Raw genomic sequence first — 56,152 nt, 5'->3', positions numbered from 1 at the left:
CAGGACCGGCGCCCAGCCGTAGGAGTTGCTTCCGGAGCCGTGGACGAGGACGAAGACGGGTGCGCCCCGCCTCCGCGTGTCCGCGTGCGCGGCGGAGGCTCCCGCCCCCACCGCCGCGACCGCTCCGGCCCCGGCCACGGCCGCCTTCAGTACGCCGCGCCGTGACCGCCCGCCGGGACGCTCCGCGCCGATGTCTCCACCCGCACCACTCGCGTTACTCATGAGTAATACCTTAGGCCCGGCCCTTCACATGACCGGCTGCTTTCGGCCAGGCCCCACGCCGGGCAGGGCTACCGGCCCAGTACCGCCATCGCCGCGTTGTGGCCGGGGACCCCGCTGACGCCGCCGCCGCGGACCGCGCCCGCGCCGCACAGCAGGACGTTGCGGTGGGCGGTCTCCACACCCCACCGGCCGCCGTCCTGTTCCGCGTACGGCCAGGACAGGTCGCGATGGAAGATGTGGCCGCCGGGCAGCCGCAGTTCACGTTCCAGGTCCAGCGGGGTCTTCGCCTCGATGCACGGGCGGCCGTCCGCGTCGAAGGCCAGGCAGTCGGTGAGCGGCTCGGCCAGGTGCGCGTCGAGCTGCGCGAGGGTGGCGGTCAGCAGCACCTCGCGGGCCTGCTGGTTGTCGTGCCCGAACAGCCGGGCCGGGGTGTGCAGGCCGAAGAGGGTGAGCGTGTGGTAGCCCTGCTCGACCAGTTCGGGTCCGAGGATCGTCGGGTCGGCCAGCGAGTGGCAGTAGATCTCCGAGGGCGGTACGGACGGCAGTTCCCCGGCCGCGGCCTCCGCGTAGGCCCGGGCGAGCTGGGAGTACCCCTCGGCGATGTGGAAGGTGCCCCCGAAGGCCTCGCGCGGGTCGACGCCTGCGTCCCGCAGCCGGGGCAGCCGGCGCAGCAGCATGTTGACCTTGAGCTGGGCGCCCTCGGGCGCCGTCGCCCGGTCCTGGGGCGCGCTCTCGCCGAGGAGTTCGGCCAGCGCCCGCGGCGATGCGTTGACCAGCACCGTACGGCCGACGACCCGGCCCTCGCCCGTCGCGGTACGGAACACCACCTCGGCCGGAGCGGCCCCGTCCGTGTCGATCCGCAGCACCTCGTGGCCGGTGGCGATCTCCGCCCCGGCCTTGGCCGCCGCCGCGGCGAGGGCGTCCGTGAGGGCGCCCATGCCGCCGACCGGGACGTCCCAGTCGCCGGTCCCGCCGCCGATGACGTGGTAGAGGAAGCACCGGTTCTGGGCGAGTGAGGGGTCGTGCGCGTCCGCGAAGGTGCCGATGAGGCCGTCCGTCAGGACCACCCCGCGGACCAGGTCGTCGGTGAAGTGCCGTTCCACCGCCTGCCCCAGCGGCTCCTCGAACAACATCCGCCACGCGGCCTCGTCGTCGATCCGGGCCCGCAGCTCCGCCCGTGTGGGCAGCGGCTCGGTCAGGGTCGGGAACACCCTGCGGGCCACCTGCCCGGTGGTCGCGTAGAAGGCGCGCCAGCTCTCGTACTCCCGGTCCGAGCCGGTCAGCCGGGCGAAGGACTCGCGGGTGCGCTCCTCGCCCCCGCCGACGAGCAGTCCGCCGGGCCTCCCTTCGCGCTCGGTCGGGGTGTACGAGGAGACCGTGCGCCGGCGGACGGCGAAGCTCAGTTCCAGGTCGCGAACGATCTTGTCGGGCAGCAGGGAGACCAGGTACGAGTAGCGGGAGAGGCGGGCGTCGACGCCCACGAAGGGTCTGCTGGAGATCGCCGCCCCGCCGGTGTTGCCGAGCCGCTCCAGGACCAGCACCGAGCGGCCCGCCCGGGCCAGATACGCGGCGGCCACCAGGCCGTTGTGCCCGCCGCCCACGATCACGTCGTCGTACACGTCCCGCCCGAAGGTCGTCATGGCTCTTGGTAGCACACCTGGCCGAGCCGCTCCAGACAGTGGGCCTCGTCGGCGTGGGCCAGGACCGTCTCGGGATGCCCGTCGCCCAGGGACCGTTCGCGGATGCCGGACAGGTCCCGGTAGATCGGCAGGGCCTCGTCCCAGCGGCCCAGCCGGCCCAGCCCGACGGCCAGTTCGCGGCGGCTGACCAGGGTGTCCGCGTGTTCGGCGCCGAGCGTCGCGGCCCGTGCGGCGGCCACCTGGCGGGCCTCGGCCACCGCCTCCTCCCACCGGTCCAGGCGGCCCAGGTTGACGCCGAGGACGTGCCGGGCACGCAGGGTCTCGGGGTCGGTGGCCCCGTAGGCGCGGGTGCGGTCGCGGACCAGGGCACGGAAGAGGTCGAGGGCCTGGGCGCTGGCGCCGGTGCGGCCGAGCGCGATGCCCACCTCGTAGCGGGCGGCCAGGGTGTCGGGGTGGTCGTGGCCGAGGACCCGTTCGCGTGCCGCGGCGACCTCGCGGAAGCCGGCCAGGGCCTCCTGCCAGCGATCGAGGCGACCGAGCACGTACGCCGCCTCGTACCGGGTCAGCAGGGTGTCGGCGTGCTCCGCGCCCAGGACGGCCGCCCGGTCCGCGGCGACCGCGACGGCTGTGGCATGGGCCTCCGCGTACCGGCCCAGCGCCCGCAGGGCGCAGGCCAGGTTGTGGCGGCAGCGCAGCGTGTCGGGGTGGAGCTGTCCCATGGTCCGCTCGCGGGCGACGAGCACCGCGCGGTAGACGTCGTGCGCCTCCTGGTGGCGGCCGAGCCGGCCCATCTCGTACGCCGCCTCCTGACGCGCGGCGAGGGTGTCGGCGTGGTCAGGGCCGAGGACCCGGGCGCGCCCGTCGGCGACGGCCGCGTACACGGACAGAGCCTCCTCGCAGCGGCCCGCACGGCTGAGGCCGTAGGCGCGGGCGTGGCCGGCCGCGAGGGCGTCGGGGCCGGTCTCGCGCGGGCCGGCGGGGCGCGGGAACCCGTAGGCCGCGGTGAGGCGGGGGTCCTCGGCGGGCGCGGGCCGCACGATGGTGCCGCCGGGGCGGACCGCGTGCCGTGCGCCGCGCGGACGCGGGACGGGCTGTTCGCCACTGGGGCGCACGGCCGTCCAGGAGCCGGTGAGCACGGCCCATGCACCGCTCGCGGGACGCGCCTCGGTGCCGGCCATGCGGCCGGCGGTCATGCCGCGGGCCCAGGCGGGGAGCGGGGCGGGGGCGCCGGGCGGGCCGCCGGGGCCGAGCCGGGACTCGACGAGGCTGCGGTGCACGTGGCGGGCGTCCTGCGGACGGTCCTCGGGGCACTTGGCGAGCAGGTCCAGGACGACCTGCTCGAAGTAGCCGGGCAGCTCGGGGCGGTGCTCGCGCAGCGGTACGGGCGGCGTGTCGCGATGGCCGATGAGCACCGACCAGGAGTCGCCGAGGTCGAACGGCGGGGCTCCGGTGGCGATCTCGTACAGGACGCAGCCGAGGGAGTAGAGGTCGCTGCGGTGGTCGACCTCGCCGCCGGCGATCTGCTCGGGCGACATGTAGTGCGGGGTGCCCATGGCCATGCCGCCGCCGGTGAGTTTGGCGGTGAAGCCGATGTCGTGCGCGAGCCGGGCGATGCCGAAGTCGCAGATCTTCACGGTGCCGTCGACGAGCCGCATGATGTTGGCCGGCTTCAGGTCGCGGTGGACGACGCCCTGGTCGTGGGTGTAGCCCAGGGCGGCGGCCATCTGCTCGGCGATGTCGACGACCACGTCCACGGGCAGCGGGCGGGTCGCGTTGTCCTCCATGAGCTGGCTGAGGTTGCGGCCTTCGAGCAGCTCCATGACGAGGTAGAGGGGGCCGCCGGCGGCGCTGTCGTCGCCGAAGTCGTGGACGACGGTGACCCCGCGGTGCTGGAGGGACGCGGCCACGCGCGCCTCGCGCCGGAAGCGCTCGCGCAGCACCTGCGTGAAGTGGGCGTCCTGCTCGGCGCCGATCGGTTTGAGGCATTTGACGGCGACATGCCGGCCCAGCGATTCGTCCCGGGCGCGCCATACCTCGCCCATGCCGCCTCGCCCGATCAGATCGAGCGACCGGTACCGGCCCTGGATCAGTCTGGACTCCGCCATGTCTTAAAGTCGCCCCCGTCGTCGCGCTACGCCCTCCCCGGCCGGTCCAGTATGGCCGCTGATGTACGCAGTGTGTACGGGGAGGGGCGGCTCGCGGGGCCCATGCGGCGCATCGCTTTCAAGATGTGACCTGGAGGCAGCTTCCACCGCAGACCTGCGGGAATGCTGCGCAGCACGCGTCCCGTGAGGCGCAGGCGCCGGGTGACGCTGCGTGGGGAGGGAGCGGGCCGCCCGTACAGCTGGTGCGCCCAGCCGGGGAGGGAACCGTACGCGAGGCCGGCCAGCGGGCGCCACAGCAGGTTTCGGCCAGGCACCAGGAGGGGATGGACGGGCGGGCCGCGCAGGAAGTCGTCCACGGCGAGGGCGTCGGGGCCGGCGGCGAGCGCGGGGCGGACCCTGTCGAAGTAGGCGGCGAGCTCGGCGGTGGTGGCGGGGACGCCGGCCGGGTCGAGGCCGACGAGGCGTGCGTTGACGCGGTTCTCGTCGACGTAGCAGTCGGCCTGGGCGGGGGTGAGCGCCATGCCGGACCGGCGCAGGACGTGCAGGAAGCTGTCGATCTGCGCGCAGTGGATCCACAGCAGCAACTCGGGGTCGTCCACGGGGAAGGTACGGCCGGTGGCCGGATCGGTGGCGGTCAGCCTGCGGTGGATGGCGCGGACGCGGCCGCCGGCGCGCTCTGCGGCCTCGGTGGTGCCGTAGGTGAGGGTGCCGACGAAGTCGGCGGTGCGCATCAGCCGGCCCCAGGCGTCGCGCCGGAAGTCGGAGTTCTCCATGACCCCGCGGACGGCGCGTGGGTGGAGGGCCTGGAGGTAGAGGGCGCGGACCCCCGCGATCCACATCATGGGGTCGCCGTGGCACTGCCAGGTGACGGAGGCGGGGCCGTAGAGCCCCGGGTCGGGGCCGGATCCCGTCCCGGCCGCGGGCTCGGGTCCGTGTTCTGGTCCGCTTCCGGGTCGGGGCCCCGGTCCGGTCGCGGTGTTCCCCATCCCGTACCTCCCCGTCGCAGGCGCCCGGCGGCTCCAGCCTACCGAGCGGAAGGTCTGCGGGGCAGCCGAAGGCGACCCGCGGGGACGGTTCGCACCGGGGTCCGCCGCCCCGGTGTCCCTCGCCCCGGAACGGGCAGGTGCCTGGCGTGAAGCTCATCCCCGGGCGGCACGGACGCAAGTGGCGGCGACGGCGTCGAGCGCTGGCTCGCTTGCGGCCCCGGGCCGTCCTCATCCGGATCGGCAGGCGGCTGACGGTGTGGAGTCTGCGCCTCGCGATGTGGGGCGCGCGCAGGGCACTCCGGCGCATGCTGCGTGCCCTGCTGCCCGGCCACAGCACCAGCGGCCGTAGACGGGGCCGCCGATGCCGCCCCCGGTTCTCCCGTGGCCGGACTCCTCGGGGCCGGCGACGGGGGCGACTCGCCGCTGGGCCCACGCCTCGGCCATGTCACGCAGGCGGTGATCAACCACAGCACGGCGCCGCTCGCCGTGGTCTCACGAAGACGCCCCCTCCGCACTGACGACGCCCCCTCCGCGCTTGTGCCCGCGACACGCCTCGCGCCGGGGCATGCCACGCGGCCCCGGAGGGTGGGGCGGGCGGCATAGTGGTGGGGTGACCACCGAACACGACGACGCAGGCGGCGACGGCACCCCTGCCACCCGTTCTCCGGAGCCGGGAGGCGGGGAGGACGAAGAGGCGCACGTCATCGTGGTGGGGGCCGGACCCGCCGGTTCCGCCACGGCGGTGCACCTGGCCCGAGCGGGCCTGGACGTGCTGCTGCTGGAGAAGAGCGGCTTCCCGCGGGAGAAGGTGTGTGGCGACGGCCTGACACCGCGGGCCGTTCACCAGCTCGTACGGCTCGGCATCGACGTCAACGCTCCCGGCTGGATGCGCAACAAGGGCATGCGGTGGGTGTGCGAAGGAAACCAGGTGGAGCTGGACTGGCCGCGGCTGGGCAGCCTCCCCGATTTCGGGCTGACCCGCAGCCGCCACGACTTCGATGATCTCCTCGCCGCCCATGCCCGGGAAGCCGGAGCCCGATTGCGGACCCACGTGAAGGTGACGGCCCCCCTGACCGACCGAGCCGGGCGCATCACCGGGGTGGCCGCCACCCGCGGTCCGGACAAGCAGCCGGTCACCTACCGGGCGCCGCTGGTCGTCGCCGCCGACGGCGCCTCCGCACGGATCGCCGTGGCCCTGGGCCTCGCGCGCGACGCGGGCCGCCCGGTCGCTGCGGCGGCCCGCCGCTACTACCGCAGCGAAGCCCGCACCCACGACCCCTATCTCGAACTCTGGGCCGATCTGCGCTGTCCGCAGACGGGGCTGGACCTGCCCGGGTACGGCTGGGTGTTCCCGCTCGGTGACGGGCGCGTCAACGTCGGCCTCGGCGCCCTGCCGCAGCGGCGCAGCCGGCCTGTGGACCTTCGAGCCGCCATGGAGCACTGGCTCCCCCGCCTCCCGACGGGCTGGGGCGTGCGGGAGGAGAACGCGGCATCCCCCATGCGCAGCGCGCCCCTGCCGATGGGAATGAACCGGCGGCCGCAGTACCGCCGGGGCCTGCTGCTGGTAGGCGACAGCGCGGGCATGGTCAGCCCGTGGAGCGGCGAGGGCATCGGCCAGGCCATGGAGGCCGCGGAGGTGGCGGCGGGGACCATCGCCTTGGCCTTGGCCCGCCCGGCCGGGCCGAGGCGCGAACACGCACTGCAGCAGTACCCGGCGGAGATCCACCGCCGCTGGGGGCGCTACTACCGCCTGGGCAACCTCGCCAGTGATCTCGTCTTCTCCCGCTACGGCTTCCGGGCGCTCCTCCACCCTCGCGTCATGGGCTCGCCCGTGCTCGTACGCACCCTGGCCCGGTTGCTCACCGACGTCAGCGCCGAACCGGGCCGCGACACCATCGACTCCGTCCTGCACACGCTCCTGCGGCTCGTCCCGACGCCGCGGCCCTGACGGGTGGCGGACATTTCGGCTCCGGTGGGGCCGGTCCGGGTGTACGCGCTGCCGGAACGGGCACCCGCTGGGTGGCGGGATTCGATCCACCCGTTGTTCTCAGGCAGGTTCTGGAGGTGTCGAGGATGGCCGCAGGGAAGAAGGCCAAGAACATCGGCAAGTCCGTCAAGGGAAAGACGAAGGAGGTCACCGGCAAGGCCGTCGGCAACGAGAGCCTGGAGATGAAGGGCCGTGCCGAGCAGGCCGCAGGTGATGCGAAGCAGGCCGCGCAGAAGGCGAAGGACGCTCTCAAGCACTGACGAGCACGCGGACGAGCACGCACGCAGAGAGGCCGGTGGCTGAGCCGCCGGCCTCTCTGCGTGTCCGTCCCGCCGCGCCCCTCAGCGCCGACGTGACCGCCGGGGCGGCTCTTCCTCCTCCTCGCCCTCGGCTTCGTCCTCGTACTCGGCTTCGTCCTCGTATTCGTCGCCGCCGTCGTCGGGCTCGTCGCCTTCCTCGTCCTCCGCGCCCTCGTACTCCTCCTCGTCCGCGTATTCGTCCTCGTCCTGGTCGGCGTCCTGGTCGGCTTCCTCCTCGCCCTCGGGGTAGGCGTCCTCGTCGGCGGCGCCCTCTTCGCCCTCTTCGCCTTCTTCTTCCGGCTCCTCGCCCGCCGCCTCTTCCTGTTCCAGGGCCTCTTCGTGCGTGACGACGACCTCGCCGTCCTGGATCTCTCCGCGCCAGCCTTCCGGCTCTTCGTTGGAGAGGGTGACGAAGCGGTTGAAGTTCTTCAGGTCGAGCCGCATGCGCCGGCCCTGGGCCCGCCAGATGTTTCCCGTCTTCTCGAAGAAGCCGGCGGGGTAGTACTCGACGACGAGGACGATCCGCGTGAGCGAGGGGGCCAGCTCGTGGAAACTCACGCAGCCGCGCGTCGTTCCCTTGGCGCCCTCCGAGGACCAGACGATCCTGTCGTCCGGCACCTGTTCCTGGATCGAGGCCTTCCAGCTGCGTGTGGACGGTCCGACCTTGACCTTCCAGTCCGTGGTCGTGTCGTCGTTCTGCGAGACGCTGCGCACACCCTTGGCGAAACTGCTGAAGTTCTCGTACTGGGTCCAGTGGTCGTAGACGGTGCGCAGCGGCAGTCCCACGTCCATGGTCTCCATGATGTGCATGGCCTTGGTGCCGCCCTTGCGCCCCTTGCCCTTGCTCTTGCCTCCGAAAAGGTTGCCGGCCGTTTCGCTGACCTTGTCCTTCAGCCCGCTGACCGTTTGCCCGAGCACGGCTTTCACCGGTGAGTCGCCTTGGAGGAGTTTGCCTCCGATGCCGGCGAGGGACCCTCCGTTCTCCGCGACGTCGGAGAGGCGGTCGGTGAGGTCTCCCACCTTGTCCACGGCCTTGTCCGCCAGGCCTTCGGCCTGGGCGGAGACGTAGGCGCCCAGTTCTTCGAGCAGCTTGTCGAAACCGGACTGTCCGTCCTTGGAGCCCTGCTGTGTGGTGGCCATGGTTCACCTCCGCGCCGTCGGCTTGCGGCGGGCCGATTTCTTCGCCGCGGTGGTCTTGGACGCGGCCTGGCGGCCGGGAGGCTTCTTCGCCGCGGACTTCTTCGCGGCGGCCTTCTTCGCGGCGGGTCTGCTTGCCGCCTTCTTCGCCGCCGCCTTCTTGGCGGGTGCCCTGGACGCCGAGCGCCCACTCGGCGACTTCTTGGCGGTCGCCTTCTTGGCCGGGGCGGACTTCTTCTCAGAAGCGGCCTCCTTGGCGGGAGCCGACTTCTTGGCGGGAGTTGCCCTCTTCGCGGGAGCGGCCTTCTTGGCGGGAGCGGCCTTCTTGGCGGGAGCGGCCTTCTTCGCGGGAGCGGCCTTCTTCGACGGGGCGGTCTTCCTGGCGGGAGCTGACTTCTTGGCCGGAGCGGACTTCCTGGCTGCACTCTTACCCGCGGGTGCGCTGCGCTGTCCCGCCTTGTCCGTACGGCCGGACGCGGAACGGCGGCGGGCCGTACGTCGGCGTGCCGCGGGCTCTTCCTCGTCCTCGCCCTCACCCTCGGGCTGCTCTTCCTCCGGTTCCTCCTCGGGCTCCTCCTCGGGCTCCTCTTCGGCCTCTTCCTCGGGCTCCTCTTCGGCCTCTTCCTCGGGCTCCTCTTCGTCCTCCGCCTCCTCCGGCTTCCGGGCGGACGCAGAGCGGCGGCGGGCCGACCGCCGACGGGGGGCGGGCTCCTCTTCGGCCTCTTCCTCGGGCTCCTCTTCGGGCTCCTCCTCCGCCTCCTCTTCAGGCTCTTCCTCGTCCTGCTCGTCCTCGTACTCGTACTCCCCCTCCGGTTCCTGCTCTTCCTCGCCTTCGGCGCCCTGGTAGGGCTCCTCGTCGTAGGCCGCGTCCCCCTCCTCGCCCTCGTCCTCGTAGGCGTCCTCGTACTCCTCCTCGTCGGCGTCTTCGTCGTCCTCCCGGCCGACGGCGAGCGTCCGCCGGTGGAGCGAGTCGGCGAGCTGGGACAGCTGACGGTTGGCAGCGGCCGTCAGCGCCTTGCGGCCGGCGTCCAGGGCCTCGCCCCTGATCTGCTCAGTGAGCTCGGCGACCTGTGGCATCTCGCCCAGCTTCTTCAGGCCTTGTGCCGCAAGCTCCTTCGGTTCCAGCCCGATGCGGCGGCCGGCGACGAACGTCGCCAGGCTGAGGGCCATACGACCCTTTTTCGTCCGCCCCAACACGTAGCCGCCGACGATGGCGGCCGCCAGGGCGATCTTGGTCGTGTCGTCCATGAGCCCTTTCCCTTCACCAGGTGCGCCCGGGGGCCTCCGCTTCGCACTCCACGTGCCGCCGCTGCAGCTGCCGCGGGATGCACGCTGGGGTGACGGGGCGCGCTGATCGCTCGGTTACTAAGTGGCTGCCCCGCTGGTGCCAGATATGCCTCGTATGCCATGAAAATCTGGTTTTGTTGTGATCCGATGTGTTTGATCTTCATGCAAGCGGGCAGCCCTAGAGGCGGCAGTCCGCGAGGGAGAGTGGGTCCATGACCCCAGCAGAGCCCGCGCGCCGTCGGCGTTCCCCGTCGGACGGCGGTGACCGCGACGACGCACAGACGAGCAGGCCGAGCCGCAAGGCCCCGCCCCGCAAGACGGCCGCGCGCCGCGGCACCCCGGGAGCGGCAGCCGCCATGCGCCTGGCGGCCCAGCAGCTGTCGCAGTTGCTCGGGCGCCCGCCCGAATCGGTGTCGGCCCTGAAACCCACCGAGGACGGCTGGGAGGCGCAGGTCGAGGTCGTGGAGCTGGAACGCATCCCCGACACGACCAGTGTCCTGGCCAGCTACAAGGTCACGATCGACGAGGAAGGGGAGCTGATCTCCTACGAGAGGACACGGCGGTACAGCAGGGCAATGATCGATCGGCCGACGTGAGGGGCCGCCGGCCACCGGTGAAGGGAAGCGGCCATGACCGTGATGCCGCAGGGTGGAAGCAGCGTCAGCAGAGGCAGGGGCGGCGGCACCAGCCTCTACGATGTCCTGGAACTGATCCTTGACCGCGGGCTGGTCATCGACGTGTTCGTCCGTGTCTCCCTGGTCGGGATCGAGATCCTGAAGATCGACGCCCGGATCGTCGTGGCCAGCGTCGACACCTACCTGCGTTTCGCCGAGGCGTGCAACCGGCTCGACCTGGAAACCGGCCGCAAGGCGCCGGCCCAGCTGACGGACGTGGTCGGCAACATGGTCGAGAGCGGTGCGCACGGCAAGTCCAAGGGCGCGCTCAGCGGGGCGGTGGACGCGGTGACGCAGTCCCTGACCGGCAAGTCCGAGAGGGAGGACGAGCCGGAGGAGGAGCCCGAGGAGGAAGAGGCCCCGCGGCGCCGTCGACCCGCACGCCGCCCGGTACGCCGTGAGAGGGAGTAGGGGAGCAGGCGATGGCTCTGTACGTGTATTCGATCATCGGGGCAGAGCACCCTTGCCGTCTGGACGGGCTGACCGGCGTAGGTGCGCAGCCCACGGCGCTCCGTACCGTCACCACGGATCAGCTGTGCGCGGTTGTCAGTGACGTGGACGAGGAGATCCGTCCCAAGCGTCGGGACCTGACCGCCCACCAGGAGGTCCAGACGAGCTTGATGGCCGACGGCGCGGTCCTGCCCCTGCAGTTCGGGTACATCGCCCCCGACGATCAGACCGTCCGCGAAGCCCTGCTGCAACGCGCTGACTCCTACCTCGACTCCTTGGATCGAGTCGAAGGCTGCGCCGAGTACAACGTCAAAGCCTCCCAGGACGAGGAGGCGCTCCTGCGCGAGATCCTCGACGAGTTCCCCGAGGCGCGCAAGCTCAACGACCGGATCCGGGAGGGCGACACCGACCCCCGGCTTCCCCTCCAACTGGGAGAACTCGTCGCCATGGAGGTACGCGGCCGGCAGGAGACGCTCGCCTCCGACCTCGTCCAGGCGCTGGTCGGGTTCGCCCGCGACCACGCCGTCCGCGCCCCGGTCGACGGCGACATGCTCAACCTCTCCCTCCTGGTCCACAACGACCAGAAGGAGGACTTCGTCGACGCCGTGGCGGGGCTCGCCGGGCAGGTCGACGGCGTCGAATTCCGCTTCGGTGGGCCGCTGCCGCCGTACAGCTTCGTCTAGGGCGCTCAGGAGGAGGAGCCATGGGGCTGCTGACCGGACTGTTGACCTCGCCGCTGGCGCCCATGCGCGCCGTGGTGTGGGTGGCGCAGCGCGTCGCCGACAAGGCGACCGAGGAGTACTACGACCCCGCCCCCGTCTGGGCGGCGCTCGCCGACCTCGAAGGCCGGCTCCAGCGGGGGGAGATCGACCCCGACACCTTCGAGGTCATGGAGGACGAACTCCTCGACCGGCTCGACGAGATCACGAGATACCGGCAGCAGGGTCTGCCGTGACCTGGGAGGTCGGGGACCGTGACTGACCCGCTCGCCAACCGGCTGGGCCCGTTGCCGTCCCGGGCGGCGCCGATGTCCTATCCCCCCAGCTCCTCCGCCAGCCTGGCCGACATCCTCGAACGCGTCCTGGACAAGGGCATCGTCATCGCCGGCGACATCCGCATCAACCTCCTCGACATCGAGTTGCTGACCATCAAGCTGCGGATCCTGATCGCCTCGGTGGACAAGGCCAAGGAGATGGGCATCGACTGGTGGGAGTACGACCCGTCCCTTTCCTCCCGCCACAGCGGCGACCCGCTGGCGGAGGAGAACCGCCGCCTGCGGGCCGAGGTGGAGGCACTGCGGCGCGAACGCCTGGGCACCGCGGAGCCCGGCCCGGAGGGCGTGGATGAAGCGGAAGGCGACCTCGCCCGGGAAGAGGGCCGCCCGGCTCGCGGCGCCTCCAAGAGGAACAGGCCCGCCCCATGAGCCAGGAGCCGACCCTCACCTACGTGTACGCCGTCGCCGTGCCCACGCCGGAGCTCGGCCGGATCCTGGCCTCCTTGCGGGGCGTGGCCGACGCCGCGCTGTCCCTCCTGCCGCCCCTCGACGAGGCCGGCCCGGCGGCGCCCTCGTTCGTCACCAGCCAGGTCCCCCACGGCGATTGGCGCGAAGAGGCGCTCCGGGCGCACTTCGAGGACCTCGACTGGCTGGAGAGCACCGCCCGGGCCCACCACCACGTCATCCAGGCCCTCGGCGACCGGGCGACCGTCCTGCCCCTGCGGATGGCGACGCTCTACCAGGACGAGGAACGAGCACTGGCGGCGCTGCGCGAGCAGCGGCCCGCTTTCGCCGACCGCCTGGCCCTCCTGGCCCACCACGCCGAGTACGGTGTCAAGGTCTACGTACGCCCCGAGGCCGCCGGCGACGCCGGAGCCGATGCGCCCGACTCGGCGCCCCCTGCCGCCACACCGGCACCCGCACCCAGCAGTCCCGGCAAGGCCTACCTCCAGGCCCGCAAGAGGCAGCACCACGCCCGCGAGGACCGCTACCAGCAGGCCGCACGGGCAGCGGAACGCATCGCCGCGGCCGCGGCCCCGCACGCGACCCACGCCGTGCGACACCCCACCCAGTCGGGACCCCTGACCCGCGGCGCAGCAGGCGAGGACGGCGAGAACGTCCTCAACGACGCGTACCTCGTTCCCGACGAACAGGCCGAGGCCTTCCGCAGCGCCGTGGAGCAGGCGGGCGAGGGCCTGCCCGGCGTACGTGTCGACGTCACCGGCCCCTGGGCCCCCTATTCGTTCGCCATGCCGGCTCCACCGGCCACGGGCACCGACACCGACACCGACACGTCCACCGACACCCCTGGCGGACCGACATGACCATCACCCCGCGCGACGAGTCCCTGCCGGGCCGGCAGGTCGCCCTGGTCGACCTCCTCGACCGGCTGCTGGCCGGCGGGGTCGTGATCACCGGGGACGTCGTCCTGTCCATCGCGGACATCGACCTGGTACGGATCTCCCTGCGCGCCCTCATCACCTCGGTGGCCGGCGGCCCCGACCCGTCTTCCTCCAGCGGCGGTGAGCGGCCGTGACCGGCGACGGCCCCGCCCGGCACCCCCCGGCTCCGGACCTCAGCGCCGTCGGCGACACGATGGCGAACGCCTTCCGGCTCCTCCAGGCACCGCCCACCGCCCCTGGAGACGAGCCTCCACGGCCTGCTCGCCGCCTCCACACCGACCCCGACACCGTCGGCGAGGACCTCCTCAAGCTCGTCCTCACGCTCGTGGAGCTCCTGCGCCAGCTCATCGAACGCCAGGCCCTGCGCCGCGTCGACGCGGGCGATCTCACCGACGAGCAGGAGGAGGAGCTGGGGGCCACGCTCCTCGCCCTCCACGACCGCATGACCGAGCTGTGCACGGAGCACGGTTACACGCTGGAGGACCTCAATCTCGACCTGGGCCCGCTGGGGCCCCTCCTTCCGCCGTGACCGAGGAAAACGGCTTCACCCTCGCGGGGAGGGGAAGCCGTTTCGTTCCTCGGTCGGCATGCGCCCTGCGGGCCGCCGCGGCTGCCGGTGCCGCTATCGCGACGTGCGACGGAACAATCGGAAGATCATCAGGAGGATGAGGGAACCGACGATGGCGGCGATCCAGGTCGAAAGCTCGAAGAAGCCGTCGACGGAGTCGACTCCGAAGATCACCTTTCCCAGCCATCCGCCGAGCAGCCCACCCGCGATGCCGATCAGTATGGTGATGATGATGCCGCCCGGGTCCTTACCGGGCATCAGCATCTTCGCGATGATGCCCGCGAGCAGACCGAGCAGGATCCAAGCAAGTACGCCCATGCTTCCTTCTCGCTTTCAGAACCTTGCCAAATGCCGATCAGTACAGCGTGTCCTTTCCCTTCTCCTTGACACTCCGCGCCTTGCCCCGGGCCTCCAGAGCCGCCCCTTTGGCGGCCAGGGTTTCCTTTCCCATCGCATGGGCCGCCTTGCGCACAGCCTTACCCGCGACCTGTTCCATCTCGGCCTTTGCCTTCTCACCCACACCCATGTCGTTCCTTTCACAGTCCAGCCGTTACGCGTATATCCGAATATTTGACTCCAAAACAAAAGCAGGGGCCGTCGCGGTCGGCGGCGGGGGCCGTGCCCTTTGCCTGCGCGCCACGCGGCAGGTTCAGGGTGACCACCGCGTCCGCCGCACCGAAGGGCCCGTTGTTGCGACCTCGACGCGTCCGACGCGGTCGCCGACGATCTCGGTGAACCACATTCCGCCGTCCGCTCCCGCGGTGATCCGGGGCGGGAAACCGGCCGCGCTGGGCAGGGGGTAGTACGCGACTTCCCCCGTGGGAGTGATCCCGGCCGAGGCCGTTGCCGAGCTGCTCGGTGAACCACAGGTTCCCGTCGGGCTGCGGGGAGCATCGGCGGCAGACCTTTCGGCCGGGATTCGAGGGCAGGCCCCGTCATCGGGCGAGACCCCGCCGACGGGTCCGGCGCTGCCGGGCGGCACGTGAGGTCGCGGCAGCGGCGCGCTCCGGCACGCCGGAGTGCTGCGCGCACTGCAGCGTAGGGCGCCGGGTGACGGCATGTCAGTGTGGCGTGCCGGGCGCGTGAGCCGGTGAACCTCTGCGGTCACGGCCGCTAGGCGCTAAGTCCTGTCGGGGCGCAGTTCGATGTGGTCCGGTGCCAGGTCGACCGCCACGCGGTGCTCCATGCCCAGGGCTTCCAGGAACTTCGCGGGAAGCTGGACGCGTCCCGAGCGGTCCAGGACGACGTACTCGCGTTCGCTGATCGATTCCTCGCCGTGCTCGTCGGTGACCAGGCGGCGCAGCACCTCGCTGCTGGTGCGGCCGTCGCGGATCGCGACCGTGCGGCGGACCTCGCCGGCCACCATGGGATCGTGCGTCACGATGACCACCGTCACGCCCAGTTCCTTGTTGACCGTGCGGAAGGCCTCGAAGACGGCCGCGGCCGTCTCGGAGTCGAGTTCGCCGGTGGGTTCGTCGGCCAGCAGAACCTTGGGGTCGTTGGCCATCGCCACCGCGATGGCGACCCGCTGCTGCTGACCGCCGGACAGTTCCGCCGGGCGCCGGTGCGCCAGGTCGCCGATCCCGAGGGCGTCCAGGATCTCCGCCACCCGGGCCGAGCGGCGCGCGCCCGCGCCGCGCCGCGAGCCGCCGCCCTTCAACTGCATCGGCAGGGCCACGTTCTGGGCGGCCGTCAGGAACGGCAGCAGATTGCGGGCCGTCTGCTGGAAGACGAACCCGACCGCTTCGCGCCGGTAGCGCAGCCGGTCCCGCGCCGTCAGTTCCAGCAGGTCGTAGCCGGCGACCGCCGCACTGCCCGCCGTCGGGACGTCCAGCCCCGCCAGGATGTTCAGGAGGGTGGACTTGCCGCTGCCCGAGGCGCCCACGAGGGCCACCAGGTCGCCCTGCTCGACCGTCAGCTCCAGCCCCTGGAGGGCCTGCACCTCGATACCGTCGGTGCTGAAGATGCGGACCAGGCGGTCGCAGGCGATCGCGGCGTCCGTCGCCCGGGTGCGGGGCTCCGCGGCGGCCGTCGCCCGGCGGCGCAGCTCCTCGTACGTCGGCTGGTCGCTGTTCAACGCTGGTCTCCCGCTCTCAACTCGGTGGTGATCTGCCGTCGCCCGGATGTCGCCGCCTCGACGAGCACGGCCGCGGCGACCAGGGCGGCCAGGCCCAGGGCCTGGGTCAGTACGGGACCCACCGTGACCCGTACGCCGATCGGCACGCTCGCGCCGACCAGGGTGGACAGGTCCATCGCCGGACCCAGCAGCGCCACCGCGGCGGCCGCCACCAGGGCCCCTCCCAGGGCCGCTGCCAGGGTCTGCGGCAGGGTCTCGGCGAGGATCAGCGCGACGCCCTGCCGGCGGCGCAGCCCCATCGTGCGCAGCCGGGCCAGCAGGGCCGCGCGTTCGGGGACGCTCCGCATCAGCGTCAGCAGTACGGCCAGCAGCGCGAAGCCGGCCGCTCCGGCCACCGAGGCCCAGAAGAGGCGCTCGGCGGACCTCTGCAGCGGATCGGAGCCCAGCTCGGCGACCGCGTCAGCGCTGGTGCGCACGGGATACACCTCGTCGGCCGGCTGCGTCCCGGCAGCCGGGGCCTGGTCCTGGCCTTCGGACTGGACCGCAGGCGAAGGGGACACGGAGGCCGACGCAGACGCAGACGCCGACGGGGAAGCGGGCTCCGCCGGGAGTGCGGTGCGGACCAGCGCGCGCAGCCGGTCCCCGTCGACGGGACCGAGGCCGAACCACCGGTTCGGGCGGTCGGCGCCCCCGATGAGGGCCGCCGCTCGGCCGGCGGGCAGGACGACGGTCGCGGCGTCCGCGGCCGGAACCGCCGGAGTGCAGTCGATCACGGCGGCGCCGCGGACGCGCACCTCGCCGCCGTTGCCGGGCTGGAGCGTGAAGGTTCCCGAACCGCCCAGCCGCGCCAGGCCGGAGCTGAACAGCGCGGGCACCGGGGCGTCCGCGGGCTCCCCGCCTGCCGTGGCGAGCAGGGCCGGGTCGAAGGGCCCGCAGCCGAGGACGCGCGACAGCTCCGCGTACGCTCGCGGCTCGACGACGATCAGGTTGACCTGGCTGGAGCGCTGGACGGTGCCGACGAGGGAGGAGTCGTGGTCGATCCACAGCGGCACCGACGTCCGTACGCCTGGCAGTTCGCCCGCGGCCTTCGCGAGGCCCTCCGGGAGCTCCGCCTTGCCGAAGGCGGAGATCGCCGCGTCGCCCCCGACGGCCAGCCGGGCGACACCGAGCCGGTTCGAGTCCACGGACTGCAGGACGGCGGCTCCGAACCCCCCGGTGGTGATGGCGAGGAGCAGGGCGGCCATCGGCAGGAGGGAAGGGCCGGAGCGGCCGGCGCCCCGGGCCCCGCTGCCGCGTGCGGCCCGGGCCAGCCCGAGGAAGCCGACCAGTCCGGACCGGCGGCCGGCCGCCCGGGCGAACCACCCGGTCACCACCGGCTGGACCCGGGCCAGCAGCAGGGCCCCGCACAGTGCGAGCAGCAGCGGGGAGGCGACGAGCAGCGGGTCAGGGTCGCTGCCGGCCGGGGCGACCCCCCGGCGGCGGACCTCCAGCACGGCGGCGGCCGTGGCGGCGAGGACGAGCAGTTCGGCCACGGGCCGCCGCCAGCGCCCGGCGGAGCGGGGCGGGGTCAGCAGCACGGCCGCCCGTACGGGGAAGGCCAGCAGCGCGAGCAGTGCGACGGTCGCGGCCGAGATGAGCGTGGGGGCGAGCCGTGGCGTGGGCAGCAGCAGTACGGCGAGCGCGGTGGCGGCCGCGGCGGCCGGGAGGACCGTGACGGCGCCTTCCCGCAGGAGCCGGCCGACGATGGCGGAGCGGGAGCCGCCACGGGCCAGCAGCAGCCGCAGTTCGGCGTCCCGCCGGTCCGCGGCGAGCGCGCCGGCGAGGCAGAGGACGACGAAGGCGACCCCGCCGACCCCGGCGGGTCCGATCAGCGCGAGGGGCGCGGCCGCCTGTCGGCGGTCGTGGGCCTGCCCGAACAGTTCCGGCAGCCACGAGGTGGTCCGTATGCGTTCGCGGCGGGTGTCGAAGGCGATGGCGGCGGCGGTGGGGCCGGCCACGTACGAGGCGATCTCCTCCTTCGTGGCGTCCAGCAGGTCGGCGCGCAGCCGGCCGACGTCCACCGGGAGGCGCCAGAAGTCCTCTGCGTTGTGGCCCCAGAGGTCCATCCGGTCGAGGTCGCCGGCCCCGATGAAGGCGTCGGCCTCCCACAGGTAGCTCTCCCCGGCGAACGTCTTGCAGGCGCGCGGGAGGCAGTCCAGGTCCACCCAGAAGTCATCGGTCTCGTCCGGGGCCGAGTAGAGGCCCACGACCTCCACGGACGGGGTGCCGTCGGTCAGGGGCGCGCTCTCCAGGACCGAGCCCACACGGGCGCCGATGGTGTCCGCGGCCTTCCGCGACAGGGCGACCTGGAGGGGCGGGTCGTAGGAGGCGGCTCCGGCGGGCCGGGGGGTGTCGCTCGGCCAGCGGCCCTCCACCAGCTTCACGTGATCCTGCGCCTGCTCGATGTACAGCAGGGACATCTTGGGCGGGAGGCCGTGCGGGCGGGACAGTTCCGGATTCGTCAGCGGCTGGCGCTTGGTGGTCCGCGTGCCGTGGACGACCCTGTCGGCGTCCACGTGGAAGGTGTTCCCGGTATGGGCGAGGAGGCTCTGCAGCGTCCGGTCCAGTGCTTGGGCGCTCTGCCCGGACGCCGGTGCCGGCGCGGTCACCTGAAGGCCGGCGCGGGTCGACCCGCTGTTGTGCAGGAAGGACCGCAGGGCCTGGTCGGCGCCCCGGTCCTGGGCCCGGGGCAGGGCGGCGGCGAGCAGCACCGCGACGAACGCCAGCGCGGCGGCGAGCAGGGTGCCGAGCGGAGCCGCGCGCAGCCGGGTCCGGACCCACGGCGCGGGCCGCGGCCCGGACTTCGGGGCGGCGGGCGGGCGAGGGGTGGTCGGCGGCCGCGGGGTCGGAGGCGGGGTGGACGGCCCCGGGGTGGACGGCCCCGGGGTCGGCGGCGGGGTGGTCACATCTCCTCCACGGGACGCAGCCGGGCGGCGATGTCGCGGCCCCGGGGGCCGCTGAAGACGGCCGACAGCAGGGGAACGGCGGCGATGGCGGCGGCCGTCAGCAGGATCTGCCAGGACGACATGTCCACCTGTACGGGCGGGAACGGCCGGCCGGCCGAGGGGGTCAGCACGACCAGGGGCGCCATCAGGTGGACGAGGGCGACGCCGAGCCCCGTTCCGACGGCGGTGCCGATGGCGATCAGCACCCCGCCCTCGGCGGCGGCCGCCAGGGCCAGAGGCCGGCGCGGTGTGCCGAGTGCGAGCAGGACGGAGAACTCCCGGCCGCGCACCCTTCGTTCGGCGGCTGTGGCGGTCGCGAAGCCGATGGCGGCCAGGACAGCGCAGGCGACGGCGAGGGCGGCCAGCGCGCTCTGCGGGCCGGCGCTCAGCGGGTCGTCCAACAGGCGGTCGGTGATCTCCTCGCGGAGTTGGACGCGCTCGGTCCTGACGCCCGCGCGCAGCTCTGCGGCCGCGCGGGCCGGGGCCGGGTCGGCGGCCGAGGCGGCGGGCAGCCACCACTCGGCGGGCGCGGGAGGCTGCCGCCCGGAGGATTCCACGAGGAAGCGGCCGAGCACGCGCAGGTCGGCGGCGATCGCCGTGCGTCCGGCGACGGGAAGGGAGTCGACGGCGGCGGTGATCCGCATGGAGACGTTCGTTCCGTCGACCGGGACCGGGACGGTGTCCCCGACGGAGGCGCCCACGCTGCTCAGGTAGCGGGTGGTGGCGACCGCCGGGACCTCGGCCGGGGCCGGCCCGGCGGGTGCGGGGAACAGCACGGTGGTGACACCCGTCTCCGTACCGAACCCGCCCCAGTAGCGCAGCCGCGTCAGGTCCGAGGAGCCGGCCGGGGCCGGGGACGCTTCCGGTGCCCGCTGGATCCGCTTCTCCTGCGAGGGCGAGACCCGCCAGCCGTCCGGGCCGCCGGCGCCGGGTACGGGGACCGCTGCCGCGGCGCCGTCCACGGTGTCGGAGACGCCGATCCGGCGCAGGGCCAGCTCGCTGCCGTCGCCCGGGGGGCCGCCGTCCCCGGCGTACGAGAGGCGTATGCCCGCCAGGGTCAGCGGCGTCGCGGCCGAACCGACCGGGGCGCCGGTCAGGGTGTCCAGGGGGAAGGCGAGGGTGGCGTCGCCGCCGGCGGGCAGGGTCGCGGACTGCGTGCCGTGGACCGCCCCGAACCGGTCGCGCAGCAGCACGCTCACGGCTGCCCAGCCCGTACCCGTGGACCGTACCGTCACGTCGAGGTCGATCCGGCGGGGGGAGCCGGGCAGTGCGACACCGGGGGCCTGGGCGCCGGTGCCGGCGAGCGGGGCGAACAGCTCGCGCATGTCGCGGCCGCCGCGCAGGTCGGCGCGGAGCGGTACCTGGTCGCCCGCTTTGGCGGCGTCCAGCGCGAGGACGTCGGCCACGACCCCGCCGGGCAGTTGCTGCTCCCGGCGGGCCACCGGGTTGAGGCGGTCGCCGCCCGGCAGTGCCCCGTAGCGGCCGCCCTGGCCCATCGCGGGCATGCTGCTCGCGGAGATCCGCAGGCCGCCCGCGGCCGCGAAGTCGGCCTGGTCGCGCTGGGACGCGGACCAGGCGGAGTCCTGGCCGAGCGCCAGGATCCCGCTGGAGACGGCGAGTACGAGGAGCAGCACGGGCCCGGTGGCCCGGCCGGGGCGTCGGGCGAGCTGCCAGCCGAACAGGGCGGGGGCCAGGCTCCGGCCGCGTGCGGCCAGCCGTCCCCCGGCGCGCGCCGCGAAGGGCAGCAGGCGCAGGACGAGCAGTGTGCCTCCGCACAGGGCGAGGGCGGGGGCGGTGACCAGGACGGGGTCCACGCCGAGCCCGCCGCCGGAGCCGGTGGCGGGTGGCGGGGAGTCCGCCGCCCCGTACTGCGACAGCTGCTGATAGCCGAGGACGGCAAGGGCCACCACGGCCAGGTCCAGGCCGGAGCGGGCGGCGCCGGCCACCATCGTCTGCCGGCTGCCCACGCGGCGCAGGACTGCGGCCGAGGCGCCGCGCAGGACGGCGGGCAGGGTCGTCAGCAGGACGCAGGCCAGGGCGCAGCCGGCCGCGACGGGCCAGACCAGCCAGGTGTCCGGGATCTCCAGGCGGACCCGTTCCAGCGGTCCGAACCGGCTGAACAGCCGCAGCAGGGGTGGGGTCAGCAGGGGCGCCAGGACGGCGGCGGGCAGGGCCAGCAGCAGGGACTCGGCCGCGCTCAGGGCGCCGAGCCGTCTGCGGGAGGCGCCGCGCGCGGTGAGCAGGACGCGCTCCGGCTCCTGGCGGGCCGTCACGATGTGGGAGACGAGGAGCAGTGCGGCCGTGGCGAGGACGGCGAGCTGGAGGGCGCCCATCATCAGCGTCGAGCGGGCGACGCGCATGCCGGAGTCCAGCTCGGTGAGGACCTTCGGCAGATCGGTGGCGGCCCGCAGCGAGGTGGTGCGTTCGAGGTCGGCCGCGGCCGGGGCGGTCGTGGCGCGGATGGCTTCGGCCTCGGAGGTGCGGACGGTGCGCAGGTCCGGGGTGAGGAGGGTGAGGCGGTAGTTCTGCAGGAGTGCGCCGGTCGTGAAGGCGCTGTCGTCCACGAGCAGCGGACCGTAGGTGGCCAGGGTGCTGGACTGGACTTCACGCCCGCCGAGCGGGTCGAGCCGCCAGTAGCCGGCGTCCGGATCGGCGGCCCGGTACACGCCGGTGACCAGCACGGTCAGCGGGGGCCCGCCGAACCGGTCGTCGAGGCGGACCGGTGCGGGCAGTGCGGACTCGGCGAGGCGGAGCCGGGCGAGCGCGGCGCGCGGCACGGCGACCTGCATCGGCGCCGGGGCGGCGCCGGTCCCGGTACCGGGGACGGCGGCGGTGGCGGTACCGAGGGCAGTGGCGGGGGCGGTGGCGGCGACCGGCCCGGGCCACTGGCCGGCGGTCAGCTGTACGTGTTCCCGGCCGAGGGCGGCGAGCAGGGTCAGGTCGGCGTCCTGGCCCGAGGCGGCGGCGCCGGGGAGTCCGTACGAGCGGCTGCGGGCCACGCTCTCGGTGGCCACGGGAATCCGCCCGAAGACCTGGTCCGCGAAGGCCCGGACGGCATCGTCGTCCTCGGCGCGGTCGGTGGCGGGATGGCCGCTGGTGACCACGACGGTGGTCCGAGGCTGTTCCGGGCCGGTCAGGGCACGCTGCAGACCCTCCTCCCCCACGCCACGGGTGAATGCCGTCAGCGCGGTCAGAGCGGTCGCGGTGATCAGTACGGTGAGCAGCACGGCGACGGCGAGCGGCCAACGCCCGCGCAACCGGCGCACGACGAAGCCGAGCACGTGTTGAGTTCCTCCCCCATCCGGACCTCGGGTACCGGATAGCGGACGATGTTGTCAGATTCGAACCCAGTACGGAAGGGACTTGCGTGATGGGTGCGGCAGATGCGCAAATGCGATCAGAAGGCTGCAGTGGCAGCGCGAGCGTGCCGCGAAACAGGGAGCCGGACGCTCCGCTCGGACGACCCAACGGGGGCACAGGCGATGACGGACCACCAGAATAGAACGGCGACCGCGACCACCACGGTGGCGCGGCAGGCCGAGGGAACACCGATCGTGGTCGTGGACGACGTACGCCACAGCTTCGGCAGCGGGGCGCAGGCCGTCCACGCCCTGCGCGGCGTCTCCTTCGAGGTCCGCCGGGGCGAACTGACCGCCCTCAAGGGCCGGTCCGGCTCCGGCAAGACCACCCTGCTGAACCTCGTCGGCGGCCTCGACACCCCGACCGGCGGCCGGATCAGCATCGACGGAACCGACCTGGCGACACTGGGCGAGCCGGACCTGCTCGCCCTGCGCCGCGACCGCATCGGCTTCGTCTTCCAGTCGTTCGGCCTGCTACCCGTCCTCACCGCCGCCGAGAACGTCGGCGTACCGATGCGCCTGCGCCGCGTCCCGGCCAGGGAGAGGGAGGAGCGCGCCCGGACGCTGCTCGCCCTGGTCGGCCTCGCGGACCACGCCGAGCAGCGCCCCGGCGAGCTCTCCGGCGGCCAGCAGCAGCGCGTGGCGGTGGCCCGCGCCCTGGCCAACGACCCCGACCTGATCATCGCGGACGAGCCGACGGGCCAGCTCGACTCGGAGACCGGCCGGTCGATCATGGAGCTGCTGCGGGCGGTGGTGCGCAGCGAGTCCGTCACCATCCTCGTCGCCACCCACGACCCCAACCTGATCGAACTCGCCGACCGGGTCGCGGAACTGCGCGACGGCCGCATCGTCGAGCCCTCCACGGCCACCGCGGAGGTGTGACAGGCCGCGCCGCCCGCGCTGCGGCGACCGTACGCGTCGGGCACGGTCGTCCCTAGCCCGCACCCCGAACCCCGTACCCCGAGCGCCGAGCGTCGATGCCGGAGCCGTCGCCGCCTGCGAGCCGGCCGGCTTCCGGCGCGCCCGGAGGCCGGGGGCCTGAACGGGCAGACCTGGACCGCCAGACCTGAACCCCGGCGGACCCGCAGCGCATCCCGTGCCCGGCCTGCGGGCCGCCGGTGAATCCTTTCCCCAGTACGACTGATCCCCCCGCACGGGTGGTCCGCCTTGCGGCTCACGGCCCGGCAGTCGGGCGGCACCCCTATAAACGGGGTGCCCTCTTCTCCCCCACGCCTCGACTGATGGGTCGTCATATCATGCCGAAGGCCGCTCTGCGGGTCCTCGCCGCCACCTTCCTCCTCTCCCTCGTCACCCCCACCGCCACGGCGGCGCCGGCGGCCGCTGACGACGACACCACCACGCCCTGTGGCCCGACCGTCGAGTACCGGGCCGCGGACTGGTGGCGCACCACCACCGTCGCGCACATCGCCCCCACCGTGGCCGCCACCGCCTCCAGCGAGCGGTGGCAGTGGCGCGAGGACGTCAACACCCTGTGGCGCGGCGACACGAGGGAGAACGTCGAGGAGATCTTCCGGACCGGCTTCACCCCGCGCGGCGACCAGCTCATCCCCCTCGCCGAGTACATCGTCAAGGGGGGCGGGCAGCTCAGTGCCCACCTCAGCACCAGCTGCGACCAGTCGGTGGCCAAGCGGTTCGCGACCTACGGCACGGAGAAGACCGGCTGGGTGTACGAGATCTACGCGCCCGGCGGTATCGACGTCAACGCGACGGCCCGTGTGAACAACTACCAGTCGCCGTACCTGTGGAACAAGGAGATCGACTTCCCCGGCGGCGTGCAGGGCAACTTCATCAAGGGCGCGTGCAAGTACCGGCTGACGGGCACCGACCCGGTCACCAACGACAAGACCTGGGAGCAGCTCGGCTGCAAGGACAACGTCGAATTCGCCCCCTACCGGACCGTGCCCGCCGCCGCGCTCGCCCACTGAACGCGTCCGGCGGCGGGAACACGGCCCCGCCTGAACCGGAGTGCCGGGGGCCCGGCCGCCCTGGATGCGCGGACCGTGCCCCGGAGCCGCTGTGGCGCTGGAGCGACGACATCGCCCAGGCCCTCGCCCCCGTGCGGGAGCTCGCCGAGGGCGGCGGCACGATCGACCAGGACCGTCTCGCCCTGCGCCTCGCCGAGGCCTACGCCGACGACACGCACCGCGGCTACGGAGCCTCGATGCACGACGTCCTGCGGCGGTTCGGCGCGGGCGAGCCCTGGCGTGCGGTGGACACCACCTGCGCCATCGCGGGCGGAGTGATCGCCGCCCGCACGGGCGTCCCCGCCCTCCCGCCCCCCTGGCACGCGGCCCGCGAACCGCTGCCCGGGATCACGCGGGGGTGAGCAGGCAGAACTCGTTGCCTTCCGGGTCGGCCAGCACCGTCCAGGGGATCTCGGACTGGTCGATCCCGGGGTCGGTGGCGCCCAGGGCGCGCAGGCGGGCTCCCTCCGATGCCAGGTCGTCGCCGGGGTAGGGGCGGACGTCGAGGTGGACGCGGTTCCACACGCTCTTGGTATCGGGGGTGCGGACGAACTCCAGGTACGGGCCGACGCCCTGGGCGGACCGCAGGGACGCCTGGTCGCCGGTGACCTTGTGCACCGTCCAGTCCGTCGCCCGGCCCCAGAACCGGGCCATCTCGCGCGGGTCCGCGCAGTCGACGACCACGGCGGCGACCGGCCCGGTGTCCTGGTAGACCGGGCGGGGTTCCAGGACGCAGAACTCGTTGCCCTCGGGGTCGGCCATGACCGTCCAGGGGACATCACCCTGGCCCACGTCGGCGAGCGTCGCGCCGAGGTCCTTCAAGCGCGCCACCAACTCCGCCTGATGGGCGGTCGAGGTGGTCGCCAGGTCCAGGTGCACCCGGTTCTTCACCGTCTTGGGTTCCGGGCGGGCGATGATGTCGATGCAGACGGCCACAGGGTCGGGGTAGGAGAAGCCCGCGGGTTCGAGGTTGGTCACACCGGGTCCCTCGCTGTCGACACCCCAACCGAGTGCCTGCGCCCAGAACCGGCCGAGCGCGGAGTCGTCCTGGGCTTTCATGTTGATCTGCACGAGTCTTGTCGCCATGCCGCGATCCTAGGGTCTGTATCGAGTTGCCCCGTGGAGCAGGGAGCGGCGTTCGGTGCGTGCCCTCGGCGTGCGGGACGAATGTCCTCGTAGCGGAGCTACCAGGGCATGTGACTCGTGCGCCGAGGGTGCGTGCCGGGCGTCGCGACGCCGCGGGGCAACTCGATACAGGCCCTAATGCCGTGGCTGCGGCGGTCCACCGGGGCAGGCCGTCCCGGCGCCCAGCACCCGGTCGAAGTAGCCGGGCCCGGTGGCGGGCAGGACGTGAGGCGCGTGGGTGTAGCGGTCGGTCCGGGTCTGCCAGGCGTGGTAGCCGCTCATCCACGTGCCCATGATCTCCACGTACCGGTCCACGCCGGCCGCCTCCCGGGCGGTCAGCCCCAGCAGCGCGCACAGTTGGGGAACTTGGACCGCGAGCTCCTGGAACCGCGTCACGCGCCGCCGGACTTCACCGCGGGCTTCGGCGATCGCCGCCTCTCTGCCGCAGCGGCGGGTGTGTTCGATGACCAGGACGAGGTTGTCCATGTCACCGCGCGCCTCCTCCTTCTCCAGGGAGTAGACGTCGTTGCACATCAGCGTGACGTCGATGGCGGCCTGCCGCATGATCCGCAGCTGCGGGCTGTGGAACGCGGCCGCGGGGAGGGTGATGCCGGCGGCCCGCTCGCCGAGGGAGAGCGGCAGGTCGGTGCCGGCGATCCCGCGCCGCACCTGGAGGTAGGCCTCCATGCCGGCCGGGGCGCCGCGGAGGCGGCCTATCGCTTCGTGGGCCTGCGCCGCGAAGTAGTACTCCCACTCGTGTGCCACCCGCGCCACCCACCCCGGATGCGCGCCGTCGGCGCTGCGCCCCCAGATGTCGGCGAACGCCGCCGAGCACGCGTCCGCGTCCGGGCCGGGGGCGGCGCCGTGGACGATGTCGATCATCCTCTGGCAGACGGTCGCGACGCGAGCGGGAGCCCGGCCCAGGAGGCCGTCGAACTGGTCGTCGAAGACGTAGAACAACGCCATCGCGTCCGCGCACAGATCCAGCATCGCGCCCCGGGCGTAGGGGAAACCCAGCGCGGCCAGCCGCGGCATGTCCCACGACGCGTACCACTCCAGGGAGCGGCCTTCCCCGACCAGTCCCACCCGTCGCACCCACGCCAGATTCCGCCGCCGCGCGCCCTCCAGGTCCGGACTGCAGGAGACGGGGAACGGAAGGTGGAACTCCACATCCTGCGGCACGGGGTCCTCCGTGAAGTCGGGTCAGATCGCGCCCACCGGAGGAAGTGTGACCAGGATTCCCACTTGGCACCAGGTGTTGTTCGTGACCTGCGCTGATGCCACGTAGCGTCAGCGGCCGGAGTCCTGACGTGCCCGCGTCGGCGGGTTCGACCCGGGCCAGGGCGGCCGCGATCCGGTCCGCGAGGCGGCCCATCGTCTGCAGGTGGAGAGCTGACCAAGCACATCCGGCGTATGCCTTCCCCTATCTCCCCGTTTGACCCGGCTCTCTACTGACCGACCAGGCACCGCGCCCTCAGCATTCCGGCGCGTGGCCCGTCAGCGCCGTCAGCGAGACGGACAGCAGTTCCCTGGTGATCGCCTGCTGCGGCAGCTCGATCAGCTGACGGGCCGGGCCGGACTCGACGATGCGCCCTGCATCCAGGACCGCGATGCGGTCCGCGAAGGCTGCGGCGGCCGCGAGGTCGTGGGTGATGAACACCAGGCTGAGCTCGCGGTGTTCTCTGAGCCGGGCGAGGGCGTCGAGGATCGTGGTCCGCGTCTGCGAGTCGAGGCCGGAGGTGATCTCGTCGCAGATCAGGACGCTCGGCCCGGCCAGCAGGGCCCGGGCCAGCGCCGCCCGTTGGAGTTCGCCGCCGGAGAGCTCGCCGGGGCGGCGCCCGGCAAGCTTCTCGCTCAGGCCGAACTCGCCGAGGGTGCTCACGGCTGTACGGCGCGCTTCCGCAGGGGTGGCGCCTTGGAGCCGTACGGCGCTGCGGGCTACCTGGTCGAGGACCGTCCGGTGTTCGTCGAAGGCGGCCTTCGCGTCCTGGAACACGTACTGCACGGCGGCCAGTTCGGAGCGGTTGCGGGTGCGCAGGCTGCGCGGCAGCGGCATCCCGTCGAGCAGGACCGTGCCCTCGTACGCTGGGTGCAGCCCGGCCAGGCAGCGTCCCAGGGTGGTCTTGCCGCTGCCTGAACGGCCGACGAGCGCCAGGCACTCCCCTGCCGCGACCGAGACTGCGATGTCGCTCAGCACCTCGGACACCCCGCGCGTGGTGCGGTGCCGTGCGGTCAGAATCCGCGTCTCCACATGCATCGGACCGCGTGGGCGGGGCTCCCGCGCCGCGTGCAACTCCTCGCGTGCGAAACCCTCCAGGACCGACGACGCGGGTCCGCGGTCCACGACCCGCCCGTCCCGCATCACCACGACCTCGTCGGCCAGCCTCCGTACGACGTCCAGGTCATGGCTGAGCAGGACCACGGCGATGCCCCGTGCGGCCACGGCCGCCAGCTCCGCGACGATGCCCTGTTTGGTGAGGACGTCCTGCCCGGTGGTGGGTTCGTCGGCGACGATGACCCGGGCTCCCAGCAGCAACGCCTGCGCCAGGACGACCCGCTGCTGCTGGCCGCCGGACAGTTGGTGGGGAAAGCGGTGCAGCACCGCTCCCGGATCCGGGAGCTGAGCCTGGCGCAAGGCCTCTTCGACGCGGCGCCTGCGCGCGTGCCTGTCTCCTCGCTTTCGGGCGGCGATGTCTCCGAGGAGCGCACCCACTCGACGGGCGGGGTTGAGGACCGACGCCGGGTGCTGGGGGATGTATCCAACCGGGCCCGCCGGTGTGTGCACCTCCCCCTCGACGACGGCGCCGGCCGGGTACTCGCCCAGGAGGGCGAGCCCCGTGGTGGTCTTGCCGCTGCCGGACGGGCCGATGACGGCGGTGATCCTGCCCGCGTGGGCGGCGAGGCTCACACCGTCCACGATCGCCCGGCCGCCGATGGCGACCCGTAGGTCCCGTACCTCTGCGACAAGGGTCATCACGTCGCTCCCTTCCGGGGGGTGTGCCGTTGGAGGGCGGCGTCGAACAGCAGGTTGGTGCCCATCGAGAGGGCCGCGATGAGCAGGGCGGGCACGACCACGGCCCAGGGCTGGAGGAAGAGGCCGGTGCGGTTGCGGTCGACCATGACCGCCCAGTCGGCGGCGTCCGGCTGGACGCCAACGCCGAGGAAGGCGGCGGTCGCGACCAGGTAGAGGGCTCCGGTGAGCCGGATCCCGGCGTCGGCGGCGAGGGTGCGGCGCATGGAGCGGGCCACGTACCCGATGGCCGTGCGCCACCAGGACTCGCCCTGCATGCGCAGCGCTTCCACGGCGGGCCGGGAAGAGATCTCGACGGCCGCCGCGTGTACGACCCGGGCGGCGTCGGGTACGGCGGCCAGCCCGACCAGGACGGTCAGTCCGGCGGGGCCCGGCGTGAGGGTGGCCGCGACGAGCAGCACCAGCAGGAGGGAGGGGACCGCGATGACCACGTCCAGGGGCCGCATCAACGCCTCCTCCAGCCAGGTACGGCGGGTCACGGCCGCGGTGAGGCCGAGGGGGATGGCGACGAGGTAGGCGAGGGCGGTGGCGGCGAGCGCGACGAGCACGACGGAGCGGCCGCCGAGGAGCACCTGGTGCCATACGTCGCGTCCGCTGAAGTCTGTGCCGAGCCAGTGCCCTTCGGGGGAGGCGAAGGAGACCGAGCGGGGGCCGGCCGGGCCCGCCACGAAGGGCCCGGCCAGCGCGAGGAGGACGGGAAGGACGATCAGCCCGAGTGCGAAGAGGTACCGTGCCGGCTTCTGTTTCATGCCGTCACCTCGGACCGGGGCGCGAAGCGGCGGGCTGCCAGGTCGGCGGCGAGGTTGACCGCGACGGTGACGATGCCGAAGACGACGGCCATGCCCTGGACGACAGGGAGGTCGCGGGCGGCGACGGCTTCGATGAGCACGGTTCCGAGGCCCGGGATCACGAAGAGTGCCTCCACGACGATCACTCCGCTGAGGAGCCAGTCGCAGGTACGGGCCAGTTGCTGGGTGGCGGGGGCGAGTGCGTTGGGCAGGGCGTGGGTCCAGGTGATCCGGGCGCCGGAGACCCCGTAGCGGCGGGCCTGGGCGACGTAAGGGGAGGCCATCGCGTCGATCATCCCGGCACGTACGAGGCGGCTGATGGTGCAGACGGGCCGCGACAGCAGGACGACGACGGGCAGGACCAGGACGGCGGGCTCGGTGAACGGGTCGGCGCCGACGGCGGTGGGCGGCAGCCAGGCCAGCCACAGCCCGAAGAGCGTGGCGAGCAGGACCCCGACGGCGAACTCCGGTACGGCGTGCACGGCGAGGGTCAGCGCGCTCACGCTGCGGTCGAGTGGGCCGCCCTCGCGGCGGGCCGCCAGCACACCGAGCCCGGCCGAGAGGGGGACGAGCAGGGCGAGCGTGGCACCGGCGAGAAGGAGGGTGGGGCCGAGTCCGTCGGCCAGGTAGCCGGTGACGGGCCGTCCGCTGACCAGGGAGGTGCCGAAGTCGCCGTGCAGGAGGCCGACGGCCCAGTCGGCGAAGCGTTCGGGGGCGGGCCGGTCCAGCCCCATCGTCTCGCGGATGAGGGCGATGCGGGCCGGATCGGGCTGGTCCCCGGCGAGGGCGACCGCCGCGTCACCGGGCAGCGCCTCGGTGAGCGCGAAGATGAACAGGACGACGGCCGCCGTCTGCCCCAGGCCGAGGAGCAGGCGGCGGCCGATCCAGGACAGGTGCGGTGTCACGCGATCCAGATCTTGTCGAAGCGGGCCCAGTCGAGGGTGTTGGCGGGTGCCGTCTTGGACACCCCTCGCACCTTGGGTGCGGTGGCGATGATCCAGTCGGCGAAGCCCCAGATCAGGAAGCCGCCCTCGTCGTACAGTCGGCGCTGCATCCGCTCGTAGAGGGCTCCGCGCTGCGTCACGTCGCGCGTCGACTGGGCCTGCTGGTACAGGTCGTCGAAGTCCTTCTGCTGCCACTTGGTGGCATTGGTGGTGGAGCCGGTCAGCAGCCGCTGCGAGATGTGGGACTCGATGGGCATGGCGCCCGAGCGGTAGGAGGCGAAGGTGCCGTTGTCCAGGATGTCCTTCCAGTAGGTGTCCTTGTTGCCGACCTTGATCTCCACGGTGACGCCGGCCTTCGCGGCCTGCTCCTTGAAGATCCCTGCGGCCTCGACGAAGCCCGTGGCGGCGGGGGCGGTGTCGAGGGTGACCTTGAGCCCCTCGGCGCCGGCCTCCTTGAGCAGGGCGCGGGCCTTGTCCAGGTCCTGGGTGCGCTGCGGGAGACCGGCGGGGTAGTACTGGTAGCCCTTGCCGAACAGGTCGTTGCCGATCTCCCCGGCGCCGGAGAGGGCTCCGTCGACGAGTTCCTTGCGGTCGGCGATGAGGAAGAACGCCTGACGCACCCGGGGATCGTTGAAGGGCGGGCGGTCGGTCTTCATGACGAAGCCCTGCATCGCGCTGCCCGGCAGGCGCACGACGTCGATCTTGCCCTTGCCCTCGTGGGTGCGGGCGGTGGCCGGGTTCAGCTCGTGGGCGTACTCGACCTGACCGGCGAGCAGGGCGCTGACACGTGCCGACTCCTCACCGGCGACGACGAATTCGAGCTCGTCCAGGTGCGGGGCGCCTTCCCAGTAGGCGTCGTTACGCTTGACGACGAGGGAGCTGCCCGGCTTGAAGGAGACGAAGCTGAACGGTCCGGAACCGACGGGACTGGCGAAGGCGGTGGCGTCCGCGGGGACGATGTACGCGCCGAACGCGGCGAGGACGCACGGGAATTCGGCATACGGACGCTTGAGTCTGAACTCGACGGTGGAGGCGTCCACCGCCCGGCTCGCGTCGAGGTCGATCGGCTCCAGGGAGGCCTTGGCCCGGAACGTGGCCTTGGGGTCCGCGATGCGGCGGTAGCTGTAGAGGACGTCCTCGGCGGTGACGGGCCTGCCGTCGTGGAAGGCGGCCTTGCGCAGGCTGACCTTCCAGGTGTCGAGTGCGTCGTTGGATTCCCAGCGCTCGGCGAGCCGGGGGACGGCGGCGAGGTCGGCGCCGAAGTCGGCGAGCTTGTCGAAGAGGGCCTTGGCGCGGGCGGCGTCGGCGAACAGGTTGGCGGCGTGCGGGTCCAGGGTCTCGTTGGCGCCTCCGCCGGCGAAGGCGGCGCGCAGCCGGCCGCCCCGCTGGGGGGCTCCCTCTGCGTCGTTCTCGGCGTCCGGGGTGGTGGCGCCGGTGCCGCAGGCGGCGGTGAAGGCGAGGGCGGTAGCGCCCGTGGCCATGAGGAAGCCTCTGCGGGCGAGGCTGGAGCGGGCGTCGTTCATGCGGGGATGTCTCCGTTGCTGGGGTGGGGCGCGAGCCGGGCGACGAGGTGGAGGCGGTCGGAACTCGTGGTCCCGTGCGGGGCCTCGCCTTCGCTCCACGGGGGTCCGGTGCGGGGGCCGGGTCCGTCGTGCAGTGCGAGGACCTCGAAGCCGGCCGTGGTGAGGAAGTACCGGAGTTCCTGCGGGAAGAGGAGCCTCCAGGCGGAGCGCTGCTCTTCATGCGGGCAGCCGTCGTCGGCGGTCCAGATTCTCCGGCGGCGCAGGAGTTGCGCGCCGTGATCGATCCACAGGGTGGTGTGGGAGGTGTAGGTGGCGCCGCGCCATGCGAAGGAGGCGGTGCGCGGGCCGTCGAGGAGTTCGGTGTTGCCGAGGAAGAAGGCCCCGTTGCGCATCTCGGCGACGAGGAGTCCGCCCGGGGTGAGGTGGGCGCGGCAGCGGGCGAGGAAGGCGGCGAGGTCCTCGTTGGTGTGGCAGTAGAGCAGGGCGCTGTCCAGGCAGACGACCGCGTCGAAGGTCGCACCGAGGTCAAAGTCGCGCATGTCGGCCAGGTGGTACGCGGGGCCGGGATGGTGCGTGCCCGCGTGGGCCAGCATGGCCAGCGAGGTGTCGATGCCGGTGACCTCGCGCCCGGCCCGGTGGTGCAGCCAGGCGGCGTCACGGCCGGTGCCGCACCCGACATCGAGGACGCGGGGGCCGGCTCCGTGGCGGGTGAGCACGTCCTCGGTCCAGCGGGCGGCGAGCCGTTCGGGGTCCGGGAAGCGTTCCTCGTAGAGCTCTGGGTGGTCGGTGAGCAGGTTGCTGCTTGTCGGCACTGTCATCGCGTCTCGCTTCGGGGCCGGTCGGGGAGAGCGGGGGCCGACGGATCGGGTGCCTGCCCCACCGGCAGCACCCCTCGGCGCCGGAGGTGCGCCACGGCCGCTGCCGATACCAGGCCCAGGGCGAGGCAGCAGCCGTAGGGCAGCCAGGTCAGGCCGGTCTGTCCGGCGGTGTCCATGGACCAGCCGATGGCCGCGCTGCCGGTGGCGGCCGCGACGCCGGAGACCGCGTAGAAGAGGCCGTAGAACGTGCCGGTCAGGCTGTCGCGGCCGAAGGCCGGTATCAGCTCCATCACGAACGGCGAGGCGATCATCACGCCGAGGTGCAGCAGCAGGGCTCCGGCGAGCACCGGCAGGAGGCGGAGCGGGTGCGCGGTGGCGGCGCCCGCCACGAGCATCGGGGGCAGGAATCCCAGGCCCATGACGCCCAGGCCGGTGGCGATCCAACGCCCGCTGCTCCCCCGGGCTTTCAGGGCGCGGGTGATGCGCAGCTGGAACAGCAGGTTGACGACGGTCCCGGCGAGGAACAGCAGGCCGACCGAGCCGCCCCAGCCGGAAGCATCGGTCGCCGCACGAGGCAGCAGCAGGTACAGCTGGTTTTCCAGGCCGTACATCCCGACCATGGCGAGGGAGAACAGCAGGAACCGGCGGTTGCCCGCCACCTCTCGCCAGTCGGTGAGGACACCCGAGTCGGGGGCCGGTACCTCACGGGCCGGCAGCACCAGGATTTGCGCGAGCGTGAGTACGGCGAACACGCCGGCCGCGGTGACGGCGGCGGCCCGGAAGTCCACGAGCAGCAGCAGGGTCCCCAGCAGCGGGCCCAGCAGCGCCCCGGTCGTGGCGAACACGTTGAACAGCGCGAAGGCCTCCGCCTTGCGCTCGCCGGCCTCCTGGGCGACGTACGTCCGCACGGCGGGGTTGAAGAGGGCCCCCGCGAGCCCGCTGAGTATGGAAGCGGCGATGAGCAGCGGCAGGCTGTCGCCGAGGGCGAACAAGCCGAATCCCACCGTGCGCAGCCCGCAGCCCGCGATGATCACTCCACGGGCTCCGAGCCGGTCGGCGGCCGAGCCGCCGATCAGGAACAGGCCCTGCTGGCTGAGGTTGCGCAGGCCGAGGACCACACCGACGACGGCGGCCGAAAGCCCCAGGTCGTCGGTGAGATGGGTGGCCAGGTACGGGATGAGCAGGTAGAAGCCTGTGTTGACGCCGAGCTGGTTGACCAGGAGGAGGCGTACGGGGAGCGGGAAGCCCCGCATCGAGCTGAGGATCCTCACCGTACGACCGCCATGTGGGTGCGTCGGACGCCGAGTCCGGCCCGGTCGGCGGCCCGTACGGTGCCGTCCGTGCCGCCGATGCCGGTCCACGGGTCGTCGGCGAGCAGCAGGTGCCCGTCGAGGTCCACCCAGCGGGCCCGGTCGGCGAGGTGCACGGCGGGCGCGATGCCCAGCGAGCTGGCGGTGAGGCAGCCGAGCATCAGGTCGGTCCCGCTGCCGCGCAGTGCTTCGTGGATGCGCAGGGCGGCCCGTACTCCGCCGCATTTCGCGAGCTTGACGTTGACACCGTGGACCAGTCCGGCGAGAGCCACGGCGTCCTCGTACGAGACCGCGTCCTCGTCGGCGATGACGGGGATCGGGGACTCCTTGGCCACACGGGCGAGCGCGTCGGGCCTGCCCGGCGCGATGGGCTGTTCCACGGCGGTGACGCCGAGGTCGGCGAAGCGCGGGAGCAGGTCGAGGGCCTGGCGTTCGGTCCATGCTCCATTGGGGTCGAGCAGCAGGCTCGCCTCGGGGGCGCCGGTCCGTACGGCCTCCACGCGCACGAGGTCCTCGGCCGGATCGGGGGATCCCGCTTTGACCTTGAGGGCGGTGAAGCCGCTGACGGCGAGCCGGGCCGCTTGCGCGGCGGCCGCTACGGGGGCGGTGATGCCGATCGTACGAGTGGTCTGCGCGACCGGTGCGGTGGGCGTACCCAGCAGCTGGTGGGCGGGCCGGCCGGACCGCTTGCCGACCAGGTCGAGCAGGGCCGACTCCAGCCCGGCCAGCACGCCGGCCGGCAGCCCCGGCTGGCCGGTCAGCGGTCCGGCGAGATGTTCCTCCCACGCGGTCTCGGGGTCGGGCAGGCGCTCGACCGCGGGGCGCGCCGTGTTGAGGTGCCGGACGATGCGGGAAGTGGGCAGGCCGAGGTGGTCGCTGCTGACGACCTCGCCCCAGCCGGTCAGGCCGCCGTGCTCGATCGCGACCCAGACCGCGTCGCGGCGGGCCATCACCGAGCGGGAGATGCGCAGCGGCTCGGCCAGTTCCAGCTCGGTGGTGAGCCAGGTGAGTCTCATGCGGCATCTCCCCGCTTCGGTGCGGGCAGGTGGTGCGGCCGGGTGGCCGCGCGCGGGTCGAGGACGGTGCGGCAGCGGGTCCAGCCGATGGCCTCGGTCGCGTGCGGATGCGCGATCTCCAGGGGGCGCAGGGCGAGTTCGGCCCGGTCGAGGCCGTGGGCGTGGCAGAAGTCGTCGTCGTAGACGGTGCCCAGGTAGCGGTGCGGCCCGTCGGGGAAGACCGTCGCGACGACCGCGCCCGCTTCCACCCGGGCGGCCCAGGCGGAGACGAGGGCGACGGCGCCGGTGCTCCAGCCGCCGCTGACGAAACTGGTACGGGCAAGCCTGCGGCAGGCGTCGACCGCTTCGGCGGGGCCCACCCAGTGGACCTCGTCGAAGGCGTGGTGGGCGACGTTGCGCGGGTGGATGCTGCTGCCGAGTCCGCGCATGAGGCGGGGGCGGGCGGGCTGGCCGAAGATGGCGGAGCCGACGGAGTCGACGCCGATCACCTTCAGCCGCGGCCAGCGGCGGCGCAGCGGTCCGATGAGCCCGGCGCTGTGGCCACCGGTGCCGACACTGCACACCAGGACGTCCACGTGGTCGAGCTGTCCGCAGAGTTCGGTGGCCATCGTGAGGTATCCGGCCGCGTTGTCGGGGTTGTTGTACTGGTCGGGCCAGTAGGCGTCCGGGATCCGCTCCAGGACCTCGCGGAGCCGGGCGATCCGGGCGGCCTGCCAGCCGCCCTCGGGGGCGGGCCGGTCCACCAGCTCCAGCTGTGCGCCGTATGCGCGCAGCAACTGCCGCATGGACGGTTCGAGTTCGCGGTCACCGATGAGGACGACCGGGTGGCCGAGGGCCTGTCCGGCGAAGGCGAGGCCGACCCCGAGGGTTCCGGAGGTGGATTCGACCACGGTGGCGCCCGGGCGCAGTTCGCCGCGCTGCCGGGCACCGCGCAGCATGGACACGGCGGACCGCGCCTTCATCCCGCCGGCGCCGAGGCATTCGAGTTTGGCCCAGAAGCCCGGGTGGGCGTAGGGCAGTTCCGTACGGATCCGCGCGAGCGGGGTGCGGCCGACCAGGGTCAGCAGCTCCGGGTTCGTGCTGTGGGCCGGCGGGCGGTCCAGCGGGGGTGCGAGGGTCACCGGGTGCCTCCGTAGCGGTGGATGACTCCGGGGCCGCCGTCGAGCCAGAAGAAGGGGTAGGGCTCCGCGGACACGGCGCTGACACCGGCGCCCAGGAAGCGCGGGAGGATCGCGCTGCCGGTCTGCGCGAACATGACCAGGGGCTTGCCGGTGGCGGCGGCGTGGTCGAGCAGGGGCTGGAAGGTGCCGTTCCCCAGGGTCATGCCGGAGGCGAGGACGGCGTCGCAGTGCTCCAACTCCGCGAAGGCGTCGGTCCGTACCGGCTCGCCCCACTCGGTGGTGCCGCCCTTGAGGTCGCAGGGCACGTATCCCAGGCCGCGCGCACGCAGCTGTTCCAGCAGGGAGTTGACCACGCCGATGACGAGGATCCGGCGGATCCCGGTCTCGGGCAGCAGATCCGCCACGGCGCGAGCGCGGGCTCTGGACCGGTGCAGGGAGCTGCCCGCCGGCAGGGCGTACGGGCGGGCGCCGTGCTCGGGGGTGTGGGGGCGTACGTGGCTCAGGTACGCGTCGAGCGCGGCAACCCGCACGGGAAGCATCGGGTGGTCGAGGAGCTCGGCCACCGAGGCGCCGACGCAGTCGTCGAGTCCCGCGGCGGGCAGGGCCCCCGGCTCCACGGCGCAGGATCCGACGGCCGCGTCGAGGCGCAGGCTGAGGACCTCGTTGCGGTAGCCGCTGCTGCGGCCGGCGTGGCGGACCGCCTGGACGGTGGTGAAGGCGAGCGCGATGCGTTCCTGGGCGGGATCGGGGCCGTACGCCCCCGCGCGGACCGCCTCGACAAGCTGCTCGACGGTGCGTACGGCGGGCTCGGACAGGGTGGGTGCGGTCATGCGGGCACCGCCGAAGGCAGCTCGGCACCATGCTCTTCAAAAGTGGGGTGCAGGTGAGCCAGGAGCCGTTCGGCGCTTTCCCGCGCCCCACCGCCCTGGGTGTCGGCGGTCATGATGTGGCCGAGGTACTCGTTGTTGCTGGTCGCGGCCCGTACGGCGCGGCCGGGCTCGGCGAGGGTGAGCTCCACAACCCCGGAGTGCGCACGGACGTCGTCGGCGCCCTCGATGCCGGTAAGGGTGCCGGTGGTGTCGGGAAGCAGGAAGGCGATGGCGGCGCTGTGCACGCCGGTCGCGCGTGGTGTGAGATCGGGCGTACGGCCGAGGGCGACGTCGACGCAGGCGGCGGCCAGGTCGATGCCCGTGACGTGGCGGACCAGCTCGGTGATCCGGTTGCCGGCGGGGCGCGGGTTGACCTCGACCACCTTGGGACCCTCGGGCGTCAGTTTGATCTCGGTGTGGCACACGATGTGGTCCAGGCCCAGGGCCTTGATCGCAGCGACAGCCGTGTCGACCGCTTCCCGCTCCGACTGCGGTGCGATGCCCGCCGGGAACATGTGACCGGTCTCGATGAAGGCGGGCGCCCCGCCGATGCTCTTGTCCGTGACACCGACCACGCCCGTGACACCGGCGAAGGAGACGGTCTCGACACTGACCTCGGGGCCGGCGAGGAGCTCCTCCAGGAGGACGACGGGCATCCGGTCCTGTCCGCGCGCGTTGACCGGGAACTCGGCCAGCGCCCGGCAGGCCGCCTCCAGTTCCTGCTCGTCACGGACCTCCCGTACGAGCATTCCGGCGCACAGGTCCACGGGCTTGACCACCAGCGGATAGCCGATGTCCCTTGCGGCGGCCGCGGCCCGCGCCGTGTCCGCGCACAGCGCGAAACGGGGGCCCGGCACGCCGGCCTCCGCCAGCATCCGGCGGGTCAGGTCCTTGCGGCAGGCGGCCTCGACGGCGTCGACGGCCGGGCCGGGCAGGTCCAGCCGGTCGGCGATCCGGGCCACGGCGGGCAGGTAGTAGTCGCAGGAGGAGACGACCCCGTCGAAGGCGAGCACCGCGTGCAGCCGTTCCAGGTGGGGCAGTAGCTGATCCATGTCGTTGGTGTCCGCGGTGATGATGTTGCGCGCGGCCAGCAGCGGGTGCGGGCCGTCGGGCCCGGCGCCGCGCAGGTAGTGGTGCAGGTCCCGGGTGACGAAGGTGAACTCGTGCCCGCCTTCTCCGATCGCCCTGGGCAGCAGCCTGCTCATCGACCCAACCCAGCTCTCGACAACCAGCAGATGTGCCAAGGGACTTCCTCTCAAGACGCCGTCACGACCGGTGGGCATACCTGCGAAGCGGACCGCCTGACGGGAGGCGTCCGCATCGAACCGAGGAGGAAGCTACCTGAAATCGTTTTCATTTCCAATAGGGCGGATTTCCGGTAGCCTGCCGCTCACGAGACCGGAGTGCCAAAGGGAGCCACCGAGCCATGAGAGACCTGACGCAGGGGCAAGAGATCGGCCCGTACGTGGTGCGGCACGCCAGGCCCGAGGACGTGGCCGGCGCGCGGAGCGTCATGCTCGACACGTTCTACCGGGAGTTCGACTACGGGTACGTACCCCAGTGGCACGACGACGTCGTCGACATCGACAGCACCTACCTCACGCACCCGCGCCACACCCTCGTCGTGGCGGTCCTGGCCTCGGAGGTGGTCGGCACCACCGCGCTGAACTCCCGGGGTCCCGCGCACCCCCCGCACCCCCGATGGCTCGCCGAGCGCTATCCCTCGGGGCGCACGGCGCAGCTGCTACGGGTGTACGTACGCCCGGACCACCGCAGGCACGGTCTGGCCCGCGCCATGGTCAGGACAGCCTGCGCATTCGCGGCAGGTGTCCCCGGCTACGACGCCGTCTACCTGCACACGAACGTCGACATCCCCGGCGCGGAAGCCTTCTGGCGCGGCATGGCCGACGAAGTCTGCGACGCCCGCACGACCGGCGAGCACGGCGGCTACGGGACGGTCCACTTCGAGATCCCGATCCCCGTCACGGCCACCAGCGGCCGACGCGGCAACTAGGGCCTGTATCGAGTTGCCCCGCGGCGTCGCGACGCCCGGCACGCACCCTCGGCGGGTGCAGCGTCGGGTACAGGGTGCCGGGGCTGATCCGGTAGCAGTGGGAAGCCAGTTCCTCGGTCGTCCACGCGCCGTGGATCTCCTCCTCGACCGCGTGATGCGGGATGTGCAGCCGCACCGCGCCCCGCTGGAACCCCCGCACCCTGGCCCACCTCCGACAGCGACGAAGCCCATACCGGTTCCCGGTCTCAGCCGCCGGCACGCACCGCCCCGCACCCGAGGACGACGTGACGGACATATGACGCCAACAAGCCAAGCCCATCGCGCGTCAGGTCAACGGCAGTGTCAGCGGCGGACGCGGGGCATGCCCAGGCCTGTCCACGAGATGATCTCGCGCTGGATCTCGTTGTTGCCGCCGCCGAAGGTGAAGATGACCGCGCTGCGGTAGCCGCGTTCGAGCTCGCCGTGCAGGACCGCTCCGGCGGAGCCGTCCTTGAGGGGGCCCGCCGCGCCGACGACCTCCATCAGCCAGGCGTACGCGTCGCGGCGGGCCTCGGAGCCGTACACCTTGACCGCGGAGGCGTCCTGCGGGGTGAGGGTGCCGGCCTCGACCGCGTTGACCATCTGCCAGTTGAGCAGCTTCATCGCGTCGAGGCGGGCGTGGGTGCGGGCGAGCCGGCCCCGGACCCAGGACAGGTCGATGACCCGGCGGCCGTCGGCGAGCTTCGTGGACGCGGCCCAGCGTTGGACGTCGTGGAGGGCCCGGATGGCCATCGTGCCGTGCGCGGCCAGGGTGACGCGCTCGTGGTTGAGCTGGTTGGTGATCAGGCGCCAGCCCTTGTTCTCCTGGCCGACGCGGCGTGCGGCGGGGACCCGGATGCCCTCGTAGTAGCTGGCCGTGGTGTCGTGGGAGGCCAGGGTGTTGATGAGGGTGCAGGAGTAGCCGGGGTCGGAGGTCGGGACGAGGAGCATGGTGATGCCCTTGTGCGCGGGGGCGTCCGGGTCGGTGCGCACGGCGAGCCAGACCCAGTCGGCGGTGTCGCCGTTGGTGGTCCAGATCTTCTGCCCGTTGACGACGTAGGTGCCGGTCTCCTCGTCGCCCTCGCGGACCGCCTTGCACGTGAGTGCGGCGAGGTCGGTGCCCGCGTCGGGCTCGCTGTAGCCGATGGCGAAGTCGATCTCCCCTGAGAGGATCCTGGGCAGGAAGTACGCCTTCTGCTCATCGGTACCGAACTGCATGATGGTCGGCCCGACCGTGTTGAGCGCCATGAGGGGAAGCGGTACGACCGCCTGCGCCGCCTCGTCGAAGAAGATGAACTGGTCCATCGGGGTCATCCCGCGGCCGCCGTACTCCTCGGGCCAGCCGATGCCGAGCCAGCCGTCGGCGCCGAGCCTGCGGATGGTCTCGCGGTAGAACCGCTTCTGGGCGGCCGGGTCCTCGTAGCGGGCGTAGACGTCCTCGGGGACCAGCTCGGCGAAGTAGGCGCGCAGCTCGGCGCGCAACTGCTGCTGCTCAGGCGTGTATTCGAGGTGCACGGACCCTCCGGAATCTCGCGGCCACAGCGGGTTCGCTGCGATGGCGGCGGTCAGATTAGAACCTGTTGCAAGAATTCGGAAGGACCCGCGCATCGGCCGTTCGAAGTGCGTCCACGGCCGCCCCGATGCCTTTCGCTTCAGTTCGGGCCAGGTCGGTTCACGCCAGTTCAGGTCAGTGCAGGTGGGCTCAGGTCAGTGATGGTCGGTTCAGGTCAGTGCGGGTCGATTCAGGGCGCCGATCATGGCCGTGGCCGTCGCCGTCATCGCCGTGCGCGCCGCCGTCAGGTACGGCCGGGGGTCCGCCGGGGTGAGGTGGGTGCGGATGGCCTCCGTCATGGCCAGGTTCAGCGCGGTACCGATGTTCACCTTGCGGATGCCTCCCGCGACGGCCGCCGCGAGCTCGGAGTCCGGCAGCCCGGACGAGCCGTGCAGGACGAGCGGTACGTCCACCGTCTTGGCGAGCCTGGCCAGCAGTGCGTGGTCGAGGGCGGCGGTCCGGCTGGTCATCGCGTGGCTGCTGCCGACGGCGACGGCCAGTGCGTCGACCCCGGAGTCCGCGACGAACCGCCGTGCCTCGTCGGGGTCCGTACGGGCGCCGGGCGCGTGCGGGTCCAGCGGGGCGGCACCGTTCTTGCCGCCGACCTCGCCGAGTTCGGCCTCGATCCACAGCCCGTTGGCGTGCGCCCAGTCGGCGGCCGATCGGGTGGCCTCCAAGTTCTCGGCGTAGGGGAGCTGCGCCGCGTCGTACATCACCGAGCTGTATCCCGCGTCGCAGGCCTGCCGCAGCAACTCGGGGCTCTTGACGTGGTCGAGGTGCAGGCCGACCGGGACCGCCGCCGCCTCCGCGCACGCGGCGGCGGCCCGGGAGATCGGCAGCAGCCGCCCGCGGCGGAACTTCACGGCGTTCTCGCTCAGTTGGAGGATGACCGGCAGCCCGGCCGCCTCGGCGCCGGCGACGACGGCTTCGGCGTGCTCCAGCGTGATGATGTTGAAGGCGGCGACGGCGCGGCCGGCGCCGGAGGCCTCCCGGACGAGCGCGCCCGCACAGACGAGGGTCATCGGACCGCCTCCTCGCCGGTGGAGAGGATCACCGAGCGGGTCAGGTTGCGGGGCGCGTCGGGGTCCAGCCCGCGGTCGGCCGCGACGGCCAGGGCGAGGCGGTGCACACGGACCAGTTCGGCGAGCGGATCGAGCCGCCCCGCCACCCACTGGCCGCCCGTCCGGCGGACCTGTTCGGCGAGCCCGTCGGGAGCCTCGTCGAGCGACCAGGTGACGGTGCCGGGCCCGGAGATGCTGACCGGCCCGTGCCGGTACTCCATCGCCGGGTACGACTCGGCCCAGGACAGCGACGCCTCCCGCATCTTCAGGGCCGCCTCGTGGGCGAGCCCGACGCTCCAGCCGCGGCCGAGGAAGGTGAACTGTCCCCGGCGCGCCAACTCCGCGGGAAGCGGCTCGTCGAGGGCGGTGCGGGCGTCGGCGACGGCCGCGGCGCTGTGCAGCCCGACGTGGGCGCGCAGCAGGGTCAGGGCGGTGGTCGCGAAGCGGGTCTGCACGACGGACTGCTCGTCGGCGAAGTCGAGGACGACGAGTTCGTCCGCCAGCGCCGTCACCGGGGTCGCCGGGTCGCCGATGACGGCGGTCGTGGGCACGCCCGCGTCCCGCAGTGCGGCCAGCAGGTCCAAGACCTCGGTGGTGGTGCCGGAGCGGGTCAGGGCGACGACCCGGTCGTAGCGGCGGTGGCGCGGGAACTCCGAGGCGGGGAAGGCGTCGGTCTCCCCGTGTCCGGCGTCCTCCCGCGACACGGCGGCCGCCTGGGCCATGTAGTACGAGGTTCCGCACCCGGTGATCGCGATGCGCTCCCCCGGCTGCGGCAGCACCGCCCGCCGGGCCGGGGCCAGTTCGGCGGCCCGCTCCCAGCATGCGGGCTGCGTGCCCAACTCGTACGCGACGTGACTCATACAGGCTCCCTCGTGCGACAGACGGGTCTGAATGTGTTGTGCGTGCTGCGCCATGCGTTTTCCTGCAAGGTATCTTGCACTTTCGCGCAACTTCAAGCAACCACGGGGTGATCTGCTCGGTTAGTGTCGCCGGGTAGCCCGACGGAGGCCACGGGACGAGCACGGGAGGGGGCGGCCGATGACCCGCAAGGAGCGCTGGCAGACACTGCTGGACCTGCTGGTGGAGCGGGGCGAGCTGGAGGTGGAGCCGGCGGCCGAGGCCCTCGGGGTGTCCGCCGCGACCATCCGCCGCGACCTCGACCAGCTCGCCGAGCAGCAGCTGCTGGTGCGCACGCGCGGCGGTGCGGTGGTGCACGGGGTCAGTTACGAACTCCCCCTGCGCTACCGGATGTCACGGCGCGCGGCCGAGAAGGGCCGGATCAGCGAGGCCGTCGCGGCGCTGATCACCCCGGGCGAGGTGATCGGCCTGACGGGCGGCACCACGACCACCGAGGTGGCGCGGTCCCTGGCCGGGCGGCCGGACCTGGCCCAGGGCTCGCCGGCGCTCACCGTGGTCACCAACGCCCTCAACATCGCGGGCGAACTGGTGATCCGGCCGCAGTTCAAGATCGTGCTGACGGGCGGCGTCGCACGGCCCCAGTCGTACGAGCTGACGGGGCCGCTCGCCGAGCAGGTCCTCGGGCAGCTCGCCGTGGACACGGCGGTGCTCGGCGTGGACGGCTTCGACCCGCAGGACGGTGCGGCGACCCGGCACGAGGACGAGGCCTCGGTCAACCGCCTGCTGTGCGAACGCGCCCGCCGGGTGGTCGTGGCGGCGGACTCCAGCAAGCTGGGCGTCCGCGCCTTCGCCCGCATCTGCGCGACCTCGGCCGTGGACGTCCTGGTGACGGACACGGACCTCGCCCCGGCGGTGGCCCGCGCCTTCACCGCGGCGGGGGTCGAGGTGCTACGGGTCTGAGGGGGCACGGGCGGAGCGGTGTTCCACCTCCCGGCGCCGCACGGGGGAAAGCCCCGCCCCGGCCGCCGGTCCTCACGCCGTTGTCCGCGGGTAGGGTCTGGGGCACGGGCGAAGCGGGCCGTCCTTCTCGCCGGCCTGTACCGTTGCCACACGGCTCATCGGGGCCGTGTGCGGTGAGTGGTGTGGCGATACGGGGGTGGGCGGGGTGCTGGCGGAATCGTTGACCGCTGTGGCTGCCGCGGCGGGCGCCGGGGTGGTGCAGGCCGCGACGACCGATGCCTGGGCAGGAGTCAGGGTCCGGGTCGCGCAGTGGTTCGGACGCGGCAACGAGCGGCGGGAACAGGCGCAGTTGGAGCGACTCGACCGCACGGCGGCGGAACTGGTCGCGGGCGGCGGGGCGGAACGGGAGCGGGAGCTCCTGGCCAGGGAGTGGCAGGTCCGCTTCGAGGGTGTGCTTGAGGACCTGGACGAGCCGGAGCGGCGGCTGGCGGCAGCCGAGCTGCGCACCCTCCTGGAAGACGGCGTGGGCACGGCCGGGGTCTCGGCCGGGGCCGGAGGGGTGGCCGCCGGCGGGAACGTCACCGTGAGGGCCGATCACGGATCCATCGCTGCGGCGATCCTGGAGGGAGGAGCCCATATCGGCCACCCTCCGGTGCCGGATCCGTCCCAGGGCTGAACGGACCGGCGCTCTTCGGCCCAGGCCCCTCCGCCCCGCCGTCCGGCGGGGTCCACATCCACGCCGTGCAAGGAGGTCTGGCGGCCTACCACATCGACCACGTCACCTACCAGTCCGCACCGCGGGGCGGAGTCCCCTGGCCGCATCAGGTGGGTGTGCTGCCCCGGCGGGCCGGTGCGTACCAGGTCCGGACCGAAGGGCTCGGGCTGCGGGACACCGCCGCCGACGCGGGTGGCGCGGTACAGGTCCTGGTGGGGATGGGCGGGGTGGGCAAGACCCAGCTCGCCGCCGACCACGCCCGGCGTGCGTGGGCCGAGGGGGAGATCGACCTCCTCGTGTGGGTGACCGCGGCGAGCCGTCAGGCGGTCGTCGACGCCTACGCCCAGGCCTCCGTCGAGATCCTGGGCTCGGACCCGACCGATCCGGAGCGGGCCGCGGCCGCGTTCCTGGCCTGGCTGGAGCCCAAGCCCGTGCCACGCCCTGCGCGTTGGCTCGTCGTCCTGGACGACGTCGCCGACCCCGGGGACCTGAGGGGGCTCTGGCCGCCCGGCCACGGCCTGGGCCGCACCCTGATCACCACCCGCCGCCGCGATGCGGCCCTGGCCGGCCGCGGACGCCACGTCCAGGTGGGCCTGTTCGGCCCGGACCAGGCACTCGCCTACCTGCAGCAGGCCCTGGCCGCGTACGGTCGCAGCGACGACGCCGCCGACCTCTCCGCGCTGGCCGGGGACCTCGGATGCCTGCCGCTCGCCCTGTCCCAGGCCGCCGCCTACCTCGGCGACACGGGCCTGGACGCCGCCGGCTACCGCACCCGGCTCGCCGACCGCGCACGGCAGGTGGCCGACCTGCTCCCCGAATCCGAAGCCCTGCCCGACGACCAGGCGAGCACCGCCGCCGCGGCCTGGTCACTGTCCCTGGAGCACGCGGACCGGCTGCGCCCCGTCGGCCTGGCCCGCCCCATGCTCCACCTCACCGCGGTGCTCGATCCGAACGGCATCCCCCAGCGGGTCCTGACCGGCGCAGCGGCCCTCGCCCATCTCCGCTCCCACCGCACCGGCCGACCCGACGACGGCCCTGCCCGAACACCTCTCACGGTCTCCGCGGAGGATGCGACCGGCGCTCTGCGCGCCCTTCACCGCCTGAACCTGATCGACCACACCCCCGAGGAACCCCACCGGTCCGTCCGCGTCCACCAGGTCGTCCAGCGCGCCACCCTCGACACGCTCGACTCCGACCGCCGCGACCGTCTCGCGCACACGGCGGCGAACGCCCTGACCGGCGCCTGGCCCGAGATCGAGCGTGACACCGGCCTCGCCCGTACCCTGCGCGCCAACGCCGCCTCCCTGGTCGCGTGCGCCGAAGACGCCCTGCACCGTCCCGACGCGCACGGAGTGCTGTACCGCCTGGGCGAGAGCCTCGGGCGTGCGGGCCAGGTCTCCGCCGCCGTCCGGCATTTCCGCCACCTCACGGACACCGTCACCCAACACTGGGGCCCGCACCACCCCGACGCCCTCAAGGCCCGCAGCGGTCTCGGCACCTGGCGGGGAGAGGAGGGCGATCCGGCCGGGGCCGCCGCGGCGTTCGCCGACCTGCTGGAGGACTGCTCGCGGGTGCTGGGGCCCGACCACCCGCACACCCTCACCACCCGGGCCGGCCTCGCCATCTGGCAGGGCAGGGCGGGCGATCCGGCTGCGGCCGCCAGGGCGTTCGCCGACCTGCTGGTGGACCACCTCCGCCTGCTGGGGCCCGACCACCCCGCCACCCTCACCACCCGGAGCGAGCTCGCCGCCTGGCGAGGCGGTACCGGACACGAGGACGCGTCTGTCACCGGGTACGAGGAGCTGCTGGCGGACTGCCTGCGGGTGCTGGGGCCCGACCACCCCGAAACGCTCAACACCCGGAGCAACCTCGCCCTCCGGCAGGGAGAGGCCGGGGACGCGGAGGCGGCGGCCGCATCGTACGCCGCGTTGCTGGAGGACCACACGCGGGTGCTGGGACCCGACCATCCCCACACCCTCAATACGCGGAGCAACCTCGCCGCCTGGGAGGGCAGGGCGGGGAGGGCCGGCGGGGCGGCCGACGCGTTCGCCGACCTGCTGGAGGACTACCTGCGGGTGCTGGGTCCCGACCACCCCCGTACGCTCGGCACCCGAAACAACCTCGCCTTCTGGCAGGGGGAGGCGGGCGACGCGGCGACCGCCGCGGCCGAGTACACCGTCCTGCTGGCGGACTACCTGCGGGTGCTGGGGCCCGACCACCCCGAAACCCTGGGCGCCCGGAGCGACCTCGCCCGCTGGCAGGGGGAGGCGGGGGACCCGGCCGGCGCCGCCGCGGCGTACGCCGCCCTCCTGGAGGACTGCCTGCGGGTGCTGGGGCCCGACCACCCCGCTACCCTCACCGCCCGGAGCGAATGCGCCCGCCGGCAGGATCGGTCATCCCGTTGAGACCCCACCGGATCGCCGCGGGGCTCCCGTCCGATGCGGCAGGGGTCCCGACCGCGCGGCAGGAGCGTCACACGGCCCGCCCGCCCGCCTCAGTGGGCCGGCAGGCGCTCGGACTCCCGCACCAGTGCCGCCAGTACGGGGGCGATCAGCGGGTGGGTCTCGGCGCCGCGGCGGGTCGCCGCGAAGACCCGGCGGGTGGCGGCCGGCCCGGTGACCGGGCGGACCTGCACTTCCTTGAGGTCCATGCCGCGCAGCGCGGAGCGCGGTACGAGCGCCACCCCGGCCCCGGCTCCGACCAGCGCCGTCACGGCGCGGAAGTCGTCGGAGGAGTGCGCGAACCGCGGCTGGAATCCGGCCAGTTCGCACGCCAGCAGGGTCACGTCGTGGCACGGGTTGCCGGGGTACTGGCCCACCCAGTCCGAGTCGGACAGGTCCGCCAGCGACACCGCGGGCAGGTCGGCCAGCGGGTGCCCCGCCGGCAGTACCGCGTCGAAGGGTTCCGCGTAGAGCGGGAGGACCGAGAGCCGGCCGTCGTCGGCGCCCGGCGCGCCCCGGTACTCGACCGCGAGCGCGAGGTCCGCCTCGCCGTCCAGGAGCAGCGGCAGGCTCTGGTCGCCCTCCGCGTCACGCACCCGCAGCCGGATCCCCGGGTGGTCGAGCGCGAGCCGGGCGATTGCGGGTGCGAGGACCTCGGCGATGCCCGTCGCGAAGGCGGCGACCGTGACCTCGCCGCCGGCGCCTTCCGCGTACGCCGCGAGTTCGGCCTCCGCCCGCTCAAGCTGCGCGAACACCTCGTGGGCGTGGCCGAGCAGGATCTCCCCGGCCGCGGTCAGCCGTACGCCGCGGCCGCTGCGGGTGAGCAGCACGTGGCCCGTCTCCTGTTCCAGCGCCGCGAGCTGCTGGGAGACGGCGGAGGGGGTGAGGTACAGGGCTGCGGCCGCGGCGGTCACCGTACGGTGGTCCGCCACGGCCCGCAGGATGCGCAGCCGGCGGGGGTCGATCACCCCTCCATGATGTCAGCCCTGAGCAGCGGAAAGCGCCGCACGGGCGTCGACGAAGGCGGCCACCGCGCGCTCCACGTCGGCCGTGGAGTGGGCGGCGGAGAGCTGGACGCGGATGCGTGCCGCGCCCATCGGCACCACGGGGTAGGAGAAGCCGATCACGTAGACGCCGCGCTCCAGGAGCAGCTCGGCCATGCGGCCGGCCTCCGCCGCGTCGCCGATCATCACGGGGGCGATCGCGTGGTCGCCGGGCAGGATCTCGAAGCCGGCCTCGGTCATCTTGGTGCGGAAGAGCGCGGTGTTGGCGGCGAGGCGTTCGCGCAGGTCACCGGCCGATTCCAGCAGGTCGAGGACCTTGAGGGAGGCGGCTGCGATGACCGGGGCGAGGGAGTTGGAGAAGAGGTACGGGCGCGAGCGCTGGCGCAGCAGCTCGACGATCTCGGCGCGCGCGGCGACGTAGCCGCCGGAGGCGCCGCCGAGGGCCTTGCCGAGGGTGCCGGTGATGATGTCGACGCGGTCCATGACACCGTGCAGCTCGGGGGTGCCGCGGCCGCCGGGGCCGACGAAGCCCACGGCGTGGGAGTCGTCGACCATGACCATGGCGTCGTAGCGCTCGGCCAGGTCGCAGATCTCCTGGAGGGGGGCGACGTAGCCGTCCATGGAGAAGACGCCGTCGGTGACGATCAGCTTCCGGCGGGCGCCGCCCTCGGTGGCCTCCTTCAGGCGCGTCTCCAGCTCGGCCATGTCGCGGTTGGCGTAGCGGAAGCGGCGGGCCTTGGAGAGGCGGATGCCGTCGATGATGGAGGCGTGGTTGAGCGCGTCGGAGATGACCGCGTCCTCGGCGCCGAGGATGGTCTCGAAGACGCCGCCGTTGGCGTCGAAGCACGAGGAGTAGAGGATGGTGTCCTCCTGGCCGAGGAAGGCCGAGAGCCGCGCCTCCAGCTCCTTGTGCACCTCCTGGGTGCCGCAGATGAAGCGGACGGAGGCCATGCCGTAGCCCCAGCGGTCCAGTGCGTCCTTCGCCGCGGCGACGACCTCGGGGTGGTCGGCCAGCCCCAGGTAGTTGTTGGCGCAGAAGTTGAGGACCTCGCCGGGGGCGCCGCCCGAGGTGACGGCGACGGCCGCGCTCTGCGGGGTGCCGATGACGCGCTCGGGCTTGTGCAGACCGGCGGAGCGGATCTCGTCGAGGGTGGTGCGGAGGTCGTCGCGGACGGTCTCGAACATGCTGCGTTCTCCTTGTGCGGCGGAGGGGCCGGGCCCCGCGGAGGGGGAGGGTTTGCGGGGCCCGGCCGGAGGGAGATGGTTCGTGGGGGAAGGGGGGCGGTTACGCCGTCCAGTCCAGGATGATCTTGCCGCTGCGGGCGGTCGACGCCTCGTCGAAGGCGGCCTCGAAGTCGCGGTGGGAGTAGCGGCCGGTGATGACGGGGCTCAGGTCGAGCCCGCCCTCCAGGAGCACCGTCATCGCGTACCAGGTCTCGAACATCTCACGGCCGTAGATGCCCTTGATCGTGATCATCGAGGTGACGACCTTCGCCCAGTCGACGGGGAACTCCGTCGCGGGCAGGCCCAGCATGGCGATCCGGCCGCCGTGCGTCATGTTGTCGATCATGTCGTGCATGGCCTCGCCGCGCCCGGACATCTCCAGGCCGATGTCGAAGCCCTCGCGCAGGCCGAGCTGCGCCTGGGCCGCGGCGATCGAGGACTCGGCGACGTTCACGGCGAGCGTGGCGCCCGCCTTGCGGGCGATCTCCAGCCGCTCGGGGCTCACGTCGGTGATGACGACGTTGCGCGCACCGGCGTGCTGGGCGACGGCGGCCGCCATGATGCCGATCGGGCCGGCGCCGGTGATCAGCACGTCCTCGCCGACCAGCGGGAAGGACAGCGCCGTGTGCACGGCGTTGCCGAAGGGGTCGAAGATCGCGGCGACGTCCAGGTCCACGGCCGTGCGGTGCACCCACACGTTCTGCGCGGGCAGGACCACGTACTCGGCGAAGGCGCCGTCCCGGCCCACGCCGAGGCCGATCGTGCTGCGGCACAGGTGGCGACGGCCGGCGAGGCAGTTGCGGCACTTGCCGCACACCAGGTGGCCCTCGCCGCTGACCAGCGCGCCGAGCTCGATGTCCGCCACGTCCGCGCCGACCGCCGCGACCTCGCCGACGAACTCGTGGCCGAGGACGAGGGGGGTCTTGACCGCGCCCTGCGCCCAGCCGTCCCAGGAGCGGATGTGCAGGTCGGTTCCGCAGATGCCGGTGCGCAGCACCTTGATCAGCACGTCGCCGGGGCCGTACTCGGGCTCCGGGACGTCCATGAGCCACAGGCCGGGCTCGGCTTTGTGCTTGACGAGGGCCTTCATGGGTGGCTCCAGGCATGCGGAAGGGGGCGCCGTGAGCGTGCGGAACTCGGGCGGCGTCGGTGACGGGCACCAATCTGCCGATCCCCGTGGTGATCAGTCCATCTAGACTTTCTTAAACGGGCCGACAGCGCAGCTTCACGAGCGTGTCTTCACCCCTATGCTCCTCCCTTGACGGGGCAGGAAAAGGGGAGGTGAGGGGCGTGCCGAGTCTGCGCAGCAGGGTGCTTTCGGTCGCCATGGTCGCGGCGGGGCGGCGAAGACGGTTCGCGAGCGCCGAGGCGGTGCGGGCCCGGGTGGCGTCGGCGGCCCGCCGGCCCCCGTCGCACCTTCCGCCGCGCCGGCTGGGCCGCGTCGCGGACATCTCCCGTACCTTCGTCGGCGCCTGGCCCGTGTACGACATCTGCCCGCTCGGGGCGGAGCCGTCGGCGCAGGTGCTGTACGTGCACGGCGGCGGCTACGTGGGCGAGCTGGAGCGGCGGCACTGGGAGCTGGTGCGGACCCTGGTGACGCGGGCCCGGGCCCGAGTCGTCGTGCCCGCGTACATCCTGGCGCCGCGCGGTACCGCGGACCGGACCGTCCCCGTCGCCACCGACCTGCTGAGCGGGCTGATCGCGGGCGGCGGTGACGGCGGGACGGTGCTCATCGGCGACTCGGCCGGGGCCGGGCTGGCGCTGGCGGCCGCGCAGCGCCTGCGCGACCGTGACGGCGAGCAGCCTTCGCGGATCGTGCTGGTCTCGCCCTGGCTGGACGTGACGATGAGCCATCCGGACCAGGCCGCGATCGAGGCGGCCGATCCGGTGCTGGCCCGGGCGGGGCTGGCCGAGGCCGGCCGGCTGTACGCGGGGACGCTGGCCGCCGAGGACCCCCTGGTGAGCCCGCTGCGCGGGACGTTCGGGGGCCTCGCGCCGCTGACGGTCTTCAGCGGGACCCGGGACGTGCTCTCGACGGACAGCCGGGAGCTGGTGCGCCGGGCGCGTGCGCAGGGGGCCGAGGTGGAGTTCCACGAGGCTGCGGGCCTTCCGCATGGGTACCCGCTGCTGCCGGTGCCGGAGGGACGGGCGGCGCGGGACCGGATCGTCGAGCTGGTCAGGTCCGCGGCCGAGCTGTGAGGCCCGCTACGCCGTGCAGGTCATCAGGGAGCTGATCGGCCAGGCGCGGTAGGCCGTCCAGAAGGCTTCGTCGCGTACGGGGTCGGCGGGCGGCGTCCGGTTCGGCTGCCAGCCGACCGTGACGAAGCCCGCCTCGACGGCCGCCTCGGCGAGGTCGGCGTGGGCCCATTCGCGGAACTCGAACGGCACGGGCGGCTCGGTCAGGAAGTGGGCCTTCAGCAGCGGCGCGTCGCCGTCGCGGACCCGGTCGAGGATGCGGACCCCGTACGGCGACCAGTCCACCCGCGGGAACGCCCCGGCGTTGGGCACGATGGCCAGCAGCCGGCCGCCGGCGCGCAGGTTGGCGCGGACGGACCGGAACATCGCGTGCAGGGTCCGGCGGTCGGGCGCGTAGCTGAACACGTACGCGGCGGTGGCGAGGTCGAAGGGGCCGAGGTCGGGCAGGCCGGCCGCGTCGGCGACGAGGTACTCGACGTCGGGGCGGTCCTTCGTCGCCTCGTGTGCGCGGGCCAGCCGGATCATCTCCTCCGAGACGTCCACGCCGACGGTGCGCCGGGCTCCGCCGCGGGCCAGCAGCCGGGTGTTGTAGCCGTATCCGCAGGCCAGGTCGAGGGCGTCGAGGCCGCGCAGTCCGCCCAGCGCGTCGAGGGCCCCGTGCAGGGTGTAGGTGTCGGCCGCGGAGAAGGCCGCCGTGCTCGTGGACTCCGCGTAGCGCTCGCCGATGGTGTCGTACTGGAACCGCATGCTCTGCCTTCCGGGGGCCGGCCGGGGGGTGGGACGCGTGCGTATCGTGCCCCGCGGCACGTACGGGTGACCGCCCGCTCACCCGTACGTCCCCCGGACGAGGGAAGCGGTCGGCCTATCGCGGCGGCGCCGGCTCGGCCGTCGTCCGTTCGCGGGCGTGGCCGCGCGGCCGGGCGTGTGCCGGGTCCCGCGTCGTGGCGCGGGTGCCGGGCCCCTCGCCGACCCTGGCGGTGGCCGGCTCTGCCCGTGCTCCGGGCCGGCGCGGATCGGGGCCGCACACGGCGGCCCGGGGCTCCGCGGGAGCGCCGGGCCGCCGGGATGCCGATGCCGTCGCCGAAGGCGCATGCTGACTGTGTGATGGCGAGAGCGGACAGCGTCGGCGCCGCCACCGACGCCTTGGTCCAGGCGCTCGCGCGGGCCGCCGTGAGCGCCGAGGAGGCCGTGGGCGGGTACGCGGGCGGGGTGTACCTGCGCTCGCGTTCCGGCGATCTCCTGCAGCTGGCCCTGTTCACGGGGCTGCCGCTGCCGCTGTTCCGGCCGTGGTGGCGGATGCAGGTCAACCGGCCCTTTCCGGTCGCCGAGGCCTACCGCTCGGGGCAGGCCGTACACCTCCCCGACGCCGCGTCGGCCATGAGCCGCTTCCCGCAGCTGGTCGCCGGACTGCCCTTCCCCTTCGCCTCGCTGTACGAGCCGGTGATCGCGGGCACGGAGCGGTTCGGCGTGCTGCTGGTGCTGCGTCCAGCCACTCCCGGTGTCCCGGTCGGGGCCCGGGACCGCACGCGGCTCCGGGAGGCCGCGGAGGGGCTGGCACGCGAGCTGTCGGCGCTGTCGGCGGCCGGGGAGCCGGTGGTGTGGGAAGGGGACCCGGTCGCCGTGCCGGAGCCGCCGCCCGATGCCGAGGCGGGCGCGGCGGGCGCCCGCCGCGCCGTGGACCGGCTCGCGCAGGCGGTGCTCTCCCTGGACCGGCAGGGCCGGATCGGCTTCGTCAACTCCGCGGCGGATCACCTGCTGGGCGTCGGCGCGGGGCAGTTGCACGGGCGGCTGCTGTGGGAGGCGCTGCCGTGGCTCGGGCACCCCTCGTACGACGACCACTTCCGGGCCGTCTTCATGTCCTCGGAGCCGGTGCACTTCTCCGCCCGGCGCGGCCGGCCCCCGCCGGGCGAGTGGCTGTCGGTGGGCCTGTACCCGGCGTCGGACGGCGTGACCGTGACGATCGGCACGGCCGACCCGCCCGCCTATCCGCCCGCGGCGGCCGATTCCGGCGCGGACGGGGGTTCGCCGGCCGACGGGGGGTCCCGGCTGTACCGGCCGGTGGCGCTCGCCATCGCCCTGACCGAGGCGGTCACGGCCCGGCAGGTGTCGGCGGTGGTCACCGAGGAGCTGCTGCCCGCCTTCGGCGGCCGCCAGCTCGCGATCTACCTGCTCGACGAACGGCATCTGTACCTGGCCTGGGAGACCGGCTTCCCGCAGGGCTTCCTGGACCGGTTCGACGGGGTCGCCCTCGATGTCCGGCTGCCGGGCGTGGAGACGCTGACGACGGGCCGGCCGCTGTTCTTCGAGTCGATGCAGCAGCTGGCCGCCGCCTATCCGGGCATTCCGCTGGACGCCGACGTCGGCGCGCGCGCCTTCCTGCCGCTGATCGCGTCCGGCCGCCCGGTCGGCTCGTGCATCCTCGGCTTCGACGCGCCGCGCGGCTTCAGCCCGGAGGAGCGTACGGTGCTGACCGCGCTGGCCGGGCTGATCGCGCAGGCCCTGGCGCGCGCCCGGCGCTACGACAGCGAGGCGGCGCTGGCCCACGGGCTCCAGGCGGCGCTGCTGCCGCACCGGCTGCCGGTGCGGCAGCACGTGTGCACGGTCGGCCGCTATCTGCCCGGCTCCGCCGGCATGGACGTGGGCGGCGACTGGTACGACGTCGTGGAGACCGGATCGGGCCGGCTGGCCCTGGTCATCGGCGACGTCCAGGGCCACGGGGTGGCCGCCGCCGCGACCATGGGGCAGCTCCGGAGCGCCGTACGGGCGTTCGCGCTCGCCGGCAGCACACCCGAGCAGGTGGTGCGCGGCACCAACCGGCTGCTCATCGACCTCGATCCGGGTCAGTTCGCCAGCTGCTGCTACGTGGTGCTCGACCCGGCGTCGGGCTCCGCCCAGGCCGTCCGGGCCGGGCACCCGCAGCCGCTGCTGCGCCGTCCCGACGGCCGGACGGAGGTGCTGGACCTGGCGGGCGGGGTGGTGCTCGGCGTCGACCCGGAGGCCGCGTACCCGGTCACGGAGCTCCTGCTGGCGCCGGGCGCGGTGCTCGCCCTGTACACGGACGGGCTGGTGGAGCTGCCCGGCGTCGACATCGACGAGGGGGTGGAGCGGCTGCGGCTGGCGCTGGCGGCGGGGCCGCCGGTTCCGCTGGCCGAGGCCGCCGACCGGCTGATCGGCAACGCCGCCGACCGGCCGGACGACATCGCTCTGCTGCTGGCGTCCCTCACGGGCGGCTGCGAACAGCCCGCCCCGCGCTGACCGGGCGCCACCCACGCCCGCCGGGCGTCACTCAGGGCCGTTCGAAGGCCTGGAGGATCCCGCCGAGTGAGAAGCACAGGGCGCCGCACAGCGTCCCCCAGTTGGCGACGCCGGCGTCGACCAGGCTTCCGGTGGCGGGCCGGGTGAACGCGGCGAGGGCGGAGGCCATGAACAGCACCGATCCGAGCTGGTTCACCGCGACGATCCACCAGCCGAGGCTGCGCGAGCGCAGGCAGGGCCAGGGGCGGTGGCAGATCTCGACGAACGCCAGGTGTCCCGAGAGCAGGAAGAGCAGGCATCCGATCACGTCGGGGGCCCAGATCAGCCGGTTGGCCTGCTGGACGGTGAGTCCCTGGAGGAAGGAGTCCAGGAGGTTGACGCCGAAGACGAGCGTCCCGGCGAAGAGTACGAACGTGCTCAGCCAGTCCAGGCGCATCGGCTCGTACCCCCACCACTTCCAGGCGGTGATGACCAGTCGGCCGCCTTCGGGGGTGTGGCGTGGCCCGTTGAGCACCTGCAGGAGCGAGACGTAGCCGCCGGTGTTGAAGAACAGGCCTCCCGCGAAGTAGATCGCGGCGCTCTCGGCGGTGTCGCCCCAGCCGAACTGGGCCACGGCGGCGCCGAGGGCGAAGAGGGCTCCGCCGATGACGAACGCGGCCGAGGCGATGCCGCCCAGCCGTCGCAGGCGGCCGAGGGCCTCGGCATCGGCCGTCGTCGTCCTGGCGGCCGTCCCTCCCGGGCCGCTGACCGCGAGCGTTCCGCGCCTGCGGGCGGAGCGCGATTCCCAGACCACCGTGTCACCTTCGGGGCGCTGCCAGGTGAGCCGGGTGGTGAAGGGTCCCGCGCCTTCGGCGCGCTGATGGGGCAGTTCCACGGTCGTCAGCCCGCCTCGGTCGTCCGCTTTTCCATGCCGGCCAGGGTGAGCGCGGTGTTGACCAGGCCGACGTGGCTGAACGCCTGCGGGAAGTTTCCGAGTTGGCGTCCGGAGACGGGGTCGTACTCCTCGGCGAGGAGTCCCACGTCGTTGCACACCGTCAGCAGCCGTTCGAAGAGGGCGCGGGCCTCGTCCTCCCGGCCCATCAGGTGCAGGGCGTCGGCCAGCCAGAACGAGCAGGCGAGGAAGGCGCCTTCGTCGCCGGGCAGTCCGTCGACGGAGTCGGCGGTGCTGTAGCGGCGGACCAGTCCGCTGCGGCCGAGTTCGGCGCGCACGGCGTCGACGGTGCCGGTGACACGGGGGTCGTCGGGCGGGAGGAATCCGACCCTGGGGATGAGCAGGGTCGCCGCGTCGAGTTCGCGGGAGCCGTAGTACTGGGTGAAGGTGCCCCGCTCGGGGTCGAATCCCTTGTCGCACACGTCGCGGTGGACCGCGTCGCGCATGGCGCGCCATCGGTCCACCTCGCCGGGCAGCGAGGGGTCGCTCTCCAGCGTCCGCACGGCCCGGTCCGCGGCCACCCAGGCCATCACCTTGGAGTGCACGAAGTGCCGTCGGGGGCCGCGGACCTCCCACAGTCCTTCGTCGGGCCGGCGCCAGTTCTGTTCCAGGAAGTCCAGGAGTGCGAGCTGGATCCGCCAGGAGTGGGCTTCGGCGGGCAGACCGGCGGACCTGGCCAGGTGCAGGGCGTCGATGACCTCCCCGTACACGTCGAGCTGGAGCTGGTCGACGGCCGCGTTGCCGACGCGGGCGGGCGCGGAGGAGGCGTAGCCGCTCAGCCAGGGCAGTTCGCTCTCGGGGATCCGCCGCTCGCCCCCGATCCCGTACATGATCTGCAGGTCGGCGGGGGCTCCGGCGACCGCGCGCAGCAGCCATTGCCGCCAGGCGCGGGCCTCGTCGAGGAAGCCGGTGGTGAGGAGGGAGCCGAGGGTGAGTGTGGCGTCGCGCAGCCAGCAGTAGCGGTAGTCCCAGTTGCGGACGCCGCCGATCTCCTCGGGCAGGGAGGTGGTGGCGGCGGCGACGATACCGCCGGTCGGGGCGTAGGTGAGGGCTTTGAGGGTGATCAGGGAGCGGGTGACCACTTCCTTGTAGGGGCCGTCGTAGCGGCATTGGGAAGCCCATGCGCGCCAGTCGGAGAGGCTGCTGTCCAGGGCCTCGAAGGGGTCGGTGGGTTCGGGGCGCGGGTGGTGCGAGGGGTGCCAGGTCAGGACGAAGGCGACG

At 73.3% G+C, this 56,152-nt stretch carries 51 protein-coding genes (2 of these 51 running past the window's edge); 19 read left to right on the top strand and 32 right to left on the bottom strand.

From position 1 onward, the window contains the following. The 4 genes from ACFWFZ_RS01465 to ACFWFZ_RS01450 all read right to left on the bottom strand — a co-directional run. Nucleotides 1-222 carry the 5' end (the start) of an alpha/beta fold hydrolase gene (locus tag ACFWFZ_RS01465; RefSeq protein WP_387114882.1) on the bottom strand. The gene continues 783 nt to the left of window position 1, outside the view, so 222 of the gene's 1,005 nt are visible here — the first part of the coding sequence; its start codon is at nt 220-222; its stop codon lies off the left edge, out of view. Nucleotides 223-290: 68 nt separating this feature from the next. Then, a complete protein-coding gene (locus tag ACFWFZ_RS01460; RefSeq protein WP_387114880.1) occupies nt 291-1,862 on the bottom strand; it encodes a phytoene desaturase family protein in 1,572 nt (523 codons plus the stop codon). Beyond that, nucleotides 1,859-3,967, bottom strand: coding sequence for a tetratricopeptide repeat protein (locus tag ACFWFZ_RS01455; RefSeq protein WP_387114877.1), 2,109 nt, complete (start codon nt 3,965-3,967; stop codon nt 1,859-1,861). The genes ACFWFZ_RS01460 and ACFWFZ_RS01455 overlap by 4 nt, the downstream gene beginning before the upstream one ends. Nucleotides 3,968-3,993: 26 nt before the next feature. Beyond that, nucleotides 3,994-4,953 (bottom strand): oxygenase MpaB family protein, encoded by a 960-nt coding sequence (locus tag ACFWFZ_RS01450; RefSeq protein WP_387114874.1) that lies wholly within the window; start codon nt 4,951-4,953, stop codon nt 3,994-3,996. 610 nt (nt 4,954-5,563) lie between these two features. Here ACFWFZ_RS01450 and ACFWFZ_RS01445 point away from each other — a divergent pair. Both ACFWFZ_RS01445 and ACFWFZ_RS01440 read left to right on the top strand, forming a co-directional pair. Next, complete coding sequence (locus ACFWFZ_RS01445) at nt 5,564-6,901, top strand: geranylgeranyl reductase family protein (RefSeq protein ID WP_387114871.1); 1,338 nt, start codon at nt 5,564-5,566, stop codon at nt 6,899-6,901. Nucleotides 6,902-7,026: 125 nt separating this feature from the next. Further along, entirely contained in the window at nt 7,027-7,200 is a 174-nt protein-coding gene (locus ACFWFZ_RS01440) for a CsbD family protein (RefSeq protein ID WP_030031066.1), read from the top strand. A gap of 81 nt (nt 7,201-7,281) precedes the next feature. Here ACFWFZ_RS01440 and ACFWFZ_RS01435 read toward each other — a convergent pair whose 3' ends face one another. Further along, nucleotides 7,282-8,379 carry an SRPBCC family protein gene (locus tag ACFWFZ_RS01435; RefSeq protein ID WP_387114868.1) on the bottom strand — a complete coding sequence of 366 codons (1,098 nt, stop codon included), beginning with the start codon at nt 8,377-8,379 and terminating at the stop codon, nt 7,282-7,284. Nucleotides 8,380-8,382: 3 nt separating this feature from the next. Next, nucleotides 8,383-9,624, bottom strand: a complete 1,242-nt coding sequence (locus tag ACFWFZ_RS01430; RefSeq protein WP_387114866.1) for a histone protein — start codon at nt 9,622-9,624, stop codon at nt 8,383-8,385. 251 nt (nt 9,625-9,875) lie between these two features. Between ACFWFZ_RS01430 and ACFWFZ_RS01425 the strand changes: the two genes are divergently transcribed. From ACFWFZ_RS01425 to ACFWFZ_RS01390, 8 genes are read left to right on the top strand one after another with little or no spacing between them, the layout of a single operon-like run. Further along, a complete protein-coding gene (locus ACFWFZ_RS01425) occupies nt 9,876-10,259 on the top strand; it encodes a gas vesicle protein (protein ID WP_387114864.1) in 384 nt (127 codons plus the stop codon). A 33-nt stretch (nt 10,260-10,292) separates the two neighbouring features. After that, nucleotides 10,293-10,748: a gas vesicle structural protein GvpA gene (locus ACFWFZ_RS01420; RefSeq protein WP_387114861.1), complete on the top strand. Its 456-nt coding sequence runs from the start codon at nt 10,293-10,295 to the stop codon at nt 10,746-10,748. 11 nt (nt 10,749-10,759) lie between these two features. Further along, nucleotides 10,760-11,470, top strand: coding sequence for a GvpL/GvpF family gas vesicle protein (locus ACFWFZ_RS01415; protein ID WP_387114857.1), 711 nt, complete (start codon nt 10,760-10,762; stop codon nt 11,468-11,470). A 20-nt stretch (nt 11,471-11,490) separates the two neighbouring features. Next, complete coding sequence (locus tag ACFWFZ_RS01410; protein ID WP_362624109.1) at nt 11,491-11,742, top strand: gas vesicle protein GvpG; 252 nt, start codon at nt 11,491-11,493, stop codon at nt 11,740-11,742. An 18-nt stretch (nt 11,743-11,760) separates the two neighbouring features. Next, nucleotides 11,761-12,210, top strand: coding sequence for a gas vesicle protein GvpJ (gvpJ, locus tag ACFWFZ_RS01405; protein WP_387114854.1), 450 nt, complete (start codon nt 11,761-11,763; stop codon nt 12,208-12,210). Then, the gene (locus ACFWFZ_RS01400) at nt 12,207-13,106 is read left to right on the top strand and encodes a GvpL/GvpF family gas vesicle protein (protein ID WP_387114851.1); all 900 of its coding nucleotides are present in this window, start codon (nt 12,207-12,209) and stop codon (nt 13,104-13,106) included. Before gvpJ ends, ACFWFZ_RS01400 begins: the two co-directional genes overlap by 4 nt. Further along, nucleotides 13,103-13,318, top strand: a complete 216-nt coding sequence (locus ACFWFZ_RS01395) for a gas vesicle protein (protein ID WP_387114848.1) — start codon at nt 13,103-13,105, stop codon at nt 13,316-13,318. Before ACFWFZ_RS01400 ends, ACFWFZ_RS01395 begins: the two co-directional genes overlap by 4 nt. Then, a complete protein-coding gene (locus tag ACFWFZ_RS01390; protein ID WP_387114846.1) occupies nt 13,315-13,713 on the top strand; it encodes a gas vesicle protein K in 399 nt (132 codons plus the stop codon). The genes ACFWFZ_RS01395 and ACFWFZ_RS01390 overlap by 4 nt, the downstream gene beginning before the upstream one ends. 93 nt (nt 13,714-13,806) lie before the next feature. Here the strand turns inward: ACFWFZ_RS01390 and ACFWFZ_RS01385 are convergent, their stop codons facing one another. The 5 genes from ACFWFZ_RS01385 to ACFWFZ_RS01365 form a co-directional block, all read right to left on the bottom strand. Further along, the gene (locus ACFWFZ_RS01385; protein ID WP_387114843.1) at nt 13,807-14,070 is read right to left on the bottom strand and encodes a GlsB/YeaQ/YmgE family stress response membrane protein; all 264 of its coding nucleotides are present in this window, start codon (nt 14,068-14,070) and stop codon (nt 13,807-13,809) included. Nucleotides 14,071-14,107: 37 nt separating this feature from the next. Then, nucleotides 14,108-14,272 carry a hypothetical protein gene (locus ACFWFZ_RS01380; RefSeq protein WP_387116336.1) on the bottom strand — a complete coding sequence of 55 codons (165 nt, stop codon included), beginning with the start codon at nt 14,270-14,272 and terminating at the stop codon, nt 14,108-14,110. 600 nt (nt 14,273-14,872) lie between these two features. Continuing rightward, nucleotides 14,873-15,829 (bottom strand): ABC transporter ATP-binding protein, encoded by a 957-nt coding sequence (locus ACFWFZ_RS01375; protein ID WP_387114840.1) that lies wholly within the window; start codon nt 15,827-15,829, stop codon nt 14,873-14,875. Further along, nucleotides 15,826-18,774, bottom strand: a complete 2,949-nt coding sequence (locus ACFWFZ_RS01370; RefSeq protein ID WP_387114837.1) for a hypothetical protein — start codon at nt 18,772-18,774, stop codon at nt 15,826-15,828. Before ACFWFZ_RS01370 ends, ACFWFZ_RS01375 begins: the two co-directional genes overlap by 4 nt. Beyond that, nucleotides 18,771-22,094 (bottom strand): FtsX-like permease family protein, encoded by a 3,324-nt coding sequence (locus tag ACFWFZ_RS01365; protein WP_387114834.1) that lies wholly within the window; start codon nt 22,092-22,094, stop codon nt 18,771-18,773. Before ACFWFZ_RS01365 ends, ACFWFZ_RS01370 begins: the two co-directional genes overlap by 4 nt. A 201-nt stretch (nt 22,095-22,295) precedes the next feature. Between ACFWFZ_RS01365 and ACFWFZ_RS01360 the strand changes: the two genes are divergently transcribed. The 3 genes from ACFWFZ_RS01360 to ACFWFZ_RS01350 all read left to right on the top strand — a co-directional run bounded on the left by ACFWFZ_RS01360 (nt 22,296) and on the right by ACFWFZ_RS01350 (nt 24,519). Continuing rightward, nucleotides 22,296-23,054 (top strand): ABC transporter ATP-binding protein, encoded by a 759-nt coding sequence (locus ACFWFZ_RS01360; protein WP_387114831.1) that lies wholly within the window; start codon nt 22,296-22,298, stop codon nt 23,052-23,054. Between the two features lie 374 nt (nt 23,055-23,428). Beyond that, nucleotides 23,429-24,118: a hypothetical protein gene (locus ACFWFZ_RS01355; protein ID WP_387114828.1), complete on the top strand. Its 690-nt coding sequence runs from the start codon at nt 23,429-23,431 to the stop codon at nt 24,116-24,118. Further along, complete coding sequence (locus ACFWFZ_RS01350; protein WP_387116249.1) at nt 24,040-24,519, top strand: ADP-ribosylglycohydrolase family protein; 480 nt, start codon at nt 24,040-24,042, stop codon at nt 24,517-24,519. The genes ACFWFZ_RS01355 and ACFWFZ_RS01350 overlap by 79 nt, the downstream gene beginning before the upstream one ends. Here ACFWFZ_RS01350 and ACFWFZ_RS01345 read toward each other — a convergent pair. From ACFWFZ_RS01345 to ACFWFZ_RS01290, 12 genes are all read right to left on the bottom strand, one after another. Then, a complete protein-coding gene (locus ACFWFZ_RS01345) occupies nt 24,506-25,243 on the bottom strand; it encodes a VOC family protein (RefSeq protein ID WP_387114825.1) in 738 nt (245 codons plus the stop codon). The two genes, ACFWFZ_RS01350 and ACFWFZ_RS01345, sit on opposite strands and share 14 nt — an antisense overlap. A gap of 174 nt (nt 25,244-25,417) precedes the next feature. Further along, a complete protein-coding gene (locus tag ACFWFZ_RS01340; protein WP_387114822.1) occupies nt 25,418-26,464 on the bottom strand; it encodes a terpene cyclase in 1,047 nt (348 codons plus the stop codon). A gap of 292 nt (nt 26,465-26,756) precedes the next feature. Beyond that, complete coding sequence (locus ACFWFZ_RS01335) at nt 26,757-28,256, bottom strand: ABC transporter ATP-binding protein (RefSeq protein ID WP_387114819.1); 1,500 nt, start codon at nt 28,254-28,256, stop codon at nt 26,757-26,759. Continuing rightward, complete coding sequence (locus ACFWFZ_RS01330; RefSeq protein WP_387114815.1) at nt 28,256-29,062, bottom strand: ABC transporter permease; 807 nt, start codon at nt 29,060-29,062, stop codon at nt 28,256-28,258. The genes ACFWFZ_RS01335 and ACFWFZ_RS01330 overlap by 1 nt, the downstream gene beginning before the upstream one ends. Continuing rightward, nucleotides 29,059-30,015, bottom strand: coding sequence for an ABC transporter permease (locus tag ACFWFZ_RS01325; RefSeq protein WP_387116246.1), 957 nt, complete (start codon nt 30,013-30,015; stop codon nt 29,059-29,061). The genes ACFWFZ_RS01330 and ACFWFZ_RS01325 overlap by 4 nt, the downstream gene beginning before the upstream one ends. Then, a complete protein-coding gene (locus ACFWFZ_RS01320) occupies nt 30,003-31,568 on the bottom strand; it encodes an ABC transporter substrate-binding protein (protein ID WP_387114812.1) in 1,566 nt (521 codons plus the stop codon). Before ACFWFZ_RS01320 ends, ACFWFZ_RS01325 begins: the two co-directional genes overlap by 13 nt. Continuing rightward, nucleotides 31,565-32,386 (bottom strand): class I SAM-dependent methyltransferase, encoded by an 822-nt coding sequence (locus ACFWFZ_RS01315; RefSeq protein ID WP_387114809.1) that lies wholly within the window; start codon nt 32,384-32,386, stop codon nt 31,565-31,567. Before ACFWFZ_RS01315 ends, ACFWFZ_RS01320 begins: the two co-directional genes overlap by 4 nt. Continuing rightward, the gene (locus ACFWFZ_RS01310; RefSeq protein WP_387114806.1) at nt 32,383-33,657 is read right to left on the bottom strand and encodes an MFS transporter; all 1,275 of its coding nucleotides are present in this window, start codon (nt 33,655-33,657) and stop codon (nt 32,383-32,385) included. Before ACFWFZ_RS01310 ends, ACFWFZ_RS01315 begins: the two co-directional genes overlap by 4 nt. Next, nucleotides 33,654-34,712: a dipeptide epimerase gene (locus ACFWFZ_RS01305; protein ID WP_387114803.1), complete on the bottom strand. Its 1,059-nt coding sequence runs from the start codon at nt 34,710-34,712 to the stop codon at nt 33,654-33,656. Before ACFWFZ_RS01305 ends, ACFWFZ_RS01310 begins: the two co-directional genes overlap by 4 nt. Further along, entirely contained in the window at nt 34,709-35,833 is a 1,125-nt protein-coding gene (locus tag ACFWFZ_RS01300) for a PLP-dependent cysteine synthase family protein (protein WP_387114800.1), read from the bottom strand. The genes ACFWFZ_RS01305 and ACFWFZ_RS01300 overlap by 4 nt, the downstream gene beginning before the upstream one ends. After that, a complete protein-coding gene (locus tag ACFWFZ_RS01295) occupies nt 35,830-36,663 on the bottom strand; it encodes a Rossmann-like domain-containing protein (RefSeq protein ID WP_387114797.1) in 834 nt (277 codons plus the stop codon). The genes ACFWFZ_RS01300 and ACFWFZ_RS01295 overlap by 4 nt, the downstream gene beginning before the upstream one ends. Next, the gene (locus tag ACFWFZ_RS01290; protein ID WP_387114794.1) at nt 36,660-37,946 is read right to left on the bottom strand and encodes an ATP-grasp domain-containing protein; all 1,287 of its coding nucleotides are present in this window, start codon (nt 37,944-37,946) and stop codon (nt 36,660-36,662) included. The genes ACFWFZ_RS01295 and ACFWFZ_RS01290 overlap by 4 nt, the downstream gene beginning before the upstream one ends. Before the next feature lie 182 nt (nt 37,947-38,128). Here ACFWFZ_RS01290 and ACFWFZ_RS01285 point away from each other — a divergent pair, with 182 nt between their 5' ends. Then, nucleotides 38,129-38,716, top strand: coding sequence for a GNAT family N-acetyltransferase (locus ACFWFZ_RS01285; protein WP_387114791.1), 588 nt, complete (start codon nt 38,129-38,131; stop codon nt 38,714-38,716). Nucleotides 38,717-39,058: 342 nt separating this feature from the next. On the opposite strand, the gene ACFWFZ_RS01280 is transcribed toward ACFWFZ_RS01285, so the two are convergent. The 3 genes from ACFWFZ_RS01280 to ACFWFZ_RS01270 all read right to left on the bottom strand — a co-directional run bounded on the left by ACFWFZ_RS01280 (nt 39,059) and on the right by ACFWFZ_RS01270 (nt 42,207). Next, nucleotides 39,059-40,249 (bottom strand): acyl-CoA dehydrogenase family protein, encoded by a 1,191-nt coding sequence (locus ACFWFZ_RS01280; RefSeq protein WP_387114788.1) that lies wholly within the window; start codon nt 40,247-40,249, stop codon nt 39,059-39,061. A gap of 207 nt (nt 40,250-40,456) precedes the next feature. Beyond that, nucleotides 40,457-41,308: a class II fructose-bisphosphate aldolase gene (locus ACFWFZ_RS01275; protein WP_387114785.1), complete on the bottom strand. Its 852-nt coding sequence runs from the start codon at nt 41,306-41,308 to the stop codon at nt 40,457-40,459. Then, nucleotides 41,305-42,207 (bottom strand): SIS domain-containing protein, encoded by a 903-nt coding sequence (locus tag ACFWFZ_RS01270; RefSeq protein WP_387114782.1) that lies wholly within the window; start codon nt 42,205-42,207, stop codon nt 41,305-41,307. The genes ACFWFZ_RS01275 and ACFWFZ_RS01270 overlap by 4 nt, the downstream gene beginning before the upstream one ends. Nucleotides 42,208-42,385: 178 nt before the next feature. Here ACFWFZ_RS01270 and ACFWFZ_RS01265 point away from each other — a divergent pair, with 178 nt between their 5' ends. The 3 genes from ACFWFZ_RS01265 (at nt 42,386) to fxsT (ending at nt 46,285) form a co-directional block, all read left to right on the top strand. Further along, on the top strand, nt 42,386-43,165 hold the full coding sequence (locus tag ACFWFZ_RS01265) for a DeoR/GlpR family DNA-binding transcription regulator (RefSeq protein WP_387114780.1): 780 nt from the start codon (nt 42,386-42,388) through the stop codon (nt 43,163-43,165). A gap of 229 nt (nt 43,166-43,394) precedes the next feature. Further along, the gene (locus ACFWFZ_RS01260) at nt 43,395-43,841 is read left to right on the top strand and encodes a hypothetical protein (RefSeq protein ID WP_387116244.1); all 447 of its coding nucleotides are present in this window, start codon (nt 43,395-43,397) and stop codon (nt 43,839-43,841) included. A 65-nt stretch (nt 43,842-43,906) separates the two neighbouring features. Beyond that, on the top strand, nt 43,907-46,285 hold the full coding sequence (gene fxsT / locus ACFWFZ_RS01255; protein WP_387114777.1) for an FxSxx-COOH system tetratricopeptide repeat protein: 2,379 nt from the start codon (nt 43,907-43,909) through the stop codon (nt 46,283-46,285). A gap of 89 nt (nt 46,286-46,374) precedes the next feature. On the opposite strand, the gene ACFWFZ_RS01250 is transcribed toward fxsT, so the two are convergent. From ACFWFZ_RS01250 to tdh, 3 genes are all read right to left on the bottom strand, one after another. Further along, nucleotides 46,375-47,289 carry a LysR family transcriptional regulator gene (locus tag ACFWFZ_RS01250; RefSeq protein WP_387114774.1) on the bottom strand — a complete coding sequence of 305 codons (915 nt, stop codon included), beginning with the start codon at nt 47,287-47,289 and terminating at the stop codon, nt 46,375-46,377. A gap of 12 nt (nt 47,290-47,301) precedes the next feature. Continuing rightward, nucleotides 47,302-48,510 carry a glycine C-acetyltransferase gene (locus ACFWFZ_RS01245; protein ID WP_387114771.1) on the bottom strand — a complete coding sequence of 403 codons (1,209 nt, stop codon included), beginning with the start codon at nt 48,508-48,510 and terminating at the stop codon, nt 47,302-47,304. A 100-nt stretch (nt 48,511-48,610) separates the two neighbouring features. Next, nucleotides 48,611-49,639, bottom strand: a complete 1,029-nt coding sequence (tdh, locus tag ACFWFZ_RS01240; protein ID WP_387114769.1) for an L-threonine 3-dehydrogenase — start codon at nt 49,637-49,639, stop codon at nt 48,611-48,613. Nucleotides 49,640-49,839: 200 nt separating this feature from the next. Between tdh and ACFWFZ_RS01235 the strand changes: the two genes are divergently transcribed. Then, nucleotides 49,840-50,748, top strand: coding sequence for an alpha/beta hydrolase fold domain-containing protein (locus ACFWFZ_RS01235; protein ID WP_387114766.1), 909 nt, complete (start codon nt 49,840-49,842; stop codon nt 50,746-50,748). A 6-nt stretch (nt 50,749-50,754) separates the two neighbouring features. Here ACFWFZ_RS01235 and ACFWFZ_RS01230 read toward each other — a convergent pair whose 3' ends face one another. Further along, nucleotides 50,755-51,492 (bottom strand): class I SAM-dependent methyltransferase, encoded by a 738-nt coding sequence (locus ACFWFZ_RS01230; RefSeq protein ID WP_387114763.1) that lies wholly within the window; start codon nt 51,490-51,492, stop codon nt 50,755-50,757. A 357-nt stretch (nt 51,493-51,849) separates the two neighbouring features. Here ACFWFZ_RS01230 and ACFWFZ_RS01225 point away from each other — a divergent pair, with 357 nt between their 5' ends. Then, the gene (locus ACFWFZ_RS01225; protein WP_387114760.1) at nt 51,850-54,000 is read left to right on the top strand and encodes a SpoIIE family protein phosphatase; all 2,151 of its coding nucleotides are present in this window, start codon (nt 51,850-51,852) and stop codon (nt 53,998-54,000) included. 31 nt (nt 54,001-54,031) lie between these two features. Here ACFWFZ_RS01225 and ACFWFZ_RS01220 read toward each other — a convergent pair whose 3' ends face one another. Together ACFWFZ_RS01220 and ACFWFZ_RS01215 are read right to left on the bottom strand one after the other, a co-directional pair. Beyond that, the gene (locus ACFWFZ_RS01220; RefSeq protein WP_387114757.1) at nt 54,032-54,874 is read right to left on the bottom strand and encodes a hypothetical protein; all 843 of its coding nucleotides are present in this window, start codon (nt 54,872-54,874) and stop codon (nt 54,032-54,034) included. A gap of 5 nt (nt 54,875-54,879) precedes the next feature. After that, on the bottom strand, nt 54,880-56,152 hold the 3' portion of the coding sequence (locus ACFWFZ_RS01215; protein ID WP_387114755.1) for a glycoside hydrolase family 15 protein. Its footprint extends 530 nt past the window's final position; 1,273 of the gene's 1,803 nt are visible here — the last part of the coding sequence; its start codon lies off the right edge, out of view; it ends in the stop codon at nt 54,880-54,882.

Origin of the sequence: Streptomyces sp. NPDC060232 (assembly GCF_042726555.1) — a bacterium.
Taxonomy (GTDB): domain Bacteria; phylum Actinomycetota; class Actinomycetes; order Streptomycetales; family Streptomycetaceae; genus Streptomyces.
Note: the sequence above shows the minus strand (reverse complement) of the source record. Positions and strands in the feature narration are given on the sequence as shown.

Bases quoted from the DNA above. Each gene is read 5' to 3' on its own strand.
- ACFWFZ_RS01305 (WP_387114803.1), bottom strand. From the start codon at position 34,712: ATGAGACTCACCTGGCTCACCACCGAGCTGGAACTGGCCGAGCCGCTG.
- ACFWFZ_RS01455 (WP_387114877.1), bottom strand. From the start codon at position 3,967: ATGGCGGAGTCCAGACTGATCCAGGGCCGGTACCGGTCGCTCGATCTG.
- ACFWFZ_RS01320 (WP_387114812.1), bottom strand. From the start codon at position 31,568: ATGAACGACGCCCGCTCCAGCCTCGCCCGCAGAGGCTTCCTCATGGCC.
- ACFWFZ_RS01425 (WP_387114864.1), top strand. From the start codon at position 9,876: ATGACCCCAGCAGAGCCCGCGCGCCGTCGGCGTTCCCCGTCGGACGGC.
- ACFWFZ_RS01230 (WP_387114763.1), bottom strand. From the start codon at position 51,492: ATGCGGTTCCAGTACGACACCATCGGCGAGCGCTACGCGGAGTCCACG.
- ACFWFZ_RS01395 (WP_387114848.1), top strand. From the start codon at position 13,103: ATGACCATCACCCCGCGCGACGAGTCCCTGCCGGGCCGGCAGGTCGCC.
- ACFWFZ_RS01400 (WP_387114851.1), top strand. From the start codon at position 12,207: ATGAGCCAGGAGCCGACCCTCACCTACGTGTACGCCGTCGCCGTGCCC.
- ACFWFZ_RS01440 (WP_030031066.1), top strand. From the start codon at position 7,027: ATGGCCGCAGGGAAGAAGGCCAAGAACATCGGCAAGTCCGTCAAGGGA.
- tdh (WP_387114769.1), bottom strand. From the start codon at position 49,639: ATGAAGGCCCTCGTCAAGCACAAAGCCGAGCCCGGCCTGTGGCTCATG.
- ACFWFZ_RS01435 (WP_387114868.1), bottom strand. From the start codon at position 8,379: ATGGCCACCACACAGCAGGGCTCCAAGGACGGACAGTCCGGTTTCGAC.
- ACFWFZ_RS01335 (WP_387114819.1), bottom strand. From the start codon at position 28,256: ATGACCCTTGTCGCAGAGGTACGGGACCTACGGGTCGCCATCGGCGGC.
- ACFWFZ_RS01285 (WP_387114791.1), top strand. From the start codon at position 38,129: ATGAGAGACCTGACGCAGGGGCAAGAGATCGGCCCGTACGTGGTGCGG.
- ACFWFZ_RS01345 (WP_387114825.1), bottom strand. From the start codon at position 25,243: ATGGCGACAAGACTCGTGCAGATCAACATGAAAGCCCAGGACGACTCC.
- ACFWFZ_RS01410 (WP_362624109.1), top strand. From the start codon at position 11,491: ATGGGGCTGCTGACCGGACTGTTGACCTCGCCGCTGGCGCCCATGCGC.
- ACFWFZ_RS01330 (WP_387114815.1), bottom strand. From the start codon at position 29,062: ATGAAACAGAAGCCGGCACGGTACCTCTTCGCACTCGGGCTGATCGTC.
- ACFWFZ_RS01245 (WP_387114771.1), bottom strand. From the start codon at position 48,510: ATGTTCGAGACCGTCCGCGACGACCTCCGCACCACCCTCGACGAGATC.
- ACFWFZ_RS01270 (WP_387114782.1), bottom strand. From the start codon at position 42,207: ATGAGTCACGTCGCGTACGAGTTGGGCACGCAGCCCGCATGCTGGGAG.
- ACFWFZ_RS01385 (WP_387114843.1), bottom strand. From the start codon at position 14,070: ATGGGCGTACTTGCTTGGATCCTGCTCGGTCTGCTCGCGGGCATCATC.
- ACFWFZ_RS01420 (WP_387114861.1), top strand. From the start codon at position 10,293: ATGACCGTGATGCCGCAGGGTGGAAGCAGCGTCAGCAGAGGCAGGGGC.
- ACFWFZ_RS01415 (WP_387114857.1), top strand. From the start codon at position 10,760: ATGGCTCTGTACGTGTATTCGATCATCGGGGCAGAGCACCCTTGCCGT.
- ACFWFZ_RS01265 (WP_387114780.1), top strand. From the start codon at position 42,386: ATGACCCGCAAGGAGCGCTGGCAGACACTGCTGGACCTGCTGGTGGAG.
- ACFWFZ_RS01225 (WP_387114760.1), top strand. From the start codon at position 51,850: ATGGCGAGAGCGGACAGCGTCGGCGCCGCCACCGACGCCTTGGTCCAG.
- ACFWFZ_RS01315 (WP_387114809.1), bottom strand. From the start codon at position 32,386: ATGACAGTGCCGACAAGCAGCAACCTGCTCACCGACCACCCAGAGCTC.
- ACFWFZ_RS01430 (WP_387114866.1), bottom strand. From the start codon at position 9,624: ATGGACGACACGACCAAGATCGCCCTGGCGGCCGCCATCGTCGGCGGC.
- ACFWFZ_RS01360 (WP_387114831.1), top strand. From the start codon at position 22,296: ATGACGGACCACCAGAATAGAACGGCGACCGCGACCACCACGGTGGCG.
- ACFWFZ_RS01355 (WP_387114828.1), top strand. From the start codon at position 23,429: ATGCCGAAGGCCGCTCTGCGGGTCCTCGCCGCCACCTTCCTCCTCTCC.
- ACFWFZ_RS01295 (WP_387114797.1), bottom strand. From the start codon at position 36,663: ATGACCGCACCCACCCTGTCCGAGCCCGCCGTACGCACCGTCGAGCAG.
- ACFWFZ_RS01450 (WP_387114874.1), bottom strand. From the start codon at position 4,953: ATGGGGAACACCGCGACCGGACCGGGGCCCCGACCCGGAAGCGGACCA.
- ACFWFZ_RS01460 (WP_387114880.1), bottom strand. From the start codon at position 1,862: ATGACGACCTTCGGGCGGGACGTGTACGACGACGTGATCGTGGGCGGC.
- ACFWFZ_RS01275 (WP_387114785.1), bottom strand. From the start codon at position 41,308: ATGACCCTCGTCTGTGCGGGCGCGCTCGTCCGGGAGGCCTCCGGCGCC.